Below are 57,671 nucleotides of genomic sequence, written 5' to 3'. Positions count from 1 at the left end.
TGAAGAAGGATTAAAAATACTCCAAACAGAGCTTAATATCAGAGCCTTGGGGGAACTAACCGGTCATTTACTTGATGAATACGGCTACTTGCTACCTAACGAAATGCTGTTAAAGCGGTGCCGACATGCTGTGTGGGAAAATCAGCGGACACTGGCAGCAGAAAAGGCTTTGCAAAAAGGCAATTTAGCTCAATTCGGCCGGTTAATGAATGCTTCACATCTTTCACTCGAATATGATTACGAAGTTACTGGCAAGGAACTGGATACGCTGGTTCATACTGCCTGGAAGCAGCCCGGCGTGTTAGGTGCGCGAATGACGGGAGCCGGCTTTGGTGGTTGTGCGATTGCACTCGTAGCTAAGGAACAAGTGACAGCCTTTCAGGAAAATGTGGCAGCGGTCTACCAGCACCAAATTGGTTATGCACCATCATTTTATTTAGCTGCCACCTCTGATGGCACCAAGATTTTACATGAATAGGATAAAAAATGGCTGAACAAAAGCTAGTTGAAGCATTTATTACGCAGGTAATTGCCAATAGCGATTACACTGACTTAGATCGAATATATTTGCGAAACCAAATTTTAAGTATGGTGGGCGATTCTGCTGTCAGCGCGGTAACTAGCAAACGTGACTTGCTTGATTTAAAAGATGAATTAGTTCAAATTGCACAGGCAAATGGTAAATGTAAAGGGGATAGCGCTGAACGGGCAATTATTGGCGCCAATCTAATGGCTTTGATTACACCACGACCTAGCGTCGTTAATAAGCGCTTCTGGCAGACTTACCAAAAATCTCCCAGTAAAGCCATTAACAATTTTTACGAACTGAGCAAACGCTGCGACTATATTAAGACGCGAGCAATTGCTAAAAATATCTATTTTGTTACGCCCAGTAAGTATGGCAAGTTAGAGATTACCATTAATTTGGCCAAGCCCGAAAAGGATCCAAAGAAGATTGCGCAAGCAGCCAAAACACAATCAACTGGGTACCCGTTATGTCAATTATGTCTGGAAAATGAGGGTTATGAGGGCCGTGCGGATTATCCGGCGCGCAGAAATCACCGCGTTATTCGCTTTAAGCTTAATGATGAATTATGGGGCTTCCAGTATTCACCGTATGCGTATTTCAACGAACACTGTATTTTTCTTTCAGCCAAGCATGAAAAGATGACAATTGCGCGATCAACTTTTAATAACTTATTGACAATTGTTGATCAGTTTCCCGGATATTTCGTGGGGAGCAATGCCGATTTGCCGATTGTGGGCGGTTCGATATTGTCACATGAGCATTACCAAGGCGGCAAGCACCGTTTTCCAATGGATGAGGCTCCAATTACGACTAAGCTGCAGTTTGCTGGCTTTCCCACCGTCAATGCTGGACTAGTTAAGTGGCCCATGTCGGTGATTCGATTGCGCGGCATAGACAAGGAAGCACTGGTTTCTTTAGCTGCCAAAATTCTTACTGCTTGGCGAACATATTCGGATGAAACAGTTAATGTGCGTGCCGTCAGTGCCGGCGAAAAGCACCATACCATTACGCCGATAGCGCGTAAAGAGGGCAGTGATTATGTCCTTGACCTCGTTTTACGTGATAACCAAACTTCAGCCGCCTTTCCGGCTGGAATTTTTCATCCGCATCCCGATGTGCAGCACATCAAAAAAGAAAATATTGGTTTAATTGAAGTATTAGGACTAGCGATTTTGCCACCGCGCCTAGTACCAGAGATGAACGAGGTTAAGAAATTTCTTTTAGGGCAGCCTAATGCTATTAAGCAGATTCACCTGCAGTGGGCCCAAAAAATTAAAGAACGGCAGCCAATTCAGGCTGCTAACGTAAACCAGATATTGCAAGATGAATTAGGCCAAGTTTTTGCTCGCGTTTTAGAAGATGCAGGTGTTTTTAAACAAACACCTGCTGGGCAGGCCGCATTCATGCGTTTTGTTAATGAGGTTGGCTTAGCATGAATTAAGCTTTTACGGTAAATAAAAAATGCGTTACTAATTGCAGTAACGCATTTTTTTAACCAATTATTTTACTTAAAAGCTAAAGCACCCATTGGGTCCCAAGGAAGAAGTTGAATTGGGTTCTTAGCACCATCGTCAAATTCTTTCTTCATGTCATCTGGTAAGAATTTCTTGTTGATAACAGCTTGGTAAACGAAGGAGTCAAACCATGAGTCGCTCATAACGAAGTAACCCTTAAATCCTGGCTTTTCACCCCATGAATTTTCGATTTTCCACTTAGTTGGCTTGTCGTCAACCAAGTCGACACCTGTAATGACCATAGCATGATCCATCATGCTTTCAGTAGAATCAAGTCTTTCGGCCTTAGTCATTGAGAAATCAACGTCGAATAATTCATCGCGCTTGTAAATGTTAGTGTCGAGTAAACCGAGTTGTCTTTCGGAATCCTTACCAACATTTGAACCAAACCAAACAACTTCACCAGCTTTTAATTGCTTGATGATTAGGTCTTTCATTTCGTTAATGGTTAAGTTAAGGTGACGAACTTGTCTGCCGCCAACAACATTGCCCAGGTATTCAACAGAAAAGACCTTGTGGTATGGCTTATCGTCTGTAGGTGAGTTGATAATTGAAACGTGGTCTTCCAGGTTCATGCCAACGTATTTATCAAAGAATTCTTTTGGTGTAATTCCAGCTTCACGGTGGTAGTTGCCATCGTCATCTTTGTATTCAAAGTCAAATTTCTTTGGTGGAACGCCAAGTGAAATTGCTAAGATCCGGAAAACATCGTTTAAGAATTCGTTCTTGCGTGCTTCAACTTCATCTTCGGACTTGCCACTGTTAACTAAATCGCGCAGTTCTAACCCATCTTTACGCAATAAAGTGTTTAAAGTGTCATTCAAAGCGCTAGAGTTTGTTGCGTTAGCAGTTTCTGGATAAACAGATTTTGGCACAATTCCATATTTTTCAATTAAACCGCAAAGCATGTCCCATTGACCACCATCTTGTTGTGGGGTAGTGAACAAAAAGCTAACTTTACGGTCACCAAGTGGCTTATCAGCTGAAGCGATCACATTTTCAAAGAACCAGTTAGATTTTTCGAATTTATCCCAGAAGTTGGTGTAGTTCTGCGATAATTCAAAGTCCTTAACTTTATATTCCTTTTGTAATGGGTGGCGCATGGTGTTCAAGGCAGAGAACATCCAGCAACGACCGGATTGCTTTTGATCAGCTGGCTTACCAGTTTCAATTTCGACAGAAAAAGTTGGGTTTAAATCAATCTTTGATTGCAGGTTTTGACTTGCCTTGTAGATGCCGTTTTCTTGGGCAGCGTGACTGGCAATATTAAAACTAGGATGCTTAGCCAAATCAGCGGTGTAATTGGCAATAGCGTCATTGGTAATTTCTTTAGTCATTATATATTCCTCCTTAAGTTAATAACTACCATTTTAGCTTAACTAAGTAGAGTAGTCTAATTAAGATTAGTAAAAAGTGCACAGTTTTGGCTTATTCAACTTGATTTTTCTGGCATTAATTAGTTAGCACAAGGCCGGTGATACCAAATTTGGTCAAATGCGGGATGCTCAGCAAAATATGCGATGATTAAAGGATCAAGTGGCCAGATTTTTAAGTTGGATTCTTGGGCAACAAGCATTGCGGCGCGCATTTCTTGATCTAAGACTTCAGCTTTATTTGCATTAGGATTGATAAAAAAGTGGTTCATTAACCAAACTTTGCCATCTTTGCGCTTGATTTTGTCCATCGTCCAGCGACATACCATAACGCCGTTATCATCATCGGTTTGAAAGAATTGGTGCGGGTTATTAACATTAAACATAAATTTTCCTTTTAAAAAACAACCATATTTTTTTTGCGTATCTTATTATAGAATATCTGCATTAAAAAAAAGCAAAAAGTTTAGGCGGGCAGCCTCAACTAGGTAGGTAAAGAGTAACTAACGGATTGTTTAAAATAGCTAGGGACCACTTTTTAAAAAATAAGTTAATAAATTCTTTGAACTTACGCAAATTAAGGATAAATCATTGCGATTAAGGTAAAATAGTTCTTGTTGATTTAAAGGAGATAAAATGACTAAATTACGTGGCTTTGAAGTTGTATCTAAGTATCAAGATCAAAATATTATTTTGCCTAGGCGGCAGACAATTGCGAGCGCTGGGTATGATTTTGCGGCGGCTAAAGATATGGTGATTCCCAGCATTTGGCGACTGAATTTTGTGCGGATTTTTCGTTTAATTAGAAACGGGCACCAATTATATGAACCAGATTATGAAATGGCGGAGCAGGTTTTAAAACCATTTCTTATTCCGACTGGGGTCAAAGCTTACATGCCAGAAGACGAGTTTTTGCTGCTGGCAAACCGCTCATCGAATACTTTCAAGCGTAGCTTGAGTTTGCCTAATGGCATTGGTGTGATTGATTCTGATTATTATAATAATGAAGCTAACGAAGGCGAAATTTTTGCACAGCTCATTAATTATGGAGTTAGGCCGATTAAAATTCATAAAGGCGACCGAATTGCCCAAGGGATTTTTATGAAATACCAAAAAGCTGATGATGACCTTCCAGTTAGCCGGATTAGAGCAAACGGATTTGGTTCAACAAACAAGGAGGACTAATGGCGAAGATTAAAACTAAGTACAAATGTCATTCCTGTGGTTATATTTCTGCCAGTTATTTGGGCCGCTGTCCTAATTGTGGTGCTTGGAATCAGTTTGAAAAAGAGACTGAAACAGTCCAAGCTCGTTCCACTAAGGGCAGTCCGAGCCGCTTAATTAAGAAAACTGGGATTAATGAACCAGTTAAGATTACCGCAGTTAAGGCTGAAAAAGAAGAGCGGATCAAAACGAGCATGGGTGAATTAAACCGTGTTTTAGGCGGTGGAATAGTACCAGGCTCATTGGTCTTAATCGGTGGAGATCCCGGAATCGGGAAATCAACTTTAATGTTACAAATCATGAGTGAATTGTCCGCAACCTACCGGGTTTTATACGTATCCGGTGAGGAATCTGCCAATCAGATCAAATTGCGCGCTGACCGGTTAGGTCTTAGTGGTAATGAGATGATGCTTTATCCAGAAACTGATATGGAGGATATTAGGCAACAGATTGACACCCTTAAACCCGATTTTGTCGTAATCGACTCGATTCAAACGATGAACGAACCTAGTCTTGATTCAATGACTGGGTCGGCCTCACAGGTACGTGAAGTGACCAGTGAATTAATGAAAATCGCGAAAATGGATGCGATTACGGTTTTTGTGATCGGGCATGTTACTAAAGAAGGTGCCATTGCGGGTCCTAAGATTCTTGAGCACATGGTTGACACAGTTCTGTATTTTGAAGGCGATGAGCATCATGCGTACCGGATTCTCCATTCGGTTAAAAATCGTTTTGGTGCTGCCAATGAAATCGGAATGTTTGAAATGGTCAATAAGGGGTTGCAAGAAGTAACCAACCCGTCAGCAATCTTTCTTGATGAGCGCTTGCCAAATTCAACAGGTTCGGCCATTGTCGTATCACTAGAAGGTACCCGCCCAATATTAGCTGAAATTCAGGCACTGGTTACACCAACAGCCTTTGGCTATGCGAAAAGGACAACTTCTGGAATTGACTTTAACCGCGCAGGCTTATTATTAGCGGTGCTAGAAAAAAGGGGCAATTTAATGCTCCAAAACCAGGATGTCTACTTAACAGCTACTGGTGGTATTCGGTTAAATGAACCGGCTGTCGACTTAGCAGTAGTAATGGCAATTGCTTCCAGCTATAAAAATGAAGAAATTTTACCGACAGATTGTTTTGTTGGTGAAGTTGGTTTAACCGGTGAGGTGCGTCGGGTCAATCAAATCGATGCCCGCATTAAAGAAGCTGCTAAAACAGGTTTTAAGCGCATTTTTATTCCTAAACACAACATGCGGGCTAGCCTGCAGAACCTTGGCATTGAAGTGATACCAGTGGCTAGCATCCCACAGGCATTGAAATTGGTTTTAGGATAAGCAACCATTGAACTTTTATGGTTCAACCGTTAAACTTAGTTTATTGAGATTTACTTTTTGAAAGAGGCATGAATTTTGGCAAAACAAAAAATTCGGGTAAGATATGCCCCAAGTCCAACGGGACATTTGCATATCGGTAACGCGCGTACTGCATTATTTAATTATCTATTTGCGCGCCATAATAAAGGTACTTTTGTATTAAGAATTGAAGATACCGACCAAAAGCGGAACGTTGAAGGTGGTTCTGAGTCTCAGATGGATAACCTTCGCTGGCTTGGAATTGATTGGGATGAAGGTCCTGATAAGGGCGGTGACTTTGGTCCTTACCGGCAATCAGAACGTAAAGATATTTACAATAAGTACATCAAGCAATTAATTGATGAAGGTAAAGCTTATTATTCATATAAAACTGAAGAAGAGCTTGAAGAACAACGTGAAGAGCAGCGCGCAATGGGGATTGCACCGCACTACACCTATGAATATGAGGGCCTGACAGCTGACGAAATTGCGCAAAAGCAAGAAGAAGCTAAGGCCAAGGGCTTGAAGCCAGTTGTTCGGATTCACATTCCTGAAATGGAAACTTATTCCTGGGAAGATATTGTTAAGGGCCATTTGAGTTTTGAATCAGACACGATCGGTGGCGATTTTGTTATTCAAAAACGTGATGGTATGCCAACTTATAACTTTGCAGTTGTTATTGACGATCACTTGATGGAAATTACTCACGTGCTGCGTGGGGATGACCATGTTTCCAACACGCCAAAGCAATTAGCAGTTTATGAAGCGCTTGGCTGGGAACCACCAAAATTTGGTCACATGACATTGATTATCAATTCTGAGACTGGTAAGAAGCTTTCCAAGCGTGACGAATCAGTTTTGCAATTTATTGAGCAATACCGTGATATGGGCTATTTGCCAGATGCCATGTTTAACTTTATTACCCTTCTTGGTTGGTCACCTGTGGGCGAAAATGAGATTTTCACTCAACGTGAATTGATTAAACAATTTGACCCAGCACGGTTATCAAACTCTCCTGCTGCTTTTGACCAAAAGAAGCTTGAGTGGATTAATAACCAATACATTAAGAAGGCCGATCGTGACACCTTGCTTGATTTGGCTTTGAATAACTTACAAGAAGCTGGGCTAGTGGAACAAGATCCAAATCCAGAAAAGATGGAATGGGTTCGGCAACTGGTAAATATTTACTCAGTGCAAATGTCATACACTAAGCAAATTGTTGATTTGGCCAAAATTTTCTTTGATGCACCGAAGAACTTGAGTGAAGAAGAAATTGATGAAATTCGCAAAGACGAAGCTAGACCTGTAATCGAAGAATTTAAGAAGCAAGTTGATCTGATTCCACGGTTTACTTCTCCCCAAATCATGAATGCTGTTCAAGCAACACGTCAAGAAACGGGCATTAAGGGTAGAAGACTATTTATGCCAATCAGAATTGCAACCACTAGATCAATGGTTGGCCCTGGCATTGGTGAAGCAATGGAACTTTTAGGTAAGCAAAGAGTGATGCAGCACTTGGACTTAACCTTGAAGCAAATGAGCGAAAACGGCTTATAATACTATCTTATAGTAGAAATAAAAAGCACATCATCTCGAAACGAGGTGGTGTGCTTTTGCGTTTTAGCGGCAAATTGGTTTTCGACTGAAATTATTTGTCAGTTTGCTGACCATAAAAGTAATTTGCCGTAGCTCCGCCATCAATTAGAAAAGTTGAGCCGGTAATAAATGCACCTTGCTGTGTCATTAACAACTCCGCTACATTCGCTACTTCATCTGCAGTTCCTGGACGTCCAGCAGGGGACTGGGCAAACATTTTTCGGTAAAAGTCGCCTCTGATGCCGTTAAATTCATCTAGAGCAAGAGGCGTTACGATGATTCCGGGAGCAATTGCATTCAGTCGTGCTCCTCTTTTAGCCCAGTTGATTGCTTCTGCCATCACTCTTTTTTCATTACACCTTTTTGCTAACTGGTATGCTTGGAGCGTATCGGCGATGTCTTCTGGTTGCAGAATTGGCAATTGCAATAATTTACTGGTTGGAGTGGTAGCGAGTTGACGATCTTGCTCAGTTGTTAAGGCGTGAAGACGGTGACCAGATTGACTAGAAATAGTAATCCCAACGCCACCTTTCGCAATAACTTTGCCCACTTCCTCGAGTAGGACCGCTGTGCCGTACAAGTCTACTTTTAAAATATCTTCGGTTTTGGCCTGACTTGGTGATAATCCGGCGCCATTAACTAAAGCTTTAATCTCACCAAAGGTCGTAGCAAATTTAATGGTTTCTTTGATTGAATCTCGTGATGCTAAATCCATTTCGCTTGCTTTAGCATTAAAGCCGGCTTCTGTTAAAGTTTGTTCGAACTTTTGGGCATGTTCTAAGTTCTTGTCACCAACAATAATTTGGTAATCAGCCCCTAATCTTCGTGCAATCGCAAGACTGATTTGCCCTGCACCAACAACTAGCATTACTTGTTTTTTCATCTTAACTCCTTCAAATATTCACAGCGTAGCATGTGAAATGCTACTGCTAGTTTAGTATCTTTAATAATTTGATTATTTTTCATTTTATGACTTATACCATACTCGAAGGCAAGAACCATTTGTCTAATTTAGCAAAAAATAGGTTGGTAAAAGAAGGGTGGACATTATCAAATTTGTGTGCAGTGCGCCGATTTATGGTTACCACGTATTTTTTGAAGGTAAAAAAGCTAAGCTGGACAGGCACAATCCGCTATTTTCTCATAGTCCATGCTAGAATATGCGCCACTTTCTGTTAAAATGAAGATAAATGTTTTTTAGAAAGGCAAGCTGGCCATCGTGAAAATTTATAATACTCTGACCAAAACAAAAGAAGAATTTCAGCCGATTCGCCCTGGACAAATTACGATGTATGTCTGTGGCCCCACTGTCTACAACTACATTCATATTGGGAACGCTCGTAGTGCCATTGCATTTGACACTATCAGACGCTATTTTGAATATCGGGGTTATCACGTTAACTTTGTTTCTAACTTTACCGATGTGGACGACAAGATGATTAATGAAGCACGGCGCGAAAAGACCACGGTGCCTGAATTAGCAGAGCGGTACATTAAAGCCTATCAAGAAGATACTGCAGCCTTAAATATTGAGCCAGCAACCAAAAATCCGCGTGCCACTCATGAAATAACGGCAATTATCAATTTTATTAAGCAACTGATTGCTCAAGGTTATGCCTATGAGGCCGACGGGGATGTTTATTATCATGCTAAAAAATTTGCGCATTATGGCGAATTAAGCAGTCAGAATATCGCTGAACTGGAAGAGGGTGCCTCCGAGCACATCAACGAAGAGGAGCAAAAAAGAAAGCAGGATCCAATCGATTTTGCATTATGGAAAAAGCAGAAGCAGCCAGATGAAATTGCGTGGAATTCGCCTTGGGGCAAAGGCCGACCAGGTTGGCACATTGAGTGTTCCGTGATGGCTACAAAGTACTTAGGCGAGACAATCGATATTCATGGCGGTGGGCAAGATTTAGAATTTCCGCACCATGAAAATGAAATCGCACAAAGTGAAGCCGCAACTGGCAAAAAATTTGTTCATTATTGGATGCATAATGGGTTTGTAACTGTTGGTGCAGAGGCAGAAAAAATGTCGAAATCGCTGCATAATTTTGTGACGGTGCATGATTTGCTGAAAACAGTTGACCCGCAAGTTCTGCGCTTCTTGATGGCTAGCGTGCAATATCGCCGTCAAATCAATTATTCCAAGGAAAACCTGCAGCAAGCAGAAATTATTTTGCAACGCTTCAAAAACACGCTGAATAACTTGGAATACCGACTTAGCGATCAGACGAGCAGTGTTCAGGCAGCTGCTTTAGAAGAAACAATTAAGAAAACGAAAATGGCATTCATCACGGCTATGGATGACGATTTTAACGTGCAAAATGCGCTAGCTGCAATTTATGATTTATTGCCAGTTGTTAATGCTAATATTGCTGCAAAAAATGCTGATAAAGAGGCTTTAAAAGAAGTAAAACAATTGCTGCATGATTGGCTGGCGGTTTTTGGTATTGAAACGACGCAGTTAACCGCAACAACTGCTGCTGAAGACGAAGATGAGATTACCGCGTTGATTAAAGAACGCGAACAAGCGCGGAAAAATAAGGATTGGGCTAAAAGCGACCAATTGCGCGCGCAATTAAAAGAAATGGGAATTACAGTGGAGGACACCCCACAAGGAACAAGGTGGATACGTGAATAAATTAAGGAAGTTAGTCGAAAGTACTGTGAATCCGGATACGTTAAATGGCCAAACACTGGCTTATTTAGGGGATGCAGTTTATGAAATTGCAATCCGCCAGCACCTAATTAAAGGTGGAATTGTTAAGCCGCAGGCTTTACAACGGCAGGCAACGCACTATGTTTCTGCGAAAGCTCAGGCGGCATTAATTACAAAACTGCAAGATGAAAATTTACTTAGTAGCGATGAAATTGCAACGTTTAAGCGAGGACGCAATTCGAAAACGTATACTAAAGCCAAAAATACCAGTTTAGCCACATACCAATTGTCCACTGGTTTTGAAGCAGTTTGGGGCTACTTGGAATTATTGAATAAAACGGACCGCATTGCCGAATTGAATGCATGGTGCATTAAGACAGTAGAGGAAGGTGGCATTGATCAATATGACTTCAAATGATAAAGATTTTGTTTTTGGTAAGCATGCAGGGCTTGATTTTCTCAAAACGCAAGACGCTGACCGCATTAATAAGGTGTTTTTACAGCAGGGAGTCCAGGAAAGTTTTGCTAATGAAGTATTTGGGTTAGCGAAAAAGAAGGGCATTATTGTCCAAACTGTCCCTAAAAACAAACTCGATCGGTTGGTTCAAGGCGGCAATCACCAAGGTTTGGTTCTAACTGTTGCTAGCTTTGAATACGCGGCTTTAGATGATTTGCTTGCTCAATTTGATCGTGACGAAAAAGAGCCATTTCTGTTAATGCTCGATTCAATTGAAGATCCGCATAACTTGGGCTCAATTTTACGGACAGCCGACGCTACCGGAGTTGACGCTATCATTATTCCTAAACGGCATGCGACTGGGTTAACTTCGGTTGTAGCCAAGACTTCAACTGGAGCAATTGATCACGTGCCAGTTGCTCGCGTTAATAACTTGGTTCAGACAAGTCAAATGCTAAAAAAACGTGGTTACTGGCTTTTTGGAACAGATATGAAGGGAACGGATTATCGTCGGTGGGACAGTAATGGTAAGACCGTGCTTGTCATCGGAAACGAGGGTAAAGGAATTTCGCGTCTGCTTAAAGAACAGATGGATCAAATGTTAACTTTGCCAATGGTCGGTCACGTCCAATCACTCAATGCCAGTGTCGCAACCGGTGTGCTGCTCTACCAGATGCTCAATAGTCGTAATCCGCTTAATTAATTAAAAAACATTCTACTGAGATAGTAGAATGTTTTTTGTTTATTTTTGCTTGGCAAGTGACAGAATGATTTTTCTGCAATGCGCCTTTTCGACATTTCAACTTGCTCGTGCCAAATAAACATAGGTTCTGTCAAGTTTATGACCAATTTTTTCTATTCTTGAACCTGGGCATAACTAAATGCTCTGAAAAAAGAATCAAAATGAAGGTTGAGCAAGTAAAATGAGACAGGAAGCAATTTTAATTAGAAAAATAAAAGCGGGAGACCAAGATGCATTACCAGAACTCTACAATTTATATCGCCCATTAATAAACCATGTTAAGCAGCAATATTATGTTCGTTATTATGATGAGCAGGATTGGAACCAGGAAGCCTTGATTGTGTGTCACGAAGCAGCACTAAAATATCAAGAAGGAAAAGGGACATTCGGCAGTTATTATAAAGTTCGTCTGCTTAACCGTGTTCGCTCTGTCTTACGTTATCACATGGCATATCGTAGACGAGCTTCGACACAAGCAATTTCACTGGAAACGGCAATTACCAATGGGCTGAAGCCTGTTCGCCGTCCAGCAGTTTTAGTTTCTTGTGTGCCATTATCTGAAAGCGTAGAGGAAGCCATTAGTAATCTCTCGTTGTTAGAAATATGGACTTTATTAATTATTATTGGCGTATATCGGCAAGAAGAGGTAATCAACTATCTAAAAGTAAGTCAGCTTACCTTAGTTCGGGCGCGTTCGCGCTTGGTCAGAAAAATGCGCGCAAGCCTATTAAAATAATATTTTAATAGCTATGGCTTTGGAAATAGGATATAATCTTTAATGTAGAATAATTTTAGGAGGTAGATTAAGATGGCAGAAGAAATAAAGACTGCATTGTTAGATCGTCACATGAAAGAAGTTTTTGACTGGAGTGATTCAGATATTCCAGTTAGAGATGCCCTTTGGGACTACTTCATGGAAAAGAATGGTAGAGATACCATGAAGACGGAAGAAGAAATGCTTCCGTTTCTCGATTATTCTGACGATAAAATCGAATCCTTCGTAAATGAAAATCTTAAGAAGTAAATCCGACTATACAATGTTCTACGCCCAGTGGTCACGCTTTGTTTGACCACTTAAAAGCAGTTGTCCGATGATGGGCAACTGTTTTTGTTTAATTGCATTAAAAGCAGATATCTTGACTAAATGGCTAGTTAATTATTTAATTTTAATTTGTACTTAATTGCGTACATTATCTTTTTTTGTTAAAATACAATAGTTTGGAAGTGAGATTATGGCAGTGAAAAAAGCATCATTAGCCTGCAGCATCTGCGGCTCGCGTAACTACTCAATCACCGCAAGCAAGAATCGCACCCAGCGGCTTGAATTAAAGAAATTCTGTAAGCATTGCGGTAAAATGACGGTGCATAAGGAAACGAGGTAAAGATTAATGATTAAGTTTTTTAAGAGTGTAGGACATGAAATGCGGTTAGTCACTTGGCCAAGTGCTAAGCAAAACCGTCATGATACGGGCATTGTAATTACTACCTCTGTCTTATTCGCTTTATTCCTTGGATTGCTGGACTACTTGTTTAGTATTTTGACGCAGATGTTTATGTAAATAGCAATGATTTTCTATTCGTGATATAATGAAGTTAATTAAGAAGAACCTCTTACTTGGAGGTTTTTTTGTTTGCCAAATTTAAAAGGAGAATTTATGTAATGGTTGAAACAACTAAAAAGCAATGGTTTGTACTTCACACTTATTCAGGCTATGAAGACAAGGTTAAATCTGACCTCTTATCTCGTGCTCAAAGCATGGGGATGCAAGATTACATTTTTCGGGTAATGGTTCCTGAACAAGAGAAAATCGAGAAAGTTAACGACAAGAAAAAAGAAGTCGAAGAAAAAATCTTTCCGGGTTACGTTTTAGTTGAAATGGTCATGACCGATGAAAGCTGGTTTGTTGTTCGTAATACACCTAATGTAACTGGCTTTGTTGGTTCACATGGTGGTGGTTCCAAGCCTTCGCCGCTATTAGATGAAGAAGTTAACCGCTTATTGCGTCAACAAGGTGAGCCAGCTAAACGGCCACAAATTGACTATGAAGTTGGTGAAACTGTAACAATTATTGACGGTGCCTTTAATGGTGTTGAAGGTAAAATCACGGAAATTCAACCAGATAAGTATAAGTTGTTTGTTTCTGTTGATATGTTTGGCCGGGCAACCACTACAGAACTTGATTACGATCAAGTAAAGAAAATTAGCTAAAATTTCGTCGGATATTGCAAATCTAATTAATCGATGGTACCATATTAAGGTACTTTTATTATTGTGGGAGGAAAAGTAGGTAACTTTTCCATTCTAACCACGCACGGAATCAAGGAGGTTTTGACCGTGGCAAAAAAAGTTATTAACGTTGTCAAATTACAAATACCAGCTGGTGCTGCAACACCCGCACCTCCAGTTGGTCCTGCTTTGGGTCAAGCAGGTATTAACATTGTTGGTTTTACTAAGGACTTCAATGCTAGAACTGCTGACCAAAAAGGCATGATTATTCCTGTAGTCATTACAGTTTACGAAGATCGTTCATTCGAATTCGTTACTAAGACTCCACCAGCTCCAGTACTTCTGAAGCAAGCTGCTAAAATTGACAAGGCTTCTGGTGAACCTAATACCAAGAAAGTTGGTAAGGTAACCAAGGATCAAGTTAAGGAAATCGCTGAAACTAAGATGAAGGACCTTAACGCTGCTGATGTCGAAGCTGCTATGCGGATGATCGAAGGTACTGCTAGAAGCATGGGTATCGAAGTCGAAGACTAATCCTGTTATTTATAACAATTTAGGTGGGAGAGCCATTGGCTCGCTTGACCACATATTAAGGAGGAAATCACATGCCAAAGCATGGTAAAAAATATGTAGAAGCTGCTAAAAAAGTAGATTCAAAGAAATTATATTCAGTTGCTGAAGCAATGAAGCTTGTTAAAGAAACTTCATATGCTGGCTTTGACGCATCAGTTGAAGTTTCTTACAACTTGAGCGTTGATCCTAAGCAAGCTGACCAACAAATTCGTGGCTCAATTGTTTTGCCAAACGGTACTGGTAAGACCCAAAAGGTTATTGTCTTTGCTGAAGGTGCACAAGCTGAAGAAGCTAAGGCTGCCGGTGCTGACGAAGTTGGTTCAGACGAATTGGTTGAAAAAGTTCAAAATGGTTACTTAGACTTTGACGTTGTTGTTGCAACACCAACAATGATGGCTAAAGTTGGTCGTTTGGGTCGTGTATTAGGACCTAAAGGTTTGATGCCAAACCCTAAGACCGGTACTGTTACAATGGACATTGAAAAGGCCGTTAAGAATGTTAAGGCTGGTCAGGTTGAATACCGTGTTGACCGTCAAGCTGCTATTCATGCTGCTATCGGTAAGGTTTCATTTACTGATGAACAATTAATTGAAAACTTTGATGCACTTCGTGACGTTATTTTACGTGCACGTCCATCAGCAGCTAAGGGTCAATACATTAAGAGTGTTGCAGTTGCTGCAACCTTTGGCCCAGGGATCAAGCTTGATCCATTAAACTTGGACTAATAAATAACAATTAAAGAGCAACTCTGCCGTTTAGGCGAGTTGCTTTTTTTATCGACTTTTTGATGTTTATTATTTATCAATTGCAAAAGATTTGTTAAACTAAAGCATAATCTAATTGTCTAATTGAGGGAATTATCATGCGTAAAAATAATGTGGGCAAATTGCTGGCAATCCTTTTGTTTGTGCCGCTTTTTTTAGTTGGTTGCAGTCAAAACCGCCAAAAAATCACAATCGTAGGCTCAAGTGCTTTGCAGCCGTTAATTGAGCAAGCTGGCAATGACTATCATTTAGCCCATCTTGACAGTAATATTGTTGTCCAAGGTGGTGGCTCTGGTACCGGACTTAGTCAAGTACAAGCGGGGGCCGTCCAGATTGGTACGTCGGATGTTTTTGCTGAAACGCAAAAGGGAATCGACGAAAAGAAACTGAAGGACTATCAAGTTGCAATCGTTGGGATTGTACCTATTGCTAATAAGGGTGTAGGGGTTAAAAATTTAACTAACCAGCAATTAGCAGATATCTTTACCGGTAAGATTAAAAACTGGCGCCAGGTTGGCGGTAAAAATCTGCCAATCATTGTCATCAATCGTTCTCGTGGTAGTGGTACTAGAACTACCTTTGAAGATTTGATTTTAAAGGGCAAGGATGCCATTAATTCACAAGAACAGGATTCTAACGGTACGGTTAAGAAAATTGTCAATTCGACACCGGGAACCATCTCTTATATTTCCTTCCCGTATGCTAATGATGAAAACATTCAAAAAATTAGCATTAACCATGTACAGCCAGTTAATAAGAACATTCCTACTAACAAATGGCCATTATGGTCATATGAGCATATGTACACTAAAGGAGAGCCTAACAAAGCAACGGCCGCCTTTATTAAATATGTATTGAGCAAAAAGGTCCAAAAAGATTTGGTTCCAAAGATTGGCTATCTTAGTATTCATGAAATGAAAGTTTATCGTGATAGTCAAAATAAAATTACGAAATTAGGTAATTAATATGGCTAAAAAAGAACAAGATTTGCAAGAAGTTGTTGAACAAGCGATTGCTCAGCAAAAAGTTCCTCATGTTAAGATTAAGGGCATTAATCCCCGTAACATCGATATTGCGCGTTTGACTAAGCCGTCCAAAGAAACTAGGCAGGAGCGCTGGGGCAAAGGCTTGACCGCTTTGGCAATCGTCTTAATCGGAGTCTTGATTGTGGCAATTATCGGCTTTGTTGGAATGCATGGTCTTGCCACTTTCTTTACAGATAAAGTAAATATCTTCCACTTTTTATTTTCTTCGGATTGGAATCCTAGTGCCGGTCCTGAGCACGTGGGTGCGGCAGCAATGATTGTTACTTCGTTTGCAGTAACTTTACTGGCAGCAATAATTGCGACGCCTTTTGCAATTGCCGTTGCTTTATTTATGACAGAATATGAATCTGGTAAAAAGGCTAACTTTCTTCAGTCCGTAATGGAATTACTAGTTGGAATTCCATCAGTTGTTTATGGCTTTTTGGGATTAACTGTGGTCGTACCAGCTATTCGGACAATTTTTGGTGGAACTGGATTTGGTATTTTAACGGCAACATTAATCTTATTCGTAATGGTTTTACCAACGATTACGTCATTAACTGTTGATGCTTTTAAGGCAGTGCCAAAAGAATTGCGCAAATCATCCGCTGCACTTGGTGCAACCCAATGGCAAACCATTTTTCACGTTGTTTTAAGGGCTGCTCGCGCACGAATTATGACAGCGATTATTTTTGGAATGGCACGGGCCTTCGGTGAAGCTTTAGCAGTTCAAATGGCAATCGGAAATGCCGTGTTAATGCCATATAACCTAGTGAGTCCAGCTGCCACTTTAACCAGTCAGCTGACTAGTCAAATGGGTAATACCGTTATGGGCACTTTACCTAATAATGCTTTGTGGACACTGGCATTGCTGCTTTTGATTATGTCGTTAGTGTTCAACTTTTTAGTACACTTAATTGGAAAGAAGAGTTAGTGGCATTATGAATTCAAAAAGAAATGATCGGATTGCTACTTGTGTAATTTACTTTTTAGTAGGCATCGTAATCTTGCTTTTGGCCGGTATTATCGGAAATATTTTAATTTCTGGTGTTCCGCACCTATCGTGGCACTTTTTAACTTCCGTTTCTTCATCGTTTGAAGCAGGCGGTGGGATTAGAGACCAATTATTTAATTCACTTTATTTGTTATTGCTGACGCTAATAATTTCTCTTCCCATTGCTTTGGGAGCAGCAATTTACCTGGCCGAATATGCAGCTGATAACTGGTTAACGCAACTAATCAGAACAACAATTGAAATCTTGAGCTCACTGCCTTCAATCGTTGTTGGGTTATTTGGTTATTTACTGTTTGTAGTTCAATTCGGCTTAGGCTTTTCGATTATTGCTGGGGCCTTAGCACTAACTTTTTTCAATTTACCTATTTTAACTAGCAACATTGAAGAAGCCATAAAAGGTGTGCCACAAACGCAGCGTGAAGCTGGCTGGGCACTGGGGTTGTCTAATTGGAAAACAATTCGTGGAGTTGTTCTACCTGCTGCTCTTCCAGGGATCATTACTGGTGTAATTCTTAGTGCTGGTCGTGTCTTCGGTGAAGCGGCTGCCCTAATTTATACGGCAGGTCAAAGTGGCTCAACGGTTGATTATTCTAATTGGAATATGTTCAGTCCAACTAGCTTTTTAAATGTAATGCGTCCTGCTGAAACTCTGGCTGTTCATATTTGGAAAGTTAATACGGAAGGAATTATTCCCGACGTTAATGTTGTTTCAGCCGCTACCTCAGCTTTGCTCGTAATTGTTGTAATTATTTTTAATTTTGGCGCACGGGCTCTTGGTAATTGGCTCTATAATCGGTTAACGGCCGCTAAAATTAAATAAGGGAATTTTTTATGGAAAATTGGCAAACGCAAAAGACTTACATTAAGACTTTTCCTGAAGAAGATTGTGCCGTGTACACAGAGGACTTAAGTGTCTTTTATGGCGGTACAATTCAAAAGTTGTTTGATGTTAGTCTTGGATTTAAGAAAAATACCATTACTGCTTTAATTGGTGCCTCGGGCTCTGGTAAATCAACATTTTTACGTTCTCTGAACCGGATGAATGACCGGGTTGCTCGGGTAGACGGCAAGATTATGTTTCATGATCTTGATGTTAACCAGAAAAAGATTAATGTTTATGAATTACGTAAGGCAATCGGGATGGTTTTCCAAAAACCAAATCCATTCCCAAAATCAATCCGGGAGAATATTGTTTACGCGTTAAAAGCAAATGGCCAACAGGACAAGCAAAAGTTAGACCAGATAGTTGAAGAAAGTTTGCGGGCTGCTGCTTTATGGGACGAAGTTAAAGACAAATTGGATAAAAGTGCCTTAGCTTTGTCAGGTGGACAGCAGCAGCGACTTTGTATCGCCCGTGCAATTGCGTTAAAACCAGAAATTTTGCTTTTAGATGAGCCAGCAAGTGCGCTTGATCCGGTCTCAACTGCTAAGCTTGAAGATACGTTAAAGCAGTTGCGGAAAAAATACACAATGGTGATGGTTACGCATAATATGCAGCAAGCTTCTAGAATTAGTGAGTATACCGCGTTTTTCCATTTGGGACATGCACTGGAATACGATACGACTACTAACATTTTCACTAATCCGCAAGGCGAGATCACTGAGAAGTATATTCAGGGTAGTTTTGGCTAAAGGAGCGGTAAAATGACAAATATCATGGAAGCCGAGAACGTTAAATTAAGTTACGGCGATTTTGAAGCATTGCACGGAATTACGCTTGCTTTTCCAACTAAGAAACTGACGGCACTGATAGGCCCATCGGGTTGTGGTAAGTCAACTTTTTTACGGTGCTTGAACCGGATGAATGATGATATTGAAAATATTAAGATCACTGGCAAAATTTTGCTGGAAGGGCAAGATATTTATCGAACTCATTTGGATTTAGTGGCTTTAAGAAAAAAAGTAGGCATGGTTTTTCAACAACCAACACCGTTTCCGTTTTCGGTGTTTGATAATGTTGCTTATGGCTTGCGTGTCGCTGGCGTCAAAGACAAAGAGCTGATTGAACAGCGAGTAGAAGAAAGCTTGAAACAAGCAGCCATTTGGGAGGAAACCAAAGATAGCTTGCAACGAAATGCTCTTGCATTTTCTGGTGGACAGCAGCAGCGAATCTGTATTGCGCGCGCTTTAGCGGTAAGACCAGAAGTGGTTTTACTCGATGAGCCTACTTCGGCACTAGACCCAATTTCCAGCTCAGAAATTGAGGAAACCTTGATGGGGTTAAAGAAAAAATATACCTTTATCATGGTTACGCACAATTTGCAGCAAGCCAGTCGGGTATCTGATCAAGTTGCTTTTTTAATGAATGGTGAATTGATTGAATCTGGTACAACTGAGCAAATGTTCCTGGCCCCAGAAAAGGAAATAACTAGTAATTATCTTAACGGCCGTTTTGGCTAATTATGGAGGTGGATTATGCACGAAATATTTTTAGACGAACTGAAAAAGCTAAACACGCAATTTATGGAAATGGGTGTCCAAGTTAATGATTTAATTGATCAGGGAACCCGGTCATTCGTCGATCACGATAAAAAGATGGCGCAGGAAATGATTGAAGAAGATAAGGTTGTAGCCAAAGAAGCAATTAAGATTGAGAAAAAAGCACTCGACTTAATGGCATTGCAACAACCTGTTGCTACAGATTTTCGGGTTGTAATTAGTATTTTAAAGGCTACAACTGATTTGGAAAGAATCGGTGAAAATGCCAATAGCATTGCGGTTGAAACTGTTCGCGTTAAAGGAAACCCGCGAATTTCCGAAGTTGAAAAACTCATTTCTGGCATGACTCATCAAGTTCGGACAATGTTAATTCAAGTTTTGACCGCCTATGTTCAAGATGATGAAAAGACTGCTCGGTCAATGCTTAATGGACATGAAGATGTTTACCAAGATTACCGCAAAGCCCGGCAAATGATTATTGATGGTGTTGAGCAAGATCCAAATGTTGCCGTTGCCTCAGCCAGTTACTTTGTCATTATTAGATTGTTAGAGCGGATTAGCGATCACATTGTCAACTTAGCAAGTTGGGTAATTTACAAATCATCCGGTGAACTTTTTGAATTAATTAGTGCTGATAAGAAAAAAACACAAGTGAAAAAAAAGGCAAAAACTGCTAAGGCTAAAGAAACGACTAAGAAAAATAGCAAGACTAAAAATAAATAATTGTATTGCAATTAAATATTAATCCTGTTATAGTTATTAAAGTAAATTCTACCTAAGACTCGGGTGGCACAACGCCTTAATTTCCCGCCGAGGCCGGAAGATAATGAAGATTCTAATGCTCCATGTCTTGCTTGGCATGGAGTTTTTTAAGGCCTTATGGAATTTATTAATGAATTTTATGGAGGTGAATTCGATTGAGTAAAGCTGCTATTGCTGAAAAAGAAAAGTTTGTTGACGCATTTGCTGAAGAACTTAAATCTGCAAAAGCTATCTTAGTAATTAATTACCTTGGTTTGACTGTTGAAGAAGTTACTAACATGCGTAAGGAACTTCGTGAAAACGACGTTAAGATGAAGGTTGTTAAGAACACATACTTAAGACGTGCTGCTGCTAAGGCTGGCATTGAAGGTCTTGATGACGCTTTTGTTGGCCCTACTGCTGTTGTTTATACTGATAATGCTGATGACATCACAGAACCAGCTCGTATTGTTTCAAAATATGAAGATGATTTTGATGTAATCGACATTAAGGGTGGTATGCTAGAAGGCAAGTTGACTTCTAAAGAAGACATTAAGTCTCTTGCTGCTATTCCTGGACGCGAAGGCTTGCTATCAATGCTTGTTTCTGTATTACAAGCTCCTGTACGCAACGTCGCATACGCTGTTAAAGCTGTTGCTGATTCAAAAGATGAATCTGCTGAATAAAATATAGTAATTTATATCTAATAAAAATATTTCGGAGGATATATAAATATGGCTTTAGATACTGAAAAGATTATTGAAGACTTAAAGAATGCTTCAATTCTTGAATTAAATGACCTTGTAAAGGCTATTGAAGACGAATTTGGCGTTTCTGCTGCTGCTCCAGTTGCTGCTGCAGGTGCTGCTGGTGGTGACGCAGCTGCTAAGTCAAGCTACGATGTAGAATTGACTGAAGCTGGTCAAGAAAAGGTTAAGGTTATTAAGGTTGTCCGTGACATCACTGGACTTGGCCTTAAGGACTCAAAAGATCTTGTTGATGGCGCTCCTAAGAACGTTAAGGAAGGCGTTTCTGAAGACGAAGCTAACGACATTAAATCTAAGCTTGAAGAAGTTGGCGCTACTGTAACCTTGAAATAGTTACGGTCCAACTGGACAAGCTAAAAAAGACGCGTATCTGCGAATTGCAGATGCGCGTTTTTTGTATTAATAATTATTATTAAAATAGTCTGGAAAATAGTCTGGACGTAAATCAGATGCATTAATCCAACATTCTCTTCTATTTGGTAACTTAACTAATCAAGTCTTTCGCCAAGCTTTATCAGGATAATAAAATTGGTCTCTTGTCATTGAAGATAGCAGATTGATTATTGCTTTTCTCTTTTTTCTTTGCCATACCCAGTATCTAAGGTAATATTCTTGTCCACCTCCAATTGTATTAGCACCAGTCCTTTTTTTAATTTTTTTAAATAATTTGTTGTTATCATAGGTTGTATTATGATCAATAATAAAGCCGATAAAAAATAAGAACTAGCACAATTAGTACAAGTAAAATGATGTGAAGTAATAAATCTATATTTATGTATATATGTATATCATCAATAGTTGTTTTCATCCTAATATTTCTCCTTAAACGGTATTTATTTAAAAGTGTTTAACTAATGTTTATAAATAACTATAAATAATAGAGCAAATAAATCAATTTGAGTAACAGGCAAAATTACGTTTTTTATTTACATAGCTACAATTTCTATTGGTCATACTTTATAATGTAAGTAATTTAGATAAATAGAAAGCGTAAACAAATGAAAAAAGGATTTTGGTTACTATTATTAACAGCAATTACGACGTTTGAGTTTAGTACGGCTAACTCTGTAATTGCCGCAACAAATGAGCCTCAGGCGCCAAAAACGCAAGTAGTTGCTAATAAAACGCAAAAAAACCAAGCTAATTTAAGTTCAAAGTCATCTAAAACTTTAGAAGGCTGGGTAACGGAAAATGGTGCAACATCTTATTATCAAGATGGCAAAAAGGTAACTGGACAAATTAAAATCGGTAATTCATATTATTTGTTCGATAAAAACGGTCAGCGGTTGAGTGGTGTAAGAAAGACACCACATAAAGCAAGTTACAGTTATTATTTAGATGATGGCAAAAGAAGCGAGACGTCTATTGCAACACCTAAAACCCAATATTTGATTAAAAACGGCAAAATTATTGGTGTAAAAAACAAGGCAGCTGCGATATCGCAGAGACCACAATTACCAACTGGATGTGAAATGACGGCTGTAACAATGATGCTTAATTTTGCAGGTGTTCCTGTTTCGAAAACTGAAGTTGCCAATTTAACACCGAGAAGCAGTAATCCAAATAAAGGGTTTATCGGCTCACCATATAAAAAATATCCAGCAGGATATTGGGTAGCGCCTAATGGTATTAAAGGAGTTGTTAAAAAATATCTTGGAACGGCAAAAGTAATGACTGGGACAAGTTTAACAGCAATAAAGAATAAGCTTTTGCGCTCACATTTAGTCGTCGTTTGGGTTAGTGGCATTGATGGTTTTTCCAATCACGCATTAACGTTAACTGGATATTATAAGAAACGACTTTATTACAATGATCCATGGACTGGAAAAAAAGCATCAATTAATACAAGTAATTTTATTAAACATTGGCGTGGTGATGGTTATCGGGCATTAAGTTATTAAAACCATAGCTTATAAATACTTAATTTATGATATGATAGGTTTTGGAAAATGTTAGAGTAATGAAATAAAAAGAGGAAAAAATGAAAAATAAAAGACGTATTTTTGCCAGCCTAGCCGCCATTTTTTTAGTAGCAAACATGACTACAAGTACTGTGATGGCGGCGGATATTGAAAATGCCAATAATCAGCCGTCCGCAACGCAGTCAAACAATAATCAGGAAACTAACAAAGAGACTGAGTTTAAGCAGTTAGCAACTAAGTATAAATGGACTGCGGGTGACAACATCACTGATCAGGTTATGCTAAATACACCAGAAAAAAGAACGGTTTATTTACAAAAGTGGAACGGCAAAAAATACGTTAATTGCCAAACTTTTACAACTGATGAAACCGGTAGTTTTAAGTTAACTTTTCCTTCTAACTGGTATCGTAAATTGAAGACAACTTGGCGTTTATATGCTCCTGCAACAAATGATGCAACTGCAGCGACAAGTGATAAAATTACGATTTTGACAGTTCGCCGTTATCAAATTCCAGCTAAATATCGCCAATTGCATATGAAAGATCTCCACATTAAAGGCTTTTACTCAAGTCCCCTTGATAAAAGCCTCAATTATGCTTCAACTAGAGAGGATTACGTAAAGGCATTTATTAAGCGCGGATATCAGTATAAGAAGGCGAAAACTGCGTGGGTTAATTTCACGACTAAACAGCCAGGTACTTCCGTTGATTGCTCTGGATTGGTTATGCAATGCATGTACGCAACCGGAATTGATCCGTCGCCAGCTAATCCACGGTGGCATGCAACACATGAATGGGGTTGCCGTTCCTTCGTTAAAAGCAAGACTTTGCAAACAGTGAGTTTAAAGCACTTAAAACGCGGAGATTTGATTTTCTATGGTCGGCCAAAGCCAGCTTGCTATCATATCGGGATTTACCTTGGTAAAAATAAAGTTCTTCATTCTTGGCCAGGAGCTGGGGTAACGGTTTGGCCAGCTAACTTTAAACGGTATTACTATGCTAAACGGGTTTTCCCAATAACTAAAACCGTTAGTGTTCATGAAAAAAATTAAAAATTAGCTAGTTTGCTTAGGCGTAGAACCATAAGTCAACTAGTTTTTTTATTATTGATCAAGTAAACCTGTTTGCAAAAAGCGTTGTGTTCGCTAAAATTATCTAGAACAGACTGTTTTAGGAAACGAGAAAATTATGACTGAGCAAAAAAATCAAATGTATTATGCGGCTAATCCAACTACGGAGCATGATGAACACGTAGTTGACTATCATGTTGCTGGAATAGACCTAAAATTCACAACTGATGCAGGTGTTTTTTCAAAAATGCGGGTTGACTATGGTTCAGGCGTTTTAATTAAGCAGATGGCCCAAGTTTCTTTTCCCGCCAAAGGAATTTTAGATGTCGGAGCAGGTTATGGTCCTTTGGGCCTTTTTGCTGCGAAATTTTGGCCAGAGCAAACCGTGGAGATGACCGATGTCAATGAGCGCGGTTTGGCGCTAGCAAAGAGAAATGCCACCATGAATCAAATAAGCAATGTGGCAATTTATCAGTCTAATGTTTATGAGAAGATAGCAGATGACAAAAAATTTGGGCTAATTGTGACTAATCCACCAATTCGTGCTGGTAAAAGTGTTGTTACCAGTATCTTATCGGGTGCTAAAAATCACCTGGTTAAAGATGGCAAAATTCTTGTTGTCATCCAAAAAAAGCAGGGTGAGCCAAGCGCACGTAAGCTTTTAAAAGCCACTTTTGGCAATTGCACTATCTTAGACCGGGACAAGGGTTACTATATTTTGCAGGCGGTGAATAATTAATGTCTTTTTCGAGTGAAGAAAAGAAAAAGTACATGCAATTAGCCTTTGAGCAGGCGAATAAAGCGCAAGAAAAAGGTGAAGTTCCGATTGGTGCAATTTTGGTGGATCCAGATGGTCGAGTTATTGGTAGAGGGTATAATCGGCGCGAACTCGATCAAGATGCTACGCAACATGCCGAAATGATGGCAATTAGACAGGGATGCACTGAGCTAAATACTTGGCGATTAATCGATTGTAGCTTGTTTGTCACGCTCGAACCGTGCCCAATGTGTGCTGGAGCAATTATCAATTCCAGAATAAAAAACGTCTACTTTGGCACCTTGGATCCCAAAGCTGGTGCGGCAGGCAGTGTGGTTGACTTGTTTAGCGTCAGTAAATTTAATCATCATCCCCAGGTTATTCGCGGCTTGTACCGCGAAGAAGCTAGTCAAATATTAAAGGATTTTTTCCGGGCAATTCGTCGTAAACAAAAATTAGCCAAAAAAGCTTTAAAAAATGAGCAGGAAATCGGAAAAGATTCCGCAAATTAGTGGAAAAATTTTGCAAAATAAGTTAGTATATCTATTGGGCAATGTTTGACCTCTGAAGCGTGTCAGGACCGGAAGGTAGCAGCACTAAGGTCGCTCAGGCATGTGCCTTTTATTAGACATTTACAAACTCTTAACTCTTTCGAAGAGTTAAGAGTTTTTTACTAGGAAAGAAATATTAATGGCTTATCAAGCGTTATACCGCAAATGGCGGCCGCGCACTTTTGACAGTGTTGTCGGCCAGGAAGATATTACCAATACTTTAAAAAATGCGATTAAGCGCGGCACTATTTCTCATGCTTTTCTTTTTGCAGGTCCGCGTGGTACCGGTAAGACATCTTGTGCTAAAATTTTTGCCAAGGCCTTAAACTGCACCAACTTGCAGGATGGCGAACCATGCAATCAGTGCGCAAATTGTCTTGCTGCCGATAAGGGTGCAATGTCAGATATTATGGAAATTGATGCTGCTTCTAATAATGGTGTCGATGAGATCCGGGAGATTCGTGATAAGGTCAAATATGCACCCACGCAGGGTAAATACAAAGTTTACATTATTGACGAGGTACATATGCTCTCGATGGGTGCCTTTAACGCTTTACTGAAGACGCTTGAAGAACCGCCAGAGCATGTGGTCTTTATCTTGGCAACTACCGAATTGCAAAAGGTGCCAGCGACGATTATTTCGCGAACACAACGTTATAATTTTAAACGTATTTCGCAGACTGACCTTGAGAAGCGAATGAAGTATATTCTAGATCAAGAAAAAATCAGCTATGACGACAAGGCGATTGCGGTCATTGCGCAAGTTGCCGATGGCGGAATGCGTGATGCGTTAAGCATCCTTGATCAACTGTTAAGTTATGAAAAAGATAAGGTCGAATACGATGCTGCGCTTGAAATAACTGGCTTTGCGGCCAAAGAAAAAATTGAGCAAATATTATTGGCGATTTTGGATAGAGACGCTGGCCAAGCCTTAACTTTGGCGCAGGCGGAGCTTAAAAATGGCGCTAGTTCAAAAAATATTTTGGATGAATTAATTGATATGGCAACGGCAGCTTTAATGATCGTTAAAGCTGGCAGTGACAATCAAAGCAATTTTCTAACAGAAGATTTTATTGCTAAAATTAAGGACGTGCCTGATCAGCGTTACTTCCAATTAATTGCTTCTGCCAATACCGCTTTGAATGATTTGCGGTATACTAACCAGCAGCAGATTCCGTTAGAGGTCTTTTTGGTTGAAAGTACGGATAGCCAGCAATTAAGTGTGCCAACTATTCAGGAAACTGAACCGGCTTCAGCATCTAATGATAATAAGCAAGCTAAAAACGGTTCTGACTTACAGGCCGAAGTTACGGCTTTAAAGAAGCAAATCGTTAGTTTAACGGAAAAGGTTACTCGTTTAGGTAAAAAACAAACAAGTAATAGTGACCGGATTTTTCATCTTGATAACGCAGTTTCTGGTGGCAAGATTGCTAAAGCTACGCAAGAAACTGCTAAAACTAAAAAGAAACCTAAGAAAGTCAGAAATAATAAGCATGCTGATGAACAAAATCGTAAACAGGTTTATCATGTGCTTGAAAATGCCACCAAGAAGGATTTGCAGGCAATTAAAGATGTTTGGCCTGACTTGCAGTCAGTTTTAGCTGTTTCGCAACGGGCACTGCTAGACGTTTTAGAACCAGTTGCTGCCAGTTCCGATCAGGTTGTAATGAAGTGTAAATATGCTTTGTGGTTTGAAAAAGCCAGTTCTGATGAGGATTTATTAGGTATACTGACGGATCAGATTGCTAAATTTACCAAGCGTGACTACCAAATTGTTTTGGTACCAGATAGCGATTGGTTTACGGTTCGCAAAGAATTTTTGCAAACACACCGTGAAGAAATGTTAAAGCGTAAACAGGACTCTAGTGCTGACAAACCAGCAGACGACAAGGAAAACGAGGTTGTTAAGAAAGCGAAAGACCTATTTGGTGATACAGTAAACGTAAAGGATTAGAATAAAGAGGAGAAAACAATGAGTAAAAGACCTAATTTTGGTGGAATGGGCGGCATGAATATGCAACAGATGATGAAGCAGGCTAAAAAGTTGCAGGAGCAAATGGCGCAAGAGCAAGAAAATATCACTGCGCAAGAATTTGTTGGCAAGTCTGCCGATGATTTAGTTGTTGCCACATTCAGCGGAGATCGTAAACTCAAGGGAATCGATATTAATAAAGAAGCAATTGATCCTGATGACCCAGATATGTTGCAAGATTTAATTATTGATGCGGTTAATAAAGGTTTGTCAGAAATTGATCAAGCAACTCAAGCAAGTTTAGGTAAATATACGAAGGGTATGATTTAATTGCAATATCCAGCACCAATTGCGCACTTAATTGATTCATATATGAAATTACCTGGTATTGGTGAAAAAACGGCTACACGTTTGGCTTTCTACACTTTGGATATGCCAGACACAGATGTTCATGATTTTAGTACTGCTCTTAATGAGGTAAAAGAAAAGCTTCACCGCTGCTCTATTTGCGGTAATATTACTGAACAGGATCCCTGCGTAATTTGTAGTAATCCAAGTCGTGAACAATCAACTATTATGGTTGTTGAGCAGCCCAAAGACGTCATGGCCTTTGAAGAAATGGGCGAGTACAGTGGCTTATATCATGTTCTGCACGGTGTTTTGTCACCAATGGATGGCATTGGTCCAGAAGAAATTAACATTAAGTCACTAATTGTTCGTTTACAAAAACAGGATAAAGTGAAAGAAGTAATTTTGGCATTGAATTCTACTCCGGAAGGTGAATCAACGGCAATGTATATCAGCAAGTTGATTAAGCCTGCTGGAATTAAGGTAACCCGTTTAGCTGCGGGACTTGCTGTGGGTAGTGATATTGAATACGCAAATTCAATTACGTTAAAACGTGCAGTGCAAGGGAGAACTTCGATCTAATGGCGCACAATCAAGTTAAAAAAATGGGCGATGAGTGGCTAACAGAAACGATTGAAAAATTGCAAGAAGAGATTGCAATTGAAAAAAATCTTAATTCTACCACGCTCGACATGTCAGAAGAAAATATTATTGCAAATGAAATTTTGTTAGCCAAATATGCTTTTTTGTATCAAGAAGCCCGTCACCGACATACAAGATTTAGTGGTTTTACCAATGCAATTTCAGAATAAAAAGCTCTTATTTAAGGGCTTTTTTATTTTCACTAAAAAGAAAAAGTACGTTGGGGTGTTCATATAGGACGAACTCTTGTAAAATAGACTCATGGAGAGTTTTATGAAGAGTTATTTTATTAGTTTCGAAGGGCCAGACGGGTCCGGTAAAAGCACAGTTTTAGAACAAGTGGTTGCCCAAATTGCACCACAATTGAAAACACAATATCTAGTGACTCGTGAACCAGGTGGTTCAGTAATCGCTGAAAAAATTCGGCAGTTTATTTTAGATCCTGCTAATGAAAAAATGAGTGCAAAAACTGAAGCATTATTGTATGCTGCTTCGCGAAGCCAACATATGAAGGAAACTATTATTCCTGCTTTAAAGGCTGGTAAAGTCATCTTTTCTGATCGCTTTGTCGATAGTTCTTTGGCCTACCAAGGGGCAGGCAGAGACCTAGGGATTGCGGCCGTGAAGCAGATTAATGAGTTTGCTACTAACGGGATTGAACCCAATTTGACCATCTTTTTGGATGTTAAGCCTCAAGTCGGGTTAGCGCGGATTTCTAAAGAGCGAGCTGGTCAAGAAGACCGTTTGGAGCAAGAAAAACTAGCTTTTCATCAAAAAGTTTACCAGGGTTACCAAGAAATTAATCAGAGCTATCCTGACCGGATCAAAGTCGTGGATGCCAATCAACCGGTTAATGATGTGGTAAAAGCATGTGTTAGAATTATTGAAAATTGTATACCAAGAGAATTGCTAAAGGACTGATTTAAAATGAAGTTGATAATTGCGATTGTTCAAAAAGAAGATGCTAACCGTTTGCAGCACGCTTTTGCCAAAGAAAGTATTCGTGCAACGAAATTAGCAACCACTGGTGGATTCTTAAGTGAAGGAAATACTACCTTTTTAATTGGAATTGAAGATAAATTTGTCAAAAAAGTAATGCGAATTATTAAGGGCGAATCACAGGGGCGTGAGGAATACTTAAACCCTAACTTGGCAATGACTGGCTTTGATGTCAGCAGTCAGCCCGTTAAGATTACCGTTGGGGGAGCAACCTGTTTTGTGCTATCAGTGGAAGAGTTTAAACAGTTTTAATGAAAATTGATATTTCACAAAGAGGCGTTAAGCAGGCCGAATTTTTACGGCATGCATTCGAACAAAAAAAATTAGCGCATAGCTACCTATTTGTCGATGCTAACGAATTGCAGGCTCTAAATACAGCATATTGGCTAGCCTGTCTATTTAATTGTACTGGTGAAAATAAGCCAGATGGTTCGTGTCAAAATTGCCAGCAAATTATTTCTGGCAATAATCCTGACGTCTTATTAGTTACAACTGAGGGCAAACAAAGCCTAGGGATTGATCAGATTCGTGTTTTAAAAGAAGAATTAGCCAAAAGTCCCGTGCAAAGCAGCGTCCGCTTTTTCATAATTAATGATGCACAAAAATTAACGCTATCTGCTGCTAATGCTCTGCTTAATTTGCTAGAAGAGCCCATTGCACCGGTGGTAACAATTCTGATTACTAATAATGCAGATCAAATATTACCGACCGTGCGGTCACGAACACAGATTATTAATTTTTCTGCTGGGCAAAAAGCTGATGGCAGGACGGCGGCTTTATTAGCAAATGGCTTTAACCAGGAAGAAATTGCTGAATTAGGTGATACAACCAACTTGGATAAAGCAGGTAAGTATTTTTACCAAGAAATGCTTGAATATAATTCTTTAGCACTTGTTAGCGCGCACAAGCTCGCTGATTTAGCTAAGGGGAAAGCGGAGCAAAATTATCTCTTGCTTTTGTTAAAAAAAATGGCTCAACAGGATTTAAATAATGGTAGCCAGCAGGCGGGGGCAAGAATGTTGAAGCATTTACTGGAAGTTGACAAGATGCGCTATAGCAATGTTGGTTTTCGCAATCTGCTTGATTATCTTGCTCTGCAATGGAAAAGGTAGGTGTTTTTATGGTAGATTCTTATTCAAAGTTAGAGCAGCTCCATGATTCAATGGTCAGTATGACCAAGACAATCGAGAGCTTAGAAAACAGTATTTTAGAAACGCTCAAAGAAAATACAGAGCTGAAAGTTGAAAATCAGTTATTACGTGAAAAAATGGATAAGATGAATAACGCACATAATAACGCAATCAAAACGCAGAGCGGTCTTGAGTCTTTACGCAAAATATATAATTCGGGCTATCATATTTGCAATATGTATTACGGCTCACACCGTGATCCAAGTTCGGATTGCATGTTTTGTTTGGATATTCTTGATAATTTTGGCGAAAAAAAGAAAGCACATTAAGGTAATGATATAATGCAGCGGCAAAGTAGTTATGCTCAAAATGAGGGGAAACTTTATTTAGTACCGACTCCGATTGGTAATTTGGAAGATATTACAATCAGGGCAAAAAGAATTCTGCAAGAAGCAGATTATATTGCGGCTGAGGATACTAGAACTAGTGGTATTCTGTTAGAAAAAATCGGTGTCCATAATCATATGCTGTCGTTTCATAAATATAATTCCAAAGAGCGCGCTCCGGAGTTAGTTAAATTAATGCAGGATGGGGCCATCATCGCTGAGATTAGTGATGCCGGAATGCCGGTTATTTCAGATCCCGGATTCGTATTGGTTCAGGAATGTATTAAAAATGATATCCCAGTTGTCCCGTTACCGGGGGCTTCGGCTTTCACAACTGCACTGATTGCTTCCGGTTTTGACGCGCAGCCTTTTACTTATTATGGTTTTTTACCGCGAAAAGCTGGAGAACAAAAACCGTATTTTGTTCAAATGGAACAAGCTCATGGCACCTCTATTTTTTATGAAGCACCGCACCGATTAGTTAAAACTTTAAGTAATATGGCAACTGTTTTTGCACCAGAACGTGAAATTGTTGCTGCCAGAGAGCTGACTAAAATTCACGAAGAATTTATTCGGGGAACTGTTCAAGAGGTAAGTCAATATTTTTCTGAAAACCAGCCACGAGGAGAATTCGTTATTTTGGTTTCGCCCAATACTGAGGAAACTGAGCAATTGTCTTGGCCTGAATTAATTGAACTCGTTGATGAGCGTGTTGATCAGGGAGAAAGCAAAAAATCTGCCATTAAAGAAGTTGCGCAGGCAAACCAAGTTTCTAAAAATGAATTATATGATCGTTATCATCAGAAATAATGGGGATGCAAAAAATGAAGTATAGTGAACAACATCAAGTAAATTTTTATGAATGTGATGAAAATCAGCATTTAAAAATACCCGCAATGATTGATCTAATGATGAGCGTGTCCGAGCATCAATTGGATAATGGTGCGGGTAGTACTGAAGAGTTGAATAAACGTGGACTCGGATGGGTAGTTACCCAATATCATATTGATATCAAGCGCTGGCCGAAACCAAATGAAAACATTACCTTATCAACTGATCCGGTTGGCTATAATCGTTTTTTGGAATATCGTGATTATTCGTTCAGTGATCAAGAAGGTAATGAATTGATCACTGCTCAGAGTGAATGGGTCTTATTTGACTTAGCTAAGCGGAAGCTAGTTTCGACAGACAAGGAAATGATGGCTAAAATTGGGGTTCCATTATTAAAGAAACTACCCCGTTTTCCGCGGATTCGGTTGCAAGAAGATTATCCAATTAAGAGACAGTACCGTGTTCGTTATGATGACCTAGATACTAATCATCATTTGACTAACGGTCATTACTTTAACTGGTTTATTGACACGCTTGATCGTGATTTTCTCAAAAATCATGTAGTCAGTGCAATTGACATTAAGTTTAATCTTGAAGTTCGTTACGGTCAAAAGCCGTTTGCCTGCGTAAAGCTGGTTGAAACTGATGATGAGATTAAGTCTTACCACACAATTGCCGATGAAGATAAAAAGGATAAAGCCGTTTGTGAACTAGCTTGGCGCAAGTTATAATGAGATAATGGTATACTATTACCAAGTTTATTAATGAAAGAAAGTGCTGCAAATGACTACAAAGGAAATGTTTAAGGTCGAATTGCGTGATCTAGTCCTTTTGGGATTTGTTGTTGCCATTAAAATTGTGCTAAGTCGGTTCACGATTGGTACAACAATTGTTCATATTGGTTTGGGCTTTATTGGTAGTGTTTTATTAGGTTATATGTTTGGTCCCGTTTGGGGTGCAGTCGGTGGCGGAATTAGCGATTTAGTTTCATCGGCCTTATTTGCTAACCAGGGGGGCTTTTTTATTGGCTTCACTTTAAGTGCTATGGTTGGCCCGCTTATTTACGGTTTAATTCTGTATAAAAAACCGGTAAAAATCTGGCGGATTATTTTCGCGACATTGCTGGTAACGGTAATAGTTAACTTAGGGATGAATACTTTATGGTTGCATTTTTTGTATGGCATGGACTTTAAAGTGGCTTTGATTCAGCGAGTTCCTAAAGAAGCAATTGCACCTTGGCTGGAAATGATTATTACCTACTTTGTTTTACGGGCTCTTTCTCGTGTTAAAATTAGAAGGTAGTTTTGAGAAAGGGATAAATGATCTGAAATGAAAATTTTAAGTGTATCAACAGCAACTAATCAGTTAAGTGTAGCTTTAAATGAAGATACTACTGTGATGGTTGAAAAAAGTGAACACGATAAGCGAAATCATAGTGAACACCTTGATCCGTTAATTGCTGAAATTTTAACCGAGAATCACCTTAAGCTCAAAGACATTGACCGCTTTGCAGTGGCAATTGGACCAGGCTCTTATACAGGATTACGGATTGGGGTTACAACAATTAAGATGTTTGCCAGCATTTTGGCCAAACAAGCAGTTGGTGTATCAACTATGAAGGCTTTAGCGGTAAATTGTCAAGACACAGATACGTTGATTGTAGCAGGTATTGATGCCCGAAATGACAATTTTTTTGCAGGGGCTTATTTAAGAGAAAATGGTCAATTAGTTAATATTATCGAAGACGGTCACTATCATATTGATAAATTACTAAAAGCCGTTAAGGATTATGCTCTAGCTCATAAACTGGAAAAGGTGGTCTTTGTCGGGACGGGCTTTGAAAAGCAAGAAGAAGCTATCAATAAGTTAGATTTACCGGTTAGTTTTGGTACTGATGAGCAAAATGTAATCCATGCAGGAGTTATCGGCAAATTGGCAATTGATGAGCAGCCTGTTGAGCCAGATCAGTTGCTACCAAGGTATTTGCGGCGTACGCAAGCCGAAGTAGATTGGCATAAGAAAACTGGCAAGCCGTTTGAAGCAGACAGTAACTATGTGGAAGAGGTTTAAGCAATTTTGCCATTTTTCTCGCGTAGGCAATAAATTGGTTCAACCTACATTTAGACCGTTTATGTTTACACTAGATAAACATGTTTTGCAGGTAATGCGTGCTAAAGAAAGTGATATTGCCAACCTTCTTTTTTTAGAGACTAAAACTTACGAAGGTCGTACGCCGTGGGCAGCTGAAATTTTTCAACTTGAATTGCAAAAAAAGGACTCTTTATATTTAGTCGTCTACCATAAGACGGCACTGATTGCGGTCATTGGGATGAGGCTAAATTTGGTTGAAGCACATATAACCAATCTTGCTGTTGATCCCGCCTGGCAGAAAAAGGGTCTAGGTACTTATTTGATGCAATTAATGATTGATTATGCTCGCAAATTAAGATGTCATTCGATTTCTTTAGAAGTTCGGATTGATAACGAAGTGGCTAAAAAGTTGTATCAAGGTCTTGGCTTTACCGTTAATTTTGTTAGACCAAATTATTACCAAGATTTACATAAAGATGGGTTAAACATGGTGCATACTTTGGCACCTGATGATAAAGAAAGTGATTAGTTTTGGACAGTAAAAAAGATATCCGTATTTTAGCTTATGAAAGTTCATGTGATGAAACTTCGACTTCAGTGGTTAAAAATGGCCGTGAAGTGGAAAGTTTAATTGTGGCTACTCAGATTAAGAGTCACCAACGTTTCGGCGGGGTGGTTCCCGAAGTTGCGAGTCGCCATCACATTGAAGTAATCAGCCAGATTACGAAAGAAGCGTTGCAAAAAGCAAATGCAACTTGGAATGATATTGATGCGATTGCTGTCACTTATGGTCCAGGACTAGTTGGTGCGCTACTTATTGGTGTTAGCGCAGCAAAAGCGGCCTCAATGGCAACGGGCATTCCTTTGATTGGTGTTGATCATATAATGGGGCATATTATGGCGGCACAGTTAACTGCTGAGATTGAATACCCAGCGCTTGCACTGCAAGTTTCTGGTGGTCATACTGAAATCGTCTTATTGAAAGATCCGACTCATTTTGAAATTGTTGGTGATACCCGTGATGATGCTGCCGGTGAGGCTTATGATAAAATTGGCCGTGTTTTAGGCGTGAATTATCCAGCTGGTAAAACGATTGATGAATGGGCTCACCAGGGTAATGACACTTTTCATTTTCCCCGTGCAATGATGGAAGATGATGATTATGATTTTTCTTTTTCCGGTTTAAAGAGTGCCTTTATCAACACTTGTCACCATGCTGACCAAATTCACCAAGAATTAAATAAATTTGATTTAGCCGCAAGTTTTCAGGCTGCCGTTGTTGATGTTTTGGCACATAAAACCATCCGAGCAATTAAACAGTATCAGCCACGTACCTTTATAATGGGTGGCGGTGTTGCAGCGAATCGAGGATTGCGGGAGCGGATGGAGGAAGAAATTGCTAATTTACCTCATAACATCAAGCCGAAAGTAATCTTGCCGGACTTAAAGCTCTGCGGTGATAATGCGGCGATGATCGGTGCTGCAGCTTACAACTTATACCAAGATCATCAATTTGCAGACTTGACTTTAAATGCTGATCCGTCATTAGAATTGCCGTATGCTGACAGTATGTTAAATTAAAAGGGCTGACCATAAATGGTCAACCCTTTTTAGTTTAAAATTCTTGATAAAAAGCAACTAGCTGCCCTTGATCGCACGATCTAAAACCACATTTTTCATAGAAAAAGCGTGTTTCTGGTTCGTCAATAGTCAAGAGTACTTTTTGCCGAACTGCTTGAAACTTAGTAAGAACCAACTTGACTAAGTGTGTGCCAATACCTTGTTTTTGGTATGATGGCTGAACAAGCAAATCTTGGATGTAGATAATTGAGACACCATCACCAACAACGCGAATTAGTCCGACAAGTTTGTTTTCATTAATTGCTGCAATGGTTAGTAGCGAGTTGTTAATCGCTGCCTCTAGCTCAGTTGGGTTTTTGGTGTATGCGGTCCAACCAACGCTGTTATACAAATTAATTAATTGCTTTTGGTTAATATTTTGTGTTGTAATGTACTTCATTTTTATCCTCCTCAATTTATTTAAAATTTGGGAGTATAACGTAATTTTTCCATTGAGACACCTTCTTTGAATTGAGTTAATGCAATTATAAATGAAATAAGTTAAATAGCAATAAGTGCTGAACTGTTTTTAAAATAAAATTGAATAAAACTAGGTATATTGCTAGTTAAACACAGAAGATGGGGCAAGCTATGCTAGTTTACGTTAATTTAGATTATCATGGTTAAATTTTAATAGGCGGTGATGCAGCAGAATGCATTTCTGGTCGTGCCGTTTGGCTGTTAACATAAGAAAAAATCCTAATTCTTTCTTGCGAATTGAATTAGGATTTTTTTATTAATTGAATTCATCTAAATCTGTTAATGCTGTTTCCCAGTCATTATTGGCTTGCTCCAAATCAGTTTGAACATTGGTTAATTCTTCTTGTAAGGGACCAAGTTTATCAAAATTTGTCGCAATTTCTGGGTTAGCCATTTCCGTTTGAATTTGCTCTTGCTTTTGTTCAAGCTGATCAATCTTGGTTTCGATCTCTTCAACTTGACGCTCAAGCTTACGTTTTTGGGAGTCTCTTTGCTTTTGTTCTTGATATGACAACTTATTAGTTTTTGGCTCTGCACTGCCAGTTTCATTCTCATTCGTAGAAACTTCAGCCGTAGCATCAGCAGCAAACTTATTTTTCTCGTCTAAATAATAAGTGTAGTCACCCTCATAGACTTTGGCATGCTTTTCTTTGATTTCGACAATTTTATTGGAAAGCTGATTGATAAAATACCGATCGTGTGAGACAAAGAGCAGTGTGCCGTCAAAATGCTGTAACGCTTGTTCCAAAACTTCCTTTGCTTCTAGGTCTAAGTGGTTCGTGGGCTCGTCCATTAGTAAAAAGTTGTTGTGCTCAAGCGACAAGACCGTCAAAGTTAACCGGGCTTTTTGGCCACCGGAAAGCTGCCCAACAGTTTTATCAATATCTTTGGCGGTAAAGAGAAAACTTGCCAGAATTGATCTAACATCCCGTTCAGGCATTGTTTTGTGACGGTCCCAAACGGTATCAATCACTGTTTTGCTAGGATCGAGCAGTTGGAGTTCTTGATCATAGTAGCCGATATCAAGCGAAGCACCATACTTAATTGAGCCACCTTTAGGCTGTAAGTCCTTCATAATCGTTTTTAATAAAGTTGATTTACCAATGCCATTGGCACCAATAATAGCAACACGATCACCTTTGTTAACTTGCAGTGAAATGTCTTGAACCATTGTCTTAGTCGGGTAGCCAATCGTTAGATCCCGTAAGATTAATACTTCTTTACCTGAGGGTCTTTCACTTTTGAACTTAATCCGTACCTTATTTTTGTGCTTAGGTGGCGTGATTCGTTCCATTTTCTCAAGTTGCTTGCGCCTGCTTTGCGCTCTTTTAGTCGTTTTTGCCCGAACTAAATTCTTTTGAATAAATTCCTCGTCTTTTTTAATTTTTTCTTGCTGCCGTTCGTAAGCTTCTTCTTGTTGCTGATCACGTTGCTTTCGCTGGGCAACATAATCGGAATAGTTTCCTTTAAAAGCTGTTAGTTTGCCAAATTGTAATTCAAAAATTTGGTTAGCAAGATGATCTAAAAAGTACTGGTCGTGAGAGACAACTAAAATTGCTCCGGAATATGTTTTAAGAAAACCTTCTAGCCAGTCAAGTGTGTCTAAATCTAAATAGTTGGTCGGCTCATCGAGTAAAAGTAGCGGTGGCTTGCGTAAAAGCAGTTTGACAAAGGCAAGCCGAGTTTTTTCACCACCAGAAAGATCAACAATAATTTTAGTCCAAGTCTTTTCGGGGAAGTTAAAACCATTCAAAATACTTTTAATATCCGCCTGATAGGTATATCCACCTTGTTGTTCAAAATCAAATTGCAACTGGTCATATTGTTTTAAAAGTTGCTTATCTTCCGGATGTTCGGCAATTGCTTGTTGCAAGTCGCGGATTTTTTGTCCTTTTGCAATTAATGGCGCAAAAACGGTCAGCATTTCATCCCAAATGCTCTTACTTTCATCTAAGCCATTTTCCTGCGCGATATAACCCACATCGATCCCTTTATTAATGGTAAATTCGCCGTGGGTAGCTTCTTCTTCACCCGTCATAATTTTTAGGAGTGTGGTTTTACCAACTCCATTTGGTCCTACAAGGCCAATTCTTGCATTTGAATCAATCGAGAAATTAACGTGATTGAATAGCGTATTGGCACCAAATTGTTTTTCTAAATCGTGTCCTTGTGCAATTATCATATTTTTCACCTAAAGTCTATTTTAGCATATGTGGCAAGACTGCTGGCAATTGCATGAGAAATAAGCCTTTTTTAAGTAAAATTATTTTTTCATCAGTAGTAAATTGATTACGAGTATTTGCTCAGTTATTTACAAATAATTTTTTAATTACCATGTAAAGCGGGTTAATTAACAGTAAAATCGTGTTTTGTGATTGTGTTAGATTGTGAAAAAACATTTGCAAATATCAGTAAGTTATAGGTAAAATAATATTAATTGATGAGTGAATTCACAAAAAAGCTCACTAGTGATATTAAGTTGGAGGCTTTTTAAAATGGAAAAAATAAAAATACCTACAGCGACAGCGAAGAGACTGCCGCTTTACTATCGTTACCTAATTATCCTGAATGAAGCTGGTAAAGAAAAAGTTTCATCTACTGAATTATCAGAAGCAGTTCAGGTTGATAGTGCATCAATCCGTCGTGATTTTTCATATTTTGGTGCTTTGGGTAAGCGTGGGTATGGCTATGATGTCAAAAGTCTCCTATCCTTTTTTAAAAAGATTTTAAATCAAGATACTTTAACTAATGTTGCATTAGTTGGTGTAGGTAATTTGGGACACGCCTTGCTGAACTATAACTTCAAACGAAGCAATAACATCCGAATTTCCTGTGCTTTTGATATTAATCCTAAAATTACGGGCAAAATTTTGAGTGGCGTTCCTGTTTATGAAATGAGTGAATTGCAAAAGCAGCTGAGTGACCAACAGATCACCATCGCTATTTTGACAGTGCCGTCAGATTCTGCACAAAAAACAGCGGATGACATGGTCGAAGCTGGCATTAAGGGCATTATGAACTTTACGCCAATTCGGTTATCAGCTCCAACCGGGGTTAGAATTCAAAATGTTGACTTGGCGACTGAATTACAAACCCTCATTTATTTCCTTGATTCGGATAAAGATAAGAATAGATAAATATATAAAGCCGCCGCTGCAATGGCTAAAGAAAATTAGCACTTTAAGTAAAAAAGTGCTAATTTTTTCTTGCTTTTTTTATTAAAAGGGGGTATTATCATATTTGTAAGTTAGCACTTGGTTAATAAGAGTGCTAACAAATAACAAAAATGATTTTAAATTAAAATTAGGAGGGACAAACGTGTTACAACCAATTGGTGATCGCGTGATCGTAAAAGTTAAAGAAGAAGAAGAAAAGACTGTAGGCGGAATCGTCCTTGCTTCAAATGCTAAAGAAAAGCCAACAGAAGGTGAAGTTGTTGCTGTCGGTGAAGGCAGTTATGCAGAAAACGGCAACAAGATCCCAATGTCAGTTGAAAAGGGCGACGTTGTTCTATATGACAAGTATTCTGGCACTAACGTTGAATACGAAGGTGAAAAATTCTTAGTCCTTCATGAAAAAGATATTTTGGCAGTGGTTAAGTAATTAAGGAGCGAAAATTATGGCAAAAGATATTAAATTCTCAGAAAAAGCAAGACGTTCCCTATTAAAGGGTGTTGATAAGTTAGCTGATACTGTTAAGGCAACAATCGGTCCTAAAGGTAGAAACGTTGTCTTAGAGCAATCTTACGGCAATCCTGAAATTACTAACGATGGTGTTACCATTGCTAAGTCAATTGAATTAAAAGACCACTACGAAAACATGGGTGCTAAGCTAGTTGCCGAAGCTGCACAAAAGACTAACGACATTGCTGGTGACGGTACCACTACTGCAGTTGTGTTAACTCAAGCAATCATCCGTGAAGGAATGAAGAACGTAACTGCTGGTGCTAACCCTGTAGGTGTTCGTCGCGGAATTGAAAAAGCTACCAAGGCTGTTGTTGATGAATTACATAAAGTAAGTCACACTGTTTCTTCAAAAGATCAAATTGCGCAAGTTGCTTCAGTTTCATCTGCTTCAAAAGAAGTTGGTGACTTAATCGCTGATGCAATGGAAAAAGTTGGTAACGATGGTGTTATCACAATTGAAGACTCACGTGGTATTGAAACTGAATTATCAGTAGTTGAAGGTATGCAATTCGATCGTGGTTACTTATCACAATACATGGTAACTGACAACGACAAGATGGAAGCAGATTTGGACAACCCATATGTTTTAATTACTGACAAGAAGATTTCTAACATTCAAGACATCTTGCCATTATTGCAAGAGATTGTTCAACAAGGTAAATCATTATTGATTATCGCTGACGATGTTTCTGGTGAAGCACTTCCTACTTTAGTATTGAACAAGATTCGTGGTACTTTCAACGTTGTTGCTGTTAAGGCCCCAGGCTTTGGTGACCGTCGTAAAGAACAATTACAAGATATTGCCGCTCTTACTGGTGGTACAGTTATTACCGAAGATCTTGGTCTTGAATTAAAGGACACAACGATTGATCAATTAGGTAAAGCACGTCGCATCACTGTTACTAAGGACTCAACGACTATTGTTGATGGTGCTGGTTCAGACGAAGCAATTAAAGAACGTGAAGACTCAATCAGAAGTCAAATCGAAGAAACAACTTCAGACTTTGACAAGAAGAAGTTGCAAGAACGTCTTGCTAAATTAACTGGTGGTGTAGCTGTTATTCATGTTGGTGCTGCTACTGAAACTGAGTTAAAAGAACGTCGCTACCGGATTGAAGATGCTTTGAACTCAACTCGTGCCGCTGTTGACGAAGGCTACGTAGCTGGTGGTGGTACTGCATTAGTTGACGTTATCAAGAACGTTGAAGACCTTAAAGGCGACAATGCTGATGAGCAAACTGGTATCAACATCGTTTTACGTGCATTGACTGCTCCAGTACGTCAAATTGCTGAAAACGCTGGTGAAGATGGTTCAGTTATCTTGAACAAATTACAAAGTCAAGACCCTGAAGTTGGTTACAACGCTGCTAATGGCGAATGGGAGAACATGGTTGAATCTGGTATTATTGACCCAACTAAGGTTACCCGTACTGCACTTCAAAACGCTGCTTCAATTGCTGCATTATTATTAACAACTGAAGCTGTTGTTGCTGATATTCCAGAAGACAAACCAGTAGCTGATCCTAATGCTGCCGCTGGTGCCGGTGCTCCAGGAATGATGTAATTTTAAAAAGATTAAATAAAAATCGCTCGGTTGAGCGATTTTTTTGTCCATTTGTTAATTTTACCTACTTAAATAAATATAATAACAATGCTGTTTAAAGTACCTTTACAATAAAAAGACAAAGAATTAATATTAAGTAAACTTTAATGCGATTTGTTTATTTATTGTAGGAGAAGATTAATGCTAAGCAAAAGAATATTAGTAAAAAAATCTCAAAAATGGCCTTTGTGTGGCACAGTAAGTACTTTGATGGCTGTTTGCCTTTTAGGCTTAAGTGGCCAGGTAAAAGCAGATAGTAATATTACAGCTTTACCTAAAAGTCAAAATGAAAGCCAAAATGCGCTGACCGAATCAAAGTATGAGGATCCACAGCCTCAACCAGCAGGCCATGAAGTGATTATTCCCACTAATACGAATCTAGCGCATGACACTAGCTATGCAAAACAGTGTGTTTTCAACAGTCAAAATTATCCCGATACTGCTAAATTTTATTGGATAGTGAAACCACAAACTCTTATTAATGGTCAAGCAAAGGGAATTGTTGGCATTTGGATATCAAATGAAAATATATTACGTCTGAATGTGGTAGTAAAGATTGCTGGTCAAAAGCAAGCCAAATTAATGCATAACGCTTATTTATATGATCATAATGGCAAAAGAAAAAATGATTTAATTTTGCGTGCAGGTTCAACTTTGAATCTCATGGGTAGTAAAAAAATTAAACAGCGAAAATTTTGCTTACTTGATGATGATAATTACGTTGCTCAAAATAATGTCTTCGGCGTCAACCGTAAATTGCGGCATAATGCTCGCACATATAATCAACTGGGCGAACTAATTAATAAGAAAAGCATTAAAAAGGGTACTGTTGTTAAAACTTATGGTAATTCGGTTAAAATTCGAGGTTTAAAACTATATCCAATTGCTACTGATCGCTATTTGTTAGCTGCTAATTTTAAGGCCAACAAAGCAAAGCATGTTGCATCCCAAAAGCAGGTATCTAATAAGCAGGAAAAACGGCTCATGCACAGTAGCTACTTATATAATGAACATGGTCGACGCGTTAATGGCTTAATTTTAGCTACCGGTTCGCGTGTTAAAATTAGCAAATACCATCATTTGGCGGCTGGCCGTTTCTTCTATGCTATTGGCAATGGCTATTATGTACCCGTTCGCAACGTCACTGGTTTAAAAATGGAAAGGGTAAAAGTAGACCATCCTGTTACAGTTTATAATCGTTATGGCCGCAAAATAGGGACTATTCCGGTTAATAAGAAGATCCAAACTTACGGTGATCCCTTTAAATTAAAAGGACAACACTATTACATTGTTGGTAAAGGAAAATTAATTCGTTCACGCGAAATAACTGGGCTTGATTAAAAAATAATCGTTAAACTTTATATAAACATGAGCAATTCCACTTGGGAATTGCTCTTTATTTTGCAATATATTGGTATATGCAATCAGCTTTCTTTATAAGCAGAATTTATTAAACTGATTTGACAAGAAATTATAATAATATTAGTATGTTTAATTATTATTATTAATTTCTCACAAGGAAGGAATGCTAATGGAATATTTAAGTTTACTTGGCGTTTTAGTGATAGTCGTAGGCTTTGCCTTAGGACTTGACACTGTAGCCGTAGTCATTATTTCGGCTTTGGTCACTGCTTTAGTTTCAGGGATTGATTTCGTTAAATTTTTACAGATTTTAGGTAAAGGATTTATTGATAACCGGATGGTGTCGCTCTTTTTCTTAACTTTACCGACAATTGGAGTTATTGAAAGGCACGGTTTAAAAAAGGCTGCAACTAATTTAATTCAAAAATTAAAGAGTTTAACTCCTGGGCGTATCTTTGATATCTATACTGGAATTCGTGGTTTAGCAAGTATTTTTGGTATTTCCTTTCAAGGTCAAATCCAATTTATTGCACCTTTAATTAATCCTATGGCTCAGGCTGCAGGCTCAGTTAAAGGAGAATTAACAGAGCTAGAAGTAGACCAGATTAAAGGGCGTGCTGCAGCTAGTGATAACTTTGGTAATTTTTTTGCTCAAAACTTATTCTTTGCTTCTTCGGGAGTTTTAATGATTACTAGTTCAATGAAATCTTTAGGTCATCCAATTGAAGCTTCAAATGTTGTTTTAAACTCAATACCAATCACTTTAATCGCATATGTTTTATGCTTAATTTACAATCATATGTTTGATCAAAAGTTAAAAAATAAGAAGGTGAAATAAATGACAGCTTTAGTTAATAATCTTCTATTGGCCTTTTTTGTAATAATCGGACTATTCTTTTTAGCAGCTGCCATTGAATCTTGGCGTGACCAAACTAATCCGGCTCGCTGGGGCACAGGACTTTTCTGGTTTATTTTTGCAATCATCTTTAGTATTGGCCAATGGATTCCATATGAAATTAGTGGCGCTTTGCTTTTGGTAAACGGATTGTTATCATTATTAAAGCAAGTCAAAGTTGGTAAAATTAAGGAATTACCCGAAAAGGTTGCGGATAAGACCGTTAAGCGAATTGGTAATTGGATTTTTTTCCCAAGTATTTTGCTGGCAGTCTTAGCTCTTTTACTTGCCAAATTTACTCCTTTAAGTAAGAGCAAATTAGGAGGACAAGTTGCAATTGGTATTGCTGCTGTGGTATCTCTAATTGTTGCAATGATTTTAACCAAATCGAATGGCAAGATTGCTTATGAGGATACCCAACGAATGGTTCGTTCAACTGGTTCAGCTGGTATCATACCGCAATTGCTTGCCACACTTGGTGTAGTCTTCACTGCTTCAGGTGTTGGCCAAGTAACTGCCAAAGCTATCTCAGGTCTATTTCCAGTAGGAAACCACCTATTAGGTGTTATCTTATATTGTTGTGGAATGGCGCTTTTCACTGCAATTATGGGTAACGCATTTGCTGCTTTTGCCGTTATTACTGCTGGTATTGGTATTCCATTTGTTGTTGCCCAAGGTGGTTCACCAGTGGTTGTTGCTGCTTTAGGAATGACAGCCGGTTATTGTGGTACGTTATTGACACCGATGGCTGCTAACTTTAACTCACTACCAGTTGCTTTGATGGAAATGAAGGATTCTTTAGGAGTTATCAAGCAACAGTTTCCGATTGCAATTATTATGCTGCTCGTACACATCGTTTTGATGTATTTCTTAGCTTTTTAGTTTTTAGAAAAGAGAAAAACAATGAAAATTTTAGTAACAGGTTTTGATCCTTTTGGTGATGATAAGATTAATCCAGCTATTGAGGCTGTTAAGGGCTTACCCGATCAGATTGCTGGAGCCGAAATCGTTAAGGTAGAAATTCCAACAGTGTTTGGTGATTGTGCAACTGTTGTTCATGATGCCATTGTGCGGGAAAAGCCAGATTATGTTTTAAATATTGGCCAAGCTGGCGGTCGGTTTGCCTTGACTCCTGAACGGGTAGCCATCAATTTTGATGATGGTCGAATTGCTGACAATAAGGGTTACCAGCCCATTGCTACGCCAATTCATGAAGACGGACAGAACGCTTACTTCACGCAATTGCCAGTTAAAGCAATGGTTAAGGCTATTCGTGAAGCAGGTTTGCCAGCACTTGTTTCAACAACGGCTGGGACATTCGTTTGCAACCATATTATGTATCAAGTTCAATATATGATTGACAAAGAATTCCATGACTTAAAAGCAGGTTTCATGCACATTCCGTTTTTACCAGAGCAAGTCGTTGCTCGTCCTGACACACCAAGTCTTAGTTTGGCAGATGATGTTAAGGGAATTACGGCCGCAATTACTGCAATCGTTGAAATGGACGGCAAGCCTGATTTGCAAAGTGTTGAAGGTCATATTGCTTAATTCTAACCTTACTTTGTGAAAGCTAGAAGATAGCCATTTTGCATTTTTAATTAATAGAAAAAATAAGATCGTTTAATTGCGGTCTTTTTTCTTTTGAATCGGTGTTTAGCGTATAATGATAAAAGTAAAGTAGAAAAGAAGAGGAATAAATGGCGAAAGCAAACTTAACTCCAATGATGGAGCAATATCATGAAATTAAAAAGCAATATCCCGATGCTTTTCTTTTTTATCGCGTCGGTGATTTTTATGAATTATTTGAGGATGATGCGGTTAAGGGTGCCCAGATTCTTGAGCTGACTTTAACTCACCGGTCTAACAAATCTGAGAATCCAATCCCGATGGCTGGAGTCCCTCACGTTGCGGTTGATTCTTATGTTGACACCTTAGTTGAAAAGGGCTATAAAGTTGCACTTTGTGAACAATTAGAGGATCCCAAAGAGGCTAAGGGAATGGTTAAGCGGGGAATTATTCAGCTAGTAACCCCTGGAACTTTAATGAACGATAAGCCAAGTGAGGCCAAGGAATCTAATTACTTAACTTCTGTAGTAACCACCAAGAACTGCTTTGGCTTAGCATACAGCGACTTATCAACTGGTGAAATATTTGCAACCCACTTAAAAACTTTTGCAGCAGTTTCTAATGAATTGTTGTCGTTGAGGACGCGAGAAGTTGTCTATAATGGTCATCTTAATGCATCTGACAGCGATTTTTTACATAAAGCTAATATTACTGTTTCAGAGCCAGCAGAGTTGACCGGTAAACATGCGGAAATGTCTTATGCCCAGCAAAATTTGACTAATCAGGCTGAAAAAGATGCTGTTAAGCAGCTTGTAGGCTATTTACTCCAGACTCAAAGACGTAGCTTAGCGCACTTGCAAATTGCTAAAAGCTATGAAGTAAGCCAATATTTACAGATGTCGCATACTGTACGCGATAATTTGGAACTGACTGCTTCAGCTAAGACTGGTAAGAAGATGGGCTCGTTATTTTGGGTGCTCGATAAAACGCATACTGCAATGGGTGGGCGGCTATTAAAGCAGTGGCTTGCTCGACCATTATTATCTGTAGAGGAATTAACTAAGCGGCAAGAAATGGTTCAGGCCTTACTTGATGGCTACTTTACCCGTGAAAATGTGAATGACGCGCTAAAGGGTGTTTATGATCTAGAGCGTTTAACTGGTCGGATTGCCTTTGGTAATGTCAATGCCAGGGAATTATTACAGCTTGCTCATTCACTTCAAGCCGTACCGTCTATTTTAAGTTCGTTAAAAGAGTCTGATAGTGCTATTTTGCAAAAATTTGCGTCAGAGATTGACCCTTTAAGTGGAATTGCCGATTTGATCAGTTCTACAATTGTGGATCAGCCACCAGTTTTGACAACTGAAGGAGGACTTATTCGCAATAATGTTGACCAACAACTAGATCGTTACCGGGATGCCATGAATAATGGTAAAAAGTGGCTAACTGAGATGGAACAAACCGAACGACAAAAAACGGGAATTGATAACCTTAAAGTCGGTTACAACAAGGTTTTTGGCTACTATATCCAGGTAACAAATTCGAATAAAAATAAGGTACCACTTGATCGCTATACCAGAAAGCAAACTTTGACAAACGCTGAGCGCTACATTACGCCTGAACTTAAGGAACACGAAAACTTAATTTTAGAAGCCCAAACTAAGTCAACTGATCTGGAATACGAGTTATTTGTTAAATTGCGTGAGGAAGTAAAGAAATATATTTCTGCTCTGCAAAAACTAGCTGGTCAAATTGCTGCTTTAGATGTTTTTTGTTCCTTTGCCCAAGTAGCTGAAGAAAATAATTATTGCCGACCAAAATTTCACACATCTAATCAGGATGTTAAAGTTGTTTTAGGCAGGCACCCAGTTGTTGAAAAGGTAATGAAGGCTGGTTCGTACATCCCCAATGATGTCAGACTTGACCAAGATACGGATATTTACTTAATTACTGGTCCTAATATGTCCGGTAAAAGTACATATATGCGGCAAATGGCTTTAATTGCAGTGATGGCCCAAGTAGGCTCTTTTGTTCCTGCCGATAGTGCTGAGCTGCCAATTTTTGATCAGATTTTTACCAGAATTGGTGCTGCTGATGACTTAATTTCTGGACAAAGTACTTTTATGGTTGAAATGACTGAGGCAAACGAAGCTTTACAAAATGCCACTAAGAGAAGTCTGGTCTTATTTGATGAAATTGGTCGTGGGACAGCCACCTATGATGGAATGGCTTTAGCTGGCGCAATTGTGCAGTATTTGCATGATGAAGTAGGGGCAAAAGTGTTATTTGCAACACACTTCCATGAACTGACTGATCTTGAACAAACATTGCCAAGGCTAAAGAACATTCATGTTGGTGCAACTGAAGAAAACGGTAAACTAATTTTTCTCCATAAAATTTTGCCAGGCCCAGCTGACCAAAGTTACGGTATTCATGTTGCTCAACTTGCTGGCTTACCCCGCAAGGTTTTACGCAAAGCAACAAAATTGTTAAACCGTCTAGAAGCCCAAGGCAGCAATTTAGGACCGACCTCGGCACAGCTTGATTTATTTAGTAGCAATGAGAAGCCAGAAACTGTGACAGATCAGGAGCTGGCACCAAGTACTGAAACTGAATTGTCGGACAAGGAAAAAGATGTTTTGGATGAAATATCTAATCTGTATTTAGCTGATCAAACGCCGCTTCAAGTTATGCAACTGGTGGAAAACTGGCAAGATGATTTAAAGGATGAGAAATAATCATGGCCCAAATTCACGAATTATCGGTTAATCTGTCTAATCAAATCGCGGCTGGAGAAGTAATTGAACGTCCAGCAAGTGTAGTTAAGGAATTGCTGGAAAATGCAATTGATGCTAAAAGTACGCGAATTCGGATTGATTTTATTGATGCCGGTTTAAAACAAATTATTGTTCAGGATAACGGAACGGGGATACCAAGTGATCAGATTAATCTTGCTTTTACCCGGCATGCTACAAGTAAAATAAGTAATGAGCATGATTTGTTTAATGTTGGCACACTTGGCTTTCGGGGTGAAGCCCTGGCATCAATCGCAGCCGTAAGTCATGTTGAGATCTTAACTAATTCCGGTGGAGCTAGTGGCACGCGGGCTGAATTTGCGGCTGGCGTTAAAAAGGCACAAGAAGAAGCGGCAGCTACTAAGGGCACGCAAATCACAGTTAAAGATTTATTTTACAATACGCCCGCTAGGCTTAAATACCTGCGTAGCCCCAGAACCGAAATTATGAAAATTGTTGATATCGTCAACCGGATAGCTTTGGGTTACCCTGATATCGCGCTAACGCTAATGAATGAAGGGCGTGTATTGCTGCGAACAGCGGGCAATGGCAATTTGCAACAAACTGTTTCAAGTGTCTATGGGCGTTCAATTGCTGAAAAAATGCTGCCATTTAAGAGTAGCGACAATGATTTTGAAGTAACCGGATTAATTTCCAAGCCGGGTTTAACGAGATCGACACGCAATTTTATCTCAATTTTGCTTAACGGCCGCTATATCAATAATTTTCAGCTAGCTACCGCGGTAATGGATGGTTATGGTACTAACTTGGCGGCAAAGCATTATCCAATCGCTGTGATCAAGATTAAAGTTGACCCATTATTAGTTGATGTCAACGTTCATCCCACCAAAAAAGAGGTGCGCTTATCTAAGGAAACCGAACTCAGTCGGTTAATCACTAATGCAATTAGTAGCGCTCTTTTAGCCAAGGATGTTCAAGCCGATGCCATTGGCAATTTGACTAACACCAAAGAAGAAACGCGAATGGATCAGTTGAAATTCAACCTTAATAAAAATGTGGTTGAAACTAAGAGACCTGACCAGGCTGAAAATACTCGCGATGAAGTTCATGAAACTGAACCGGCTGCGATTGAGTCAGTTGCACCATCAAAGTATGTCGACTTAAATATTCCCCGAGAAGATGATCGTTATTTAATTACGAAAACGTGGCCAGAAAATGTGAACCAGCAAGTACAACTTACGCCTTTTTCACATTCAGATTTACACGAGGATGTAATTTCTACCGGGGATGAATTACTTGCGAGCAGCTTACCCGAGCTAAGTTTAGTAGGTCAAACTAATACTTATTTGATTGCTGTCAGTGGGGAAGACCTTTACTTAATCGATCAGGTTGCAGCGCGAAGATTGCTTGCTTTTAAAAAAATAAGCCGTGAAATTGCAGGACAAAAAATTAACCAACAGGGTTTGCTAACGCCAATGATTCTGGAATTTGGCAGTCTAGATTTTATTCAGATCAAAGATCAATTAGAAGAAATCAAGCAAATTGGGCTGTTTCTTGAGGAATTTGGCCAAGATACCTTTATTCTACATTCATATCCTACTTGGCTTGAAGGCGATATTGAGCATTCTGTCAGGGCAATTTTGGACAGTTACCTCAACGTTGACCAAACTGATTCGGCCAACTTGATTAAACGAATTGCCAGTGAGCAGGCACAGAGGATTGTTCCGGGTAAAAAGAAACTATCAAGTGCTGAGTGTGGCGATCTACTGACCAATCTGCGTCAGGTCAATGACCCATATCATGATGCTAAAGGAAATGTGGTTATTGTCCGGTTACGCGAAAATGACTTACGCAAAATGTTTAAAAAGGATGAATAAAGCATGTACGAATATTTGGTAGGAATAATAACGGTGATTAAACCTGACTACATTGTTATTGACGTTAATGGTGTGGGCTATAAAGTGTATAGTCCGACACCTTTTGCATATCAGGAAAAGCAGAAGGCCCGTGTTTACATTGAGCAAATTGTGCGGGATATCGGCATCACCTTATTTGGTTTCCAAACCGAAGAAGATAAAGGTTTATTCTTAAAATTACTGAGTGTTAGCGGGATTGGACCTAAATCGGCGTTGGCAATTATGGCTGCCGAAAATAGCAATTCGCTAGCTGAAGCAATTGAACAAGGAGAGGTTAAGTACCTGACCCGCTTTCCTGGTGTTGGGAAAAAGACGGCCTCGCAGATTGTGCTAGATCTAAAAGGAAAACTGGGCGATTATGTTCAGCGCGTTGACCAACTTCCTGATCAAGAAATCTCACCAGAGTTAAATGATGCATTATTGGCCCTTCTGGCTCTGGGCTATACTAAAAAAGAAGTCGATCGCATTACGCCGCTTTTGGCTAAAGAACAAGCGACAACGGCTGATCAATATATTAAAAAGGGTTTGGCCCTTCTCTTAAAGAAGTAATTCTTGTTATAATGGACTTAGTGTTTACTTAAAGGAAGTGAAACAGGTAGTGGACGAAGATAATTCAATTGTTTCTGGCCAAATTCAGGGACCCAAAGAAGAACAGACAGAATTTTCATTACGCCCGCAGAATCTACAAGAGTATTTGGGTCAAGAGCGGGTTAAAAAAGAAATGGCAGTTTATATTAAAGCTGCCAAAAAGCGTGATGAAGCCCTCGACCACGTTTTACTTTATGGCCCACCGGGATTGGGAAAGACGACTCTGGCTTTTGTAATTGCGAATGAATTGGGCGTAAAGTTAAAAAGTACCAGTGGACCAGCAATCGAAAAAGCTGGCGATTTAGTGGCGCTTTTAACCGACCTTGATCCGGGCGACATTTTATTTATTGACGAAATCCACCGCTTACCTAAACCAATAGAAGAAGTTTTGTATTCAGCGATGGAAGACTTTTACGTCGATATCGTGATTGGTGAGGGACAAACAACCCATGCGGTTCATGTTCCGCTACCGCCATTCACATTAGTTGGTGCAACTACACTAGCCGGCCAATTATCAGCACCATTAAGAGATCGTTTTGGGATTGTCGAGCACTTACAATATTATAATGTGACGGAACTTGAAAAAATTATTCAGCGCTCCAGTAGTGTTTTTAATATTGAGATTGCTTCACAAGCTGCACATGAACTGGCAAGAAGGTCACGGGGAACGCCGCGGGTAGCTAACCGCTTATTACGGCGCGTGCGTGATTTTGCACAGGTCAAAGGTGAAGACGTGATTTCTTATGAGACAACAAGAGATTCCTTAAAGCAGTTGCAAGTTGATGATGAAGGATTAGATCAGACAGATCGTAAAATTTTACGGGTAATTATTGAAAATTATCATGGTGGTCCAGTTGGCGTGCGCACAATAGCTGCCAATGCGGGCGAAGATGTCGAAACGGTCGAATCGCTATATGAACCTTATTTACTGCAACATGGCTTTTTATTAATGACGCCACGTGGACGAATGGTCACTGAAAAAGCTTATGTGCAATTAGGCTTACCAATTCCCGGGCAGTAGTGCAATTCTGCGCTAGTTTTTGTATAATTAAGTAATTGATATTTTTAAGACAATGAGGTGTAAATTTGAATACTTTATTTTTAGCGGCCAATAATGGTAATGGCATGGGTAACATGTGGACAATTATTATTTTTGTTGTGTTAATTGCCCTAATGTACTTCACAATGATTAAGCCGCAGAAAAAGCAACAACAAAAGAAAATGGAAATGATGAATGAGCTTAAAAAAGGCGACAATGTCATCATGATTGATGGTCTGCACGGTAAAGTTGATTCCGTTAATTCTAAGGACAAAACAATTGTTTTGGATGCAGACGGAATTTACCTAACATTTAGCCGGATGGCAGTTCAACAGATAATACCTGCTGCGCCAGAAGCTGAAGAAGCTACACCAGCTAAAGAAACTGCGGCAGAAGAAAAACCTGCTGCACCTGCCGATAAGCCCGCTCAAAAAGAGCCTGCTGATACGCCAAGCAGTGAAAACAAGGATGATCACTCATCTGAAGAATAATAACTAACAAGATGTCTTTAAAAAGGCATCTTTTTTATTGCAGTCTTTTTTTGACTTAAGCTCCACTTATTTTTCTAATAAAGGTTGTTTAAAACTAAAGTTTGACTGGAAAATATTATAAAATAGAGTTAACATACCTGATTTTGGAAAGGATTTTCTCATGAAAAATATACCTGTTATTATGATTATCTTCGGTGGAAGTGGCGATTTGGCTCACCGTAAACTTTACCCTGCGCTGTTTAATTTGTATGAGCAAGGCTTAATTCACGATAACTTTGCTGTTGTTGGTACGGCTAGGCGCCCTTGGTCACATGAGTATCTTCGGCAACAGGTCAGCGATGCCGTTAATGAGACACACGATGAGGTTAATGAAAATGATCTAGCTGCTTTTACTAGTCATTTTTATTACCAGTCCCATGATGTTACCAATGTTGAACACTATGAAACGCTGAAAAATTTAGCTGGCGACCTTGATAATCGATATAGTGCTCAGGGAAACCGCATTTTCTACATGGCAATGGCTCCCCGCTTTTTTGGTACAATTGCGCAGCATATCAACGATCAGAATTTGACTAGCACTGGTTTTAACCGAATAGTAGTAGAAAAGCCATTTGGTCGTGATTTAGCCTCTGCAGAAGAATTGAATAAGCAGATAACTGCTTCATTTGATGAAAATGATATCTTCCGAATTGATCATTATCTTGGTAAGGAAATGGTTCAAAATATTTTGCCGCTTCGTTTTACCAATCCGTTGATAAAAAACATTTGGAATAGTGCCACAATTAAGAATATTCAAGTGACTCTGGCAGAGCATTTGGGAGTTGAGGCCCGTGGTGGCTATTACGAAACCTCTGGTGCTTTGCGTGATATGGTCCAAAACCATATTTTCCAAATCATTACTTTACTAGCGATGCCTGAACCAAAGGATTTAACTTCTAAAAGTATCCATGAGACTAAGCAGGAATTGCTTGATAGCATGATTGTGCCTGATGAACAAGAGATTGCGCAGCATTTCGTCCGGGGACAATATTTAGGTAGCGATATGACTTTTGGTTACCGGCAAGAACCTAATGTAGCGGAAGACTCGAATACCGAAACTTTTGTCGCTGGCGAAGTGAAATTTAAAAAGGGTCCAGTTGCCAACATGCCAATTTATTTTAGAACTGGAAAAGAATTGCGTGAAAAAACTAACCGAATTGATATTGTGCTCAAACACATCTGTACACCATACGGACAAGCGCACTCCAATAACATTTCGATTATTATTGATCCCGATATGCAGATTTTTATAACGATTAATGGCAAAAAAATCACGGAGCCAGGCATTCGACGTGAAAACCTAGATTACCTGTTTTCCAAGCAAGAGCAAGAAAAGGTACCTGATGGCTATGAACGTCTTCTTCACGACGTTTTTGTCAACGATTCCACCAACTTTACGCACTGGAGTGAATTAAAAAATTACTGGAAATTTATTGACGTTGTTGAAGAAGCATGGCAAAAAGAAAATGAAGAAGGTAAGCAGATAAACCAGTATTTACCGTATCGGATGGGGCCAAAGGCCGCAAATGAGATTTTTGAATCGCCAACTGAACGTTGGATTTATGAATAATTATAGCGACGGCTTGTTGCCGGAAAATGATTTACATCGAAAAATTATTCACGTTGATATGGATGCTTTTTATGCCTCAGTTGAAACACGTGATCATCCTAATTTAAAGAATAAGGCGCTCGTAATCGGACAAGATCCGCGGCAAAATCATGGTCATGGAGTAGTAGCTACGGCCAATTATGTTGCCCGTAAATATGGCGTTCATTCTGCAATGCCATCAATTAAGGCCTTTAGGCTAGTACCGAAAAGCAAACTAGTATTTATGAAACCAGATTTTGCCAAATATCGCCGTGTTTCGGCAGAAATCCATGAAATGATGCATGAAGTTACGGACGTAGTTGAATCAATTGCTCTGGACGAAGCATATCTTGATGTGACTGAGAATAAAATGGGGCAAGATTCCACCGTTCAAATCGCTATTGATTTACAAAATAGAATCAGAAAAGAAGTTGGCCTAAATTGCTCATTCGGGGCAACTTATAATAAATTTCTAGCTAAAATGGGTTCGGAATATTCTAAGCCATTTGGACGGACAATTATTTTGCCTAGTGAGGCACGTGGCTTTTTGGCTCGGCAAAAAATTAGCCGTTTTCATGGCATTGGACCAAAAACAGAGCAGAGACTGGCTGAGCTGGGCGTGTACACTGGCCAAGGCTTGCAGCAAATGCACGTGCGTGAATTAATCAAATATTTTAACCGAATGGGTTATCAGATGGCAGAGCATGCTAATGGGATTGATTTGTCACCTGTTGTGCCCGATGATGAGCGTAATCGAAAATCAATTGGGGTCGAGCGAACATATGAGCCATGTGTATATAATGAGCAGACAGCTTTGACCAATATCAGAAATTATGTTAATGAAGTAGCTAAGAAATTGCAGGAGCTTAATCTGTTTGCTAGTACCGTTGTTTTAAAAATTCGTAATAACGATTTTGAAACTGTTACAAAGAGGCAGAAATTAGAGCATGCAACTAATAATCCATTGGATATTTATGAATCTGCCCGAGACTTATTCAATCCGCTTTCTGAGTCATTTTTAAATGATGGAATAAGACTTTTAGGTGTTACCGCTACTGATTTTACCGAGGCTGAATTTGAAAATATTGCTCTGGATTTATTTTCAAATTAACGAAAAATATCTGTTAAACTAATTGAGTACTTTGAAAATTGTGAAGGAGACAAAATGAACACTTTCCCAAAAATATATGAAAAAATTGAGCAGTATCCAACTATTATTCTGCACCGTCATACTAGTCCAGATCCCGATGCGTTGGGATCACAAGCCGGGCTTGCACGTTCTTTAAGACTTAAATTTCCAGACAAGAAGATCTTGTGTGCAGGTGAAAATGATGAGGGTGATCTAGCTTGGATTAACACCATGGATAAGGTGACTGAAGAAGATTATCAGGGGGCTTTAGTCATTACTACTGATACTGGTAATACGGCTCGAATCGCTAATAAAATGTACAGCAAGGGTGATTTTTTAATTAAAATTGATCATCACCCCGATGTTGAACCATATGCCGATCTAAGTTTTGTTGATGATGAGGCTCCAGCAGCTTCCCAAATCGTGGCCGATTTTATTCTTGAAGAAAATTTGCCGCTGACTGCGGAGGTTGCATATCCGCTATATGCTGGCATTGTCGGCGATACTGGCCGCTTCATGTATCCTGAAACTTCGGTGCATACTTTTAACGTTGTTGCCAAACTGACAGCCACTGGGATTAATATTAATGAAATTGCCCGCAATATTAGCGATGTAACCTTTGCGCAGGCAAAACTGCAGGCTGAAGTACTTGAATACATGAAAGTTGATCGGAGTGGGGCAGCATATGCAATATTGTCACGGGATGCATTGCATAAATTAGGCGTGGATTCCGACCAGGCGTCCTGTACGGTATCTACCCCAGGAAGAATTAAAGACATTATTGCTTGGAACGTATTTGTTGAAAAGCCTGATGGCACTTTTAGAGTACATTACCGTTCTAAGGGTCCAATTATTAATGAATTAGCTGCAAAGCATGACGGTGGTGGTCATGCTTTGGCCAGTGGCGCAAATGCTAAAGACATGGACGAAGTTAAGCAAATCTTTGCAGAATTAGTTCAGGTAACTAAGGAATATCAAGAAAAAAATGAATAATATTTTTACCAATGAAAACATTAAGCCAGCGATTAGGCAGGGGTTAGCCAAGATACATTTCACTGAGCCAACAAAGGTGCAGGAAAAGGTAATTCCTGTTTTATTAGCACACAAAAATGCCGTTGTGCAGGCCGTAACCGGTTCAGGTAAGACCCATTCCTTTATAATTCCGGTTCTAAATGAGATTGACGAAAAGCTTGAGTATCCTCAGGCTATTTTGACTGCACCAAGTCGTGAACTGTCTGAGCAGCTTTACCAAGTTGCCCGTGAGTTACGTGATGCTGCTGGGCTAAATATTTCAATTGCTCATTTTGCCGGCGGCAGTGATCGTGAGCGGCAGCTTAAAAAAATTGACAATCATAAACCGCAAGTAGTTATTGCGACTCCTGGACGTTTACATGATTTTGTTGAAAAGAAAATCTTACTTTTAGATTATGTTAAAGACTTTGTCATTGATGAAGCAGATATGACCTTAGATATGGGCTTTTTAGCCGATATTGATTTTATTGCGCAAAGATTGCCAAAAGACACCACTTTGGCTGCCTTTTCAGCAACGATCCCGGTAAAACTAGCAAACTTCTTGCGCAAATATATGTCTAAGCCGGAGCAAATTGTAATTGATAACCCAGCAGTAATTTCGCCAACCATTAAAAATGATTTACTTGATATTGGCTCCAAAAATAGAAAAGCAGTCCTGCATCAATTGTTAACTTTGGGTCAGCCCTATTTGGCTGTTATTTTTGCTAATACAAAGCAAACCGTTGATGATTTAACCCGCTACTTGCAGGATCAGGGACTAAAAGTGGCGAAAATTCATGGTGGAATCACTGAACGGGAAAGAAAACGGACATTGCGAGAGGTTGAAGCAGGTCAGTATCAGTACGTGGTCGCAACTGATTTGGCTGCACGTGGTTTAGATATTGCTGGTGTCAGCTTAGTCGTTAATTATGAAATTCCCCGTGATTTAGAGTTTGTCATTCACCGTATCGGACGAACTGGCCGGAATGGGTTAGCTGGACATGCCGTTACTTTGATTAAAGTCGAAGAAATGAATCGCATTGCTAGTCTAGAAAAAATGGGGATTCACTTTGATTTTGTTGAAATAAAAAACGGAGAGTTGGTTCCTCGTAAGCATTATCACAGTCGTAATGAGCGAAACAATTCCTCGTACGCAATTGATAATCGGGTAAACGGCTACGTTAAAAAAGCAAAAAAGAAACGTAAACCTGGTTATAAAAAGAAGATTAAACGAGTTATTCAACAAGATAAGGCGCAAAAAAATAAAATTGAACAGCGTCATAAAATTCGAAAAGCAAAAAAGCAACGGAAGAAGCGACGTGAAGATCGCTCATAAAAATAAAAGGCACAATCATCGAAAGACGATTGTGCTTTTTATTATACATAATTATATTTTTTTCTAGCGCTATTAACGGACAGAGAAAGCTTTTTGTCTAAAATTTATTAGTAAAAAGCAATTTTACAATAATTTTTTAATAAAACATATTGTATGATAGCGTTTTTATTGCTATATTATTTATCGTACCATAAGAAAAAGGAAGGACAGAAATGATAAAAAATAAATCTGAAGAAGTTTTATTAGCTAAACTTTCAGGTCACATTGTTAAGAAATATACCGTAGTTGAATTTTGCAAGGAGGCGAAGATTGAGCGAAGCTATTTTTATACACGGTATGAGAATATTTGTGACCTGTTTGCTTCAGTTATGGCCTTGCAGCTCAGACGGGAATTACGTGGCGAGAAAAATGATAAATTAAATAGTATCTTTTTTCAAATGTTAGAAAAAATAAAAAAAGATAAGTATTTTTTCCTAAACATCATCCTTATTTCCAAGGATTCAAATACTTATTTTGAAATCTTACAAAAGGAAATGGCTAACGCAATCGAAAATTACATGCGTCCACGTGGACCTTTTTCCGTAAGACAAGTTAATTTGGTAGCTAGCGGAATATATGCAATTATTTATAATTGGGTATTACATAGATGTAAATACGATATCAGGGATGTGTACCAATGCATTAACTTGCTTTTAAAAAATATTGATCGAACGGAAATAAATCCTAAAAAATAAGTTGTAAAGAAAGAATGTTAGCAATAACATTCTTTTTTTTTGTAAAAAAGACTTGCAAAAGTAAAAAAGAGTTGCTAATATTAATAACTGTCGTCGGGCGCAAGGCAAGAGCCAAGCGGAAGAGGG

Annotated in this window: 63 protein-coding genes, 1 other RNA gene and 1 other annotated feature (1 of these 65 running past the window's edge); of the genes, 59 read left to right on the top strand and 5 right to left on the bottom strand. The window is 39.1% G+C overall.

Features of this window, described 5'->3' with window-relative positions:
* Together J3U71_RS00320 and galT are read left to right on the top strand one after the other, a co-directional pair.
* A protein-coding gene (locus J3U71_RS00320) for a galactokinase (protein WP_103752435.1) crosses the window boundary here: on the top strand, window positions 1-478 show its final stretch. 692 nt of this gene lie to the left of the window's left edge; the window shows 478 of its 1,170 coding nt (coding positions 693-1,170); the start codon falls outside the window, past its left edge; it ends in the stop codon at window positions 476-478.
* An 8-nt stretch (window positions 479-486) separates the two neighbouring features.
* Entirely contained in the window at window positions 487-1,965 is a 1,479-nt protein-coding gene (gene galT / locus J3U71_RS00315) for a UDP-glucose--hexose-1-phosphate uridylyltransferase (protein WP_267392287.1), read from the top strand.
* 68 nt (window positions 1,966-2,033) lie between these two features.
* On the opposite strand, the gene pepC is transcribed toward galT, so the two are convergent.
* Window positions 2,034-3,380 (bottom strand): C1 family peptidase, encoded by a 1,347-nt coding sequence (gene pepC, locus J3U71_RS00310; protein ID WP_220234723.1) that lies wholly within the window; start codon window positions 3,378-3,380, stop codon window positions 2,034-2,036.
* Between the two features lie 119 nt (window positions 3,381-3,499).
* The gene (locus J3U71_RS00305; RefSeq protein WP_267384307.1) at window positions 3,500-3,802 is read right to left on the bottom strand and encodes a hypothetical protein; all 303 of its coding nucleotides are present in this window, start codon (window positions 3,800-3,802) and stop codon (window positions 3,500-3,502) included.
* Window positions 3,803-4,052: 250 nt separating this feature from the next.
* Between J3U71_RS00305 and J3U71_RS00300 the strand changes: the two genes are divergently transcribed.
* The 3 genes from J3U71_RS00300 (at window position 4,053) to gltX (ending at window position 7,552) form a co-directional block, all read left to right on the top strand.
* Complete coding sequence (locus J3U71_RS00300; RefSeq protein ID WP_220220007.1) at window positions 4,053-4,601, top strand: dUTP diphosphatase; 549 nt, start codon at window positions 4,053-4,055, stop codon at window positions 4,599-4,601.
* Window positions 4,601-5,977: a DNA repair protein RadA gene (gene radA, locus J3U71_RS00295; protein WP_220232193.1), complete on the top strand. Its 1,377-nt coding sequence runs from the start codon at window positions 4,601-4,603 to the stop codon at window positions 5,975-5,977. Before J3U71_RS00300 ends, radA begins: the two co-directional genes overlap by 1 nt.
* Before the next feature lie 75 nt (window positions 5,978-6,052).
* Window positions 6,053-7,552, top strand: coding sequence for a glutamate--tRNA ligase (gene gltX / locus J3U71_RS00290; RefSeq protein ID WP_103752441.1), 1,500 nt, complete (start codon window positions 6,053-6,055; stop codon window positions 7,550-7,552).
* Window positions 7,553-7,643: 91 nt separating this feature from the next.
* Here gltX and J3U71_RS00285 read toward each other — a convergent pair whose 3' ends face one another.
* Entirely contained in the window at window positions 7,644-8,474 is an 831-nt protein-coding gene (locus J3U71_RS00285; protein WP_267392285.1) for an SDR family oxidoreductase, read from the bottom strand.
* 336 nt (window positions 8,475-8,810) lie between these two features.
* Here J3U71_RS00285 and cysS point away from each other — a divergent pair, with 336 nt between their 5' ends.
* The 37 genes from cysS to tsaD all read left to right on the top strand — a co-directional run bounded on the left by cysS (window position 8,811) and on the right by tsaD (window position 35,283).
* Window positions 8,811-10,235 (top strand): cysteine--tRNA ligase, encoded by a 1,425-nt coding sequence (gene cysS, locus J3U71_RS00280; protein WP_267392284.1) that lies wholly within the window; start codon window positions 8,811-8,813, stop codon window positions 10,233-10,235.
* Window positions 10,228-10,671, top strand: a complete 444-nt coding sequence (locus J3U71_RS00275) for a Mini-ribonuclease 3 (RefSeq protein ID WP_267392283.1) — start codon at window positions 10,228-10,230, stop codon at window positions 10,669-10,671. The genes cysS and J3U71_RS00275 overlap by 8 nt, the downstream gene beginning before the upstream one ends.
* On the top strand, window positions 10,658-11,413 hold the full coding sequence (gene rlmB, locus J3U71_RS00270) for a 23S rRNA (guanosine(2251)-2'-O)-methyltransferase RlmB (RefSeq protein ID WP_220232189.1): 756 nt from the start codon (window positions 10,658-10,660) through the stop codon (window positions 11,411-11,413). Before J3U71_RS00275 ends, rlmB begins: the two co-directional genes overlap by 14 nt.
* 220 nt (window positions 11,414-11,633) lie before the next feature.
* Window positions 11,634-12,188: an RNA polymerase sigma factor gene (locus J3U71_RS00265; RefSeq protein ID WP_267392282.1), complete on the top strand. Its 555-nt coding sequence runs from the start codon at window positions 11,634-11,636 to the stop codon at window positions 12,186-12,188.
* A 72-nt stretch (window positions 12,189-12,260) separates the two neighbouring features.
* Window positions 12,261-12,476 (top strand): hypothetical protein, encoded by a 216-nt coding sequence (locus J3U71_RS00260; protein ID WP_103752447.1) that lies wholly within the window; start codon window positions 12,261-12,263, stop codon window positions 12,474-12,476.
* Window positions 12,477-12,684: 208 nt separating this feature from the next.
* Window positions 12,685-12,834, top strand: coding sequence for a 50S ribosomal protein L33 (gene rpmG, locus J3U71_RS00255; RefSeq protein WP_103752448.1), 150 nt, complete (start codon window positions 12,685-12,687; stop codon window positions 12,832-12,834).
* A gap of 6 nt (window positions 12,835-12,840) precedes the next feature.
* A complete protein-coding gene (secE, locus tag J3U71_RS00250; RefSeq protein ID WP_103752449.1) occupies window positions 12,841-13,011 on the top strand; it encodes a preprotein translocase subunit SecE in 171 nt (56 codons plus the stop codon).
* A 101-nt stretch (window positions 13,012-13,112) separates the two neighbouring features.
* Complete coding sequence (gene nusG / locus J3U71_RS00245; RefSeq protein ID WP_103752450.1) at window positions 13,113-13,661, top strand: transcription termination/antitermination protein NusG; 549 nt, start codon at window positions 13,113-13,115, stop codon at window positions 13,659-13,661.
* A 126-nt stretch (window positions 13,662-13,787) separates the two neighbouring features.
* On the top strand, window positions 13,788-14,213 hold the full coding sequence (gene rplK, locus J3U71_RS00240) for a 50S ribosomal protein L11 (RefSeq protein ID WP_034980336.1): 426 nt from the start codon (window positions 13,788-13,790) through the stop codon (window positions 14,211-14,213).
* Window positions 14,214-14,284: 71 nt separating this feature from the next.
* On the top strand, window positions 14,285-14,977 hold the full coding sequence (gene rplA / locus J3U71_RS00235) for a 50S ribosomal protein L1 (protein ID WP_103752451.1): 693 nt from the start codon (window positions 14,285-14,287) through the stop codon (window positions 14,975-14,977).
* Between the two features lie 137 nt (window positions 14,978-15,114).
* A complete protein-coding gene (locus tag J3U71_RS00230; RefSeq protein ID WP_220268319.1) occupies window positions 15,115-15,981 on the top strand; it encodes a phosphate ABC transporter substrate-binding protein in 867 nt (288 codons plus the stop codon).
* A gap of 1 nt (window position 15,982) precedes the next feature.
* Window positions 15,983-16,975, top strand: a complete 993-nt coding sequence (pstC, locus tag J3U71_RS00225; protein WP_267392281.1) for a phosphate ABC transporter permease subunit PstC — start codon at window positions 15,983-15,985, stop codon at window positions 16,973-16,975.
* Window positions 16,976-16,982: 7 nt separating this feature from the next.
* Window positions 16,983-17,876, top strand: coding sequence for a phosphate ABC transporter permease PstA (gene pstA / locus J3U71_RS00220; protein WP_103752454.1), 894 nt, complete (start codon window positions 16,983-16,985; stop codon window positions 17,874-17,876).
* A gap of 11 nt (window positions 17,877-17,887) precedes the next feature.
* Window positions 17,888-18,688: a phosphate ABC transporter ATP-binding protein PstB gene (gene pstB / locus J3U71_RS00215; protein ID WP_103752455.1), complete on the top strand. Its 801-nt coding sequence runs from the start codon at window positions 17,888-17,890 to the stop codon at window positions 18,686-18,688.
* Between the two features lie 12 nt (window positions 18,689-18,700).
* Complete coding sequence (gene pstB, locus J3U71_RS00210) at window positions 18,701-19,456, top strand: phosphate ABC transporter ATP-binding protein PstB (RefSeq protein WP_103752456.1); 756 nt, start codon at window positions 18,701-18,703, stop codon at window positions 19,454-19,456.
* A 15-nt stretch (window positions 19,457-19,471) separates the two neighbouring features.
* On the top strand, window positions 19,472-20,218 hold the full coding sequence (gene phoU / locus J3U71_RS00205; RefSeq protein ID WP_267392280.1) for a phosphate signaling complex protein PhoU: 747 nt from the start codon (window positions 19,472-19,474) through the stop codon (window positions 20,216-20,218).
* Between the two features lie 33 nt (window positions 20,219-20,251).
* Window positions 20,252-20,376: a sequence feature (ribosomal protein L10 leader region), on the top strand.
* Between the two features lie 36 nt (window positions 20,377-20,412).
* Window positions 20,413-20,922: a 50S ribosomal protein L10 gene (gene rplJ / locus J3U71_RS00200; protein WP_103752458.1), complete on the top strand. Its 510-nt coding sequence runs from the start codon at window positions 20,413-20,415 to the stop codon at window positions 20,920-20,922.
* 48 nt (window positions 20,923-20,970) lie between these two features.
* Window positions 20,971-21,336: a 50S ribosomal protein L7/L12 gene (gene rplL / locus J3U71_RS00195; protein WP_220268316.1), complete on the top strand. Its 366-nt coding sequence runs from the start codon at window positions 20,971-20,973 to the stop codon at window positions 21,334-21,336.
* A gap of 665 nt (window positions 21,337-22,001) precedes the next feature.
* Entirely contained in the window at window positions 22,002-22,904 is a 903-nt protein-coding gene (locus J3U71_RS00190; RefSeq protein WP_267392277.1) for a C39 family peptidase, read from the top strand.
* A gap of 80 nt (window positions 22,905-22,984) precedes the next feature.
* Complete coding sequence (locus J3U71_RS00185) at window positions 22,985-23,977, top strand: C40 family peptidase (protein WP_267392276.1); 993 nt, start codon at window positions 22,985-22,987, stop codon at window positions 23,975-23,977.
* A gap of 136 nt (window positions 23,978-24,113) precedes the next feature.
* Window positions 24,114-24,734: a class I SAM-dependent methyltransferase gene (locus J3U71_RS00180; RefSeq protein ID WP_267392275.1), complete on the top strand. Its 621-nt coding sequence runs from the start codon at window positions 24,114-24,116 to the stop codon at window positions 24,732-24,734.
* Entirely contained in the window at window positions 24,734-25,264 is a 531-nt protein-coding gene (gene tadA, locus J3U71_RS00175; protein ID WP_267392274.1) for a tRNA adenosine(34) deaminase TadA, read from the top strand. Before J3U71_RS00180 ends, tadA begins: the two co-directional genes overlap by 1 nt.
* Window positions 25,265-25,289: 25 nt before the next feature.
* An RNA gene (gene ffs / locus J3U71_RS00170) (signal recognition particle sRNA small type) lies at window positions 25,290-25,389 on the top strand.
* Window positions 25,390-25,442: 53 nt separating this feature from the next.
* On the top strand, window positions 25,443-27,257 hold the full coding sequence (gene dnaX, locus J3U71_RS00165) for a DNA polymerase III subunit gamma/tau (RefSeq protein ID WP_267392273.1): 1,815 nt from the start codon (window positions 25,443-25,445) through the stop codon (window positions 27,255-27,257).
* Window positions 27,258-27,275: 18 nt separating this feature from the next.
* Complete coding sequence (locus tag J3U71_RS00160; protein WP_103752466.1) at window positions 27,276-27,605, top strand: YbaB/EbfC family nucleoid-associated protein; 330 nt, start codon at window positions 27,276-27,278, stop codon at window positions 27,603-27,605.
* Window positions 27,606-28,205, top strand: a complete 600-nt coding sequence (gene recR, locus J3U71_RS00155; protein WP_103752467.1) for a recombination mediator RecR — start codon at window positions 27,606-27,608, stop codon at window positions 28,203-28,205.
* A complete protein-coding gene (locus J3U71_RS00150) occupies window positions 28,205-28,435 on the top strand; it encodes a YaaL family protein (RefSeq protein WP_103752468.1) in 231 nt (76 codons plus the stop codon). Before recR ends, J3U71_RS00150 begins: the two co-directional genes overlap by 1 nt.
* A gap of 103 nt (window positions 28,436-28,538) precedes the next feature.
* A complete protein-coding gene (gene tmk, locus J3U71_RS00145; protein ID WP_103752469.1) occupies window positions 28,539-29,186 on the top strand; it encodes a dTMP kinase in 648 nt (215 codons plus the stop codon).
* Between the two features lie 6 nt (window positions 29,187-29,192).
* Window positions 29,193-29,516, top strand: coding sequence for a cyclic-di-AMP receptor (locus tag J3U71_RS00140; protein ID WP_103752470.1), 324 nt, complete (start codon window positions 29,193-29,195; stop codon window positions 29,514-29,516).
* Window positions 29,516-30,376, top strand: a complete 861-nt coding sequence (locus tag J3U71_RS00135) for a DNA polymerase III subunit delta (RefSeq protein ID WP_220232181.1) — start codon at window positions 29,516-29,518, stop codon at window positions 30,374-30,376. The genes J3U71_RS00140 and J3U71_RS00135 overlap by 1 nt, the downstream gene beginning before the upstream one ends.
* Window positions 30,377-30,384: 8 nt before the next feature.
* Window positions 30,385-30,723: a DNA replication initiation control protein YabA gene (gene yabA / locus J3U71_RS00130; RefSeq protein WP_103752472.1), complete on the top strand. Its 339-nt coding sequence runs from the start codon at window positions 30,385-30,387 to the stop codon at window positions 30,721-30,723.
* A gap of 12 nt (window positions 30,724-30,735) precedes the next feature.
* The gene (gene rsmI, locus J3U71_RS00125) at window positions 30,736-31,590 is read left to right on the top strand and encodes a 16S rRNA (cytidine(1402)-2'-O)-methyltransferase (RefSeq protein WP_267392271.1); all 855 of its coding nucleotides are present in this window, start codon (window positions 30,736-30,738) and stop codon (window positions 31,588-31,590) included.
* 14 nt (window positions 31,591-31,604) lie between these two features.
* Entirely contained in the window at window positions 31,605-32,342 is a 738-nt protein-coding gene (locus tag J3U71_RS00120) for an acyl-[acyl-carrier-protein] thioesterase (RefSeq protein WP_267392269.1), read from the top strand.
* 52 nt (window positions 32,343-32,394) lie between these two features.
* A complete protein-coding gene (locus tag J3U71_RS00115) occupies window positions 32,395-32,913 on the top strand; it encodes a folate family ECF transporter S component (protein WP_267392267.1) in 519 nt (172 codons plus the stop codon).
* A 27-nt stretch (window positions 32,914-32,940) separates the two neighbouring features.
* Window positions 32,941-33,681, top strand: coding sequence for a tRNA (adenosine(37)-N6)-threonylcarbamoyltransferase complex dimerization subunit type 1 TsaB (tsaB, locus tag J3U71_RS00110; RefSeq protein ID WP_267392265.1), 741 nt, complete (start codon window positions 32,941-32,943; stop codon window positions 33,679-33,681).
* 34 nt (window positions 33,682-33,715) lie between these two features.
* Entirely contained in the window at window positions 33,716-34,231 is a 516-nt protein-coding gene (rimI, locus tag J3U71_RS00105) for a ribosomal protein S18-alanine N-acetyltransferase (protein WP_267392264.1), read from the top strand.
* Window positions 34,232-34,233: 2 nt separating this feature from the next.
* Complete coding sequence (gene tsaD / locus J3U71_RS00100; protein ID WP_220219988.1) at window positions 34,234-35,283, top strand: tRNA (adenosine(37)-N6)-threonylcarbamoyltransferase complex transferase subunit TsaD; 1,050 nt, start codon at window positions 34,234-34,236, stop codon at window positions 35,281-35,283.
* Window positions 35,284-35,317: 34 nt separating this feature from the next.
* On the opposite strand, the gene J3U71_RS00095 is transcribed toward tsaD, so the two are convergent.
* Window positions 35,318-35,722 carry a GNAT family N-acetyltransferase gene (locus tag J3U71_RS00095; RefSeq protein ID WP_267392262.1) on the bottom strand — a complete coding sequence of 135 codons (405 nt, stop codon included), beginning with the start codon at window positions 35,720-35,722 and terminating at the stop codon, window positions 35,318-35,320.
* Between the two features lie 336 nt (window positions 35,723-36,058).
* Window positions 36,059-37,984 carry an ABC-F family ATP-binding cassette domain-containing protein gene (locus J3U71_RS00090; RefSeq protein ID WP_267392260.1) on the bottom strand — a complete coding sequence of 642 codons (1,926 nt, stop codon included), beginning with the start codon at window positions 37,982-37,984 and terminating at the stop codon, window positions 36,059-36,061.
* A gap of 313 nt (window positions 37,985-38,297) precedes the next feature.
* On the opposite strand from J3U71_RS00090, the gene J3U71_RS00085 reads away from it, so the two are divergent.
* From J3U71_RS00085 to J3U71_RS00005, 17 genes are all read left to right on the top strand, one after another.
* The gene (locus tag J3U71_RS00085) at window positions 38,298-38,939 is read left to right on the top strand and encodes a redox-sensing transcriptional repressor Rex (RefSeq protein WP_103752480.1); all 642 of its coding nucleotides are present in this window, start codon (window positions 38,298-38,300) and stop codon (window positions 38,937-38,939) included.
* 181 nt (window positions 38,940-39,120) lie between these two features.
* Entirely contained in the window at window positions 39,121-39,405 is a 285-nt protein-coding gene (gene groES / locus J3U71_RS00080) for a co-chaperone GroES (RefSeq protein WP_103752481.1), read from the top strand.
* Between the two features lie 16 nt (window positions 39,406-39,421).
* Complete coding sequence (groL, locus tag J3U71_RS00075) at window positions 39,422-41,053, top strand: chaperonin GroEL (protein ID WP_103752482.1); 1,632 nt, start codon at window positions 39,422-39,424, stop codon at window positions 41,051-41,053.
* Window positions 41,054-41,233: 180 nt separating this feature from the next.
* Complete coding sequence (locus J3U71_RS00070; RefSeq protein ID WP_267392258.1) at window positions 41,234-42,433, top strand: SLAP domain-containing protein; 1,200 nt, start codon at window positions 41,234-41,236, stop codon at window positions 42,431-42,433.
* Between the two features lie 190 nt (window positions 42,434-42,623).
* A complete protein-coding gene (locus J3U71_RS00065; protein ID WP_267392256.1) occupies window positions 42,624-43,292 on the top strand; it encodes a DUF969 domain-containing protein in 669 nt (222 codons plus the stop codon).
* Window positions 43,293-44,231: a DUF979 domain-containing protein gene (locus J3U71_RS00060; protein ID WP_267392254.1), complete on the top strand. Its 939-nt coding sequence runs from the start codon at window positions 43,293-43,295 to the stop codon at window positions 44,229-44,231. It abuts the gene before it with no gap.
* Window positions 44,232-44,252: 21 nt separating this feature from the next.
* Window positions 44,253-44,900 carry a pyroglutamyl-peptidase I gene (pcp, locus tag J3U71_RS00055; RefSeq protein WP_267392252.1) on the top strand — a complete coding sequence of 216 codons (648 nt, stop codon included), beginning with the start codon at window positions 44,253-44,255 and terminating at the stop codon, window positions 44,898-44,900.
* Window positions 44,901-45,073: 173 nt separating this feature from the next.
* On the top strand, window positions 45,074-47,656 hold the full coding sequence (gene mutS / locus J3U71_RS00050; RefSeq protein WP_267392444.1) for a DNA mismatch repair protein MutS: 2,583 nt from the start codon (window positions 45,074-45,076) through the stop codon (window positions 47,654-47,656).
* A gap of 2 nt (window positions 47,657-47,658) precedes the next feature.
* Window positions 47,659-49,551 (top strand): DNA mismatch repair endonuclease MutL, encoded by a 1,893-nt coding sequence (mutL, locus tag J3U71_RS00045; RefSeq protein WP_267392250.1) that lies wholly within the window; start codon window positions 47,659-47,661, stop codon window positions 49,549-49,551.
* 3 nt (window positions 49,552-49,554) lie between these two features.
* The gene (ruvA, locus tag J3U71_RS00040) at window positions 49,555-50,139 is read left to right on the top strand and encodes a Holliday junction branch migration protein RuvA (protein WP_267392248.1); all 585 of its coding nucleotides are present in this window, start codon (window positions 49,555-49,557) and stop codon (window positions 50,137-50,139) included.
* 49 nt (window positions 50,140-50,188) lie between these two features.
* Window positions 50,189-51,199 (top strand): Holliday junction branch migration DNA helicase RuvB, encoded by a 1,011-nt coding sequence (gene ruvB / locus J3U71_RS00035; RefSeq protein ID WP_374106767.1) that lies wholly within the window; start codon window positions 50,189-50,191, stop codon window positions 51,197-51,199.
* Between the two features lie 65 nt (window positions 51,200-51,264).
* Complete coding sequence (gene yajC, locus J3U71_RS00030; protein WP_267392246.1) at window positions 51,265-51,708, top strand: preprotein translocase subunit YajC; 444 nt, start codon at window positions 51,265-51,267, stop codon at window positions 51,706-51,708.
* Window positions 51,709-51,868: 160 nt separating this feature from the next.
* Window positions 51,869-53,317: a glucose-6-phosphate dehydrogenase gene (zwf, locus tag J3U71_RS00025; protein WP_267392244.1), complete on the top strand. Its 1,449-nt coding sequence runs from the start codon at window positions 51,869-51,871 to the stop codon at window positions 53,315-53,317.
* Window positions 53,310-54,446 carry a DNA polymerase IV gene (gene dinB, locus J3U71_RS00020; RefSeq protein ID WP_267392242.1) on the top strand — a complete coding sequence of 379 codons (1,137 nt, stop codon included), beginning with the start codon at window positions 53,310-53,312 and terminating at the stop codon, window positions 54,444-54,446. Before zwf ends, dinB begins: the two co-directional genes overlap by 8 nt.
* Window positions 54,447-54,500: 54 nt before the next feature.
* Entirely contained in the window at window positions 54,501-55,457 is a 957-nt protein-coding gene (locus J3U71_RS00015; protein WP_267392241.1) for a DHH family phosphoesterase, read from the top strand.
* Window positions 55,450-56,811: a DEAD/DEAH box helicase gene (locus J3U71_RS00010; RefSeq protein WP_267392239.1), complete on the top strand. Its 1,362-nt coding sequence runs from the start codon at window positions 55,450-55,452 to the stop codon at window positions 56,809-56,811. The genes J3U71_RS00015 and J3U71_RS00010 overlap by 8 nt, the downstream gene beginning before the upstream one ends.
* Before the next feature lie 212 nt (window positions 56,812-57,023).
* The gene (locus tag J3U71_RS00005) at window positions 57,024-57,545 is read left to right on the top strand and encodes a hypothetical protein (protein WP_220268295.1); all 522 of its coding nucleotides are present in this window, start codon (window positions 57,024-57,026) and stop codon (window positions 57,543-57,545) included.
* The last annotated feature ends 126 nt before the right edge of the window (window positions 57,546-57,671 follow it).

This window comes from Lactobacillus sp. B4015 (genome assembly GCF_026536055.1).
Lineage (GTDB): Bacteria > Bacillota > Bacilli > Lactobacillales > Lactobacillaceae > Lactobacillus > Lactobacillus panisapium.
The sequence above is the reverse complement of the archived record's forward strand: the minus strand, read 5'-3'. Positions and strand labels throughout refer to the sequence as shown.

Bases quoted from the DNA above. Each gene is read 5' to 3' on its own strand.
- dnaX (WP_267392273.1), top strand. From the start codon at position 25,443: ATGGCTTATCAAGCGTTATACCGCAAATGGCGGCCGCGCACTTTTGAC.
- pstC (WP_267392281.1), top strand. From the start codon at position 15,983: ATGGCTAAAAAAGAACAAGATTTGCAAGAAGTTGTTGAACAAGCGATT.
- J3U71_RS00160 (WP_103752466.1), top strand. From the start codon at position 27,276: ATGAGTAAAAGACCTAATTTTGGTGGAATGGGCGGCATGAATATGCAA.
- ruvA (WP_267392248.1), top strand. From the start codon at position 49,555: ATGTACGAATATTTGGTAGGAATAATAACGGTGATTAAACCTGACTAC.
- rpmG (WP_103752448.1), top strand. From the start codon at position 12,685: ATGGCAGTGAAAAAAGCATCATTAGCCTGCAGCATCTGCGGCTCGCGT.
- J3U71_RS00015 (WP_267392241.1), top strand. From the start codon at position 54,501: ATGAACACTTTCCCAAAAATATATGAAAAAATTGAGCAGTATCCAACT.
- pstB (WP_103752456.1), top strand. From the start codon at position 18,701: ATGACAAATATCATGGAAGCCGAGAACGTTAAATTAAGTTACGGCGAT.
- J3U71_RS00140 (WP_103752470.1), top strand. From the start codon at position 29,193: ATGAAGTTGATAATTGCGATTGTTCAAAAAGAAGATGCTAACCGTTTG.
- J3U71_RS00285 (WP_267392285.1), bottom strand. From the start codon at position 8,474: ATGAAAAAACAAGTAATGCTAGTTGTTGGTGCAGGGCAAATCAGTCTT.
- mutS (WP_267392444.1), top strand. From the start codon at position 45,074: ATGATGGAGCAATATCATGAAATTAAAAAGCAATATCCCGATGCTTTT.
- J3U71_RS00085 (WP_103752480.1), top strand. From the start codon at position 38,298: ATGGAAAAAATAAAAATACCTACAGCGACAGCGAAGAGACTGCCGCTT.
- secE (WP_103752449.1), top strand. From the start codon at position 12,841: ATGATTAAGTTTTTTAAGAGTGTAGGACATGAAATGCGGTTAGTCACT.
- J3U71_RS00060 (WP_267392254.1), top strand. From the start codon at position 43,293: ATGACAGCTTTAGTTAATAATCTTCTATTGGCCTTTTTTGTAATAATC.
- J3U71_RS00150 (WP_103752468.1), top strand. From the start codon at position 28,205: ATGGCGCACAATCAAGTTAAAAAAATGGGCGATGAGTGGCTAACAGAA.
- J3U71_RS00070 (WP_267392258.1), top strand. From the start codon at position 41,234: ATGCTAAGCAAAAGAATATTAGTAAAAAAATCTCAAAAATGGCCTTTG.
- phoU (WP_267392280.1), top strand. From the start codon at position 19,472: ATGCACGAAATATTTTTAGACGAACTGAAAAAGCTAAACACGCAATTT.
- J3U71_RS00300 (WP_220220007.1), top strand. From the start codon at position 4,053: ATGACTAAATTACGTGGCTTTGAAGTTGTATCTAAGTATCAAGATCAA.
- pstB (WP_103752455.1), top strand. From the start codon at position 17,888: ATGGAAAATTGGCAAACGCAAAAGACTTACATTAAGACTTTTCCTGAA.
- zwf (WP_267392244.1), top strand. From the start codon at position 51,869: ATGAAAAATATACCTGTTATTATGATTATCTTCGGTGGAAGTGGCGAT.
- groL (WP_103752482.1), top strand. From the start codon at position 39,422: ATGGCAAAAGATATTAAATTCTCAGAAAAAGCAAGACGTTCCCTATTA.
- tadA (WP_267392274.1), top strand. From the start codon at position 24,734: ATGTCTTTTTCGAGTGAAGAAAAGAAAAAGTACATGCAATTAGCCTTT.
- J3U71_RS00230 (WP_220268319.1), top strand. From the start codon at position 15,115: ATGCGTAAAAATAATGTGGGCAAATTGCTGGCAATCCTTTTGTTTGTG.
- J3U71_RS00115 (WP_267392267.1), top strand. From the start codon at position 32,395: ATGACTACAAAGGAAATGTTTAAGGTCGAATTGCGTGATCTAGTCCTT.
- J3U71_RS00135 (WP_220232181.1), top strand. From the start codon at position 29,516: ATGAAAATTGATATTTCACAAAGAGGCGTTAAGCAGGCCGAATTTTTA.
- J3U71_RS00090 (WP_267392260.1), bottom strand. From the start codon at position 37,984: ATGATAATTGCACAAGGACACGATTTAGAAAAACAATTTGGTGCCAAT.
- J3U71_RS00265 (WP_267392282.1), top strand. From the start codon at position 11,634: ATGAGACAGGAAGCAATTTTAATTAGAAAAATAAAAGCGGGAGACCAA.
- tsaB (WP_267392265.1), top strand. From the start codon at position 32,941: ATGAAAATTTTAAGTGTATCAACAGCAACTAATCAGTTAAGTGTAGCT.
- pepC (WP_220234723.1), bottom strand. From the start codon at position 3,380: ATGACTAAAGAAATTACCAATGACGCTATTGCCAATTACACCGCTGAT.
- pcp (WP_267392252.1), top strand. From the start codon at position 44,253: ATGAAAATTTTAGTAACAGGTTTTGATCCTTTTGGTGATGATAAGATT.
- nusG (WP_103752450.1), top strand. From the start codon at position 13,113: ATGGTTGAAACAACTAAAAAGCAATGGTTTGTACTTCACACTTATTCA.
- J3U71_RS00185 (WP_267392276.1), top strand. From the start codon at position 22,985: ATGAAAAATAAAAGACGTATTTTTGCCAGCCTAGCCGCCATTTTTTTA.
- radA (WP_220232193.1), top strand. From the start codon at position 4,601: ATGGCGAAGATTAAAACTAAGTACAAATGTCATTCCTGTGGTTATATT.
- J3U71_RS00010 (WP_267392239.1), top strand. From the start codon at position 55,450: ATGAATAATATTTTTACCAATGAAAACATTAAGCCAGCGATTAGGCAG.
- J3U71_RS00190 (WP_267392277.1), top strand. From the start codon at position 22,002: ATGAAAAAAGGATTTTGGTTACTATTATTAACAGCAATTACGACGTTT.
- galT (WP_267392287.1), top strand. From the start codon at position 487: ATGGCTGAACAAAAGCTAGTTGAAGCATTTATTACGCAGGTAATTGCC.
- yabA (WP_103752472.1), top strand. From the start codon at position 30,385: ATGGTAGATTCTTATTCAAAGTTAGAGCAGCTCCATGATTCAATGGTC.
- tmk (WP_103752469.1), top strand. From the start codon at position 28,539: ATGAAGAGTTATTTTATTAGTTTCGAAGGGCCAGACGGGTCCGGTAAA.
- J3U71_RS00305 (WP_267384307.1), bottom strand. From the start codon at position 3,802: ATGTTTAATGTTAATAACCCGCACCAATTCTTTCAAACCGATGATGAT.
- J3U71_RS00005 (WP_220268295.1), top strand. From the start codon at position 57,024: ATGATAAAAAATAAATCTGAAGAAGTTTTATTAGCTAAACTTTCAGGT.
- J3U71_RS00065 (WP_267392256.1), top strand. From the start codon at position 42,624: ATGGAATATTTAAGTTTACTTGGCGTTTTAGTGATAGTCGTAGGCTTT.
- rplA (WP_103752451.1), top strand. From the start codon at position 14,285: ATGCCAAAGCATGGTAAAAAATATGTAGAAGCTGCTAAAAAAGTAGAT.
- pstA (WP_103752454.1), top strand. From the start codon at position 16,983: ATGAATTCAAAAAGAAATGATCGGATTGCTACTTGTGTAATTTACTTT.
- mutL (WP_267392250.1), top strand. From the start codon at position 47,659: ATGGCCCAAATTCACGAATTATCGGTTAATCTGTCTAATCAAATCGCG.
- J3U71_RS00095 (WP_267392262.1), bottom strand. From the start codon at position 35,722: ATGAAGTACATTACAACACAAAATATTAACCAAAAGCAATTAATTAAT.
- rplL (WP_220268316.1), top strand. From the start codon at position 20,971: ATGGCTTTAGATACTGAAAAGATTATTGAAGACTTAAAGAATGCTTCA.
- J3U71_RS00180 (WP_267392275.1), top strand. From the start codon at position 24,114: ATGACTGAGCAAAAAAATCAAATGTATTATGCGGCTAATCCAACTACG.
- J3U71_RS00120 (WP_267392269.1), top strand. From the start codon at position 31,605: ATGAAGTATAGTGAACAACATCAAGTAAATTTTTATGAATGTGATGAA.
- J3U71_RS00260 (WP_103752447.1), top strand. From the start codon at position 12,261: ATGGCAGAAGAAATAAAGACTGCATTGTTAGATCGTCACATGAAAGAA.
- rlmB (WP_220232189.1), top strand. From the start codon at position 10,658: ATGACTTCAAATGATAAAGATTTTGTTTTTGGTAAGCATGCAGGGCTT.
- rsmI (WP_267392271.1), top strand. From the start codon at position 30,736: ATGCAGCGGCAAAGTAGTTATGCTCAAAATGAGGGGAAACTTTATTTA.
- dinB (WP_267392242.1), top strand. From the start codon at position 53,310: ATGAATAATTATAGCGACGGCTTGTTGCCGGAAAATGATTTACATCGA.